The sequence below is a fragment of the Cellulomonas sp. H30R-01 genome (genome assembly GCF_010119915.1).
Taxonomy (GTDB): domain Bacteria; phylum Actinomycetota; class Actinomycetes; order Actinomycetales; family Cellulomonadaceae; genus Cellulomonas; species Cellulomonas algicola.
On record NZ_CP048210.1, the window covers coordinates 692,059 to 749,729 of the forward strand.

The window sequence follows — 57,671 nt, forward strand, 5'->3', positions numbered from 1 at the left end:
CCAGCGGCGAGCACCTCCGAGGCCGGCTCGGGGCTCGCGGACGCGGCCGGCGGGACGACGGGACCGCCCGGCGTCGGCGCGCCCGTCGGGGGAGAGGTCGGCGTCGCCGGCCCCGACGCGGACCGCACGCCGAAGCCCACGCCCTCGACGGCGGCACCCACGCCGGACAGGACGACCGACTCGACCGACGACCCGACGACCGTGCCACCGGCGGTCCCGGCGCCCGACGCCGCGACGGGCGCACCGGACCGGGCCGAGACGGCCCCTGCCGCACGCAGCACGTACGTGCCGGGCAGCAGGCCGGTGACCGACCACGAGCCGTCGGCGGCGCTGACCGCAGCCGCCGTGACGGGTGTGCCACCGGCGTCGTTCCCCGTGAGGGTGACCGCGACACCGGCCGCTGGGCCCTCGCCCGCCTCGCGGAGCCCGTCGGCGTCGGCGTCCTCGAACACCGCGCCGGAGACCGTCGACGACGCGACCACGCCCGGGTCGTCGGCCTCGAACACGACGACCTCCGGGTCCGTCTCCAGCACGAACGGCGAGGGGTCGCACGCGTCGCCGACGCCGTCGCCGTCGTGGTCCTCCTGACCCGGGTCGGCCACCGTCGGGCAGACGTCGACGTCCGCGGGCGTCTCGTCACCGTCGTCCGTGATCGCGAGCGGTGTCGTCGCGATGCTCGCACGGCCCGCGGAGTCGGTGACCCGGACCGCGAGGTACGCGTCGACGAGCGCGCCGAACATGTGCTCGAGCGTCGGGGTCGACGTCGTCACGTCGTACGAGCCGTCGCCGTCGAGGTCCCACTCGAACGAGACCAGGTCGCCGGTCGTCGCGTACGAGCCGCGCGCATCGAGGCGCAGCGTGTCGCCGACGCGCGCCACGTACGGTCCCTGGACCCATGCGTACGGCTTGTCCATCGCGGTCGAGATGGTGTCCAGGAGCGTCTCGGCGACGTCGAGCGACGTCGTGGTCGACCCGCCCGTACCGGCGGCGACGGCCTCGACGCTCGGTGCGAACGCCCCGGTGCCCACGTCGATCGGGTAGACCTCGACCGGGTCGACCGCGAGGGCGTTCGCGATCACCGTCGCCGACGTGAGGCCGCTCATCGGTTCCGGGTCGTGCGCGGGCGCGTCGCTGATCGGGATCAGGACCTTCTTGACGCCCGGCCGCCAGGGCAGGTCGATCGCGGCCTGCATGCCGGACAGGGCCGTCTCCGGCCAGTCGCCGCCGCCGTCCGCCACCATGCCCGCGAGCGCCGTGCGGATCGCGTCGGGGTCGGACGTGAACGGCAGGTCGACGCGCGCGGCGTAGTCACCGTCCCAGCCGGTGTAGACGGGGTCGTCCCGGAAGGTGACGAGTGCGAACCGGTACGAGCCGGAGCTCGCCGCGAGGTGGTCGACCATGCGCGTCGCGGTGTCCTTCACCGACTGCAGGACCCAGTCCATCGACCCGGTCGTGTCGATCGCGAACACGAGGTCGATGCTCCCCGCCGACGCCGACGGGACGCGCCCGGGGACGCTCGACGACCGCAGCAGCGTCGACTCCTCGTAGTGGCCCTTCGTCGTGGGGTGGTACCACTCGGCCATCGTCACCGAGTCGAACTCGTGGATCCACCGGTCGTCGTTGCGGTTCGTCGCCGACGGGTCGGGCTCGTGCCCCGCGAAGTGCTCCTTCACCGTGTCGACGTAGGACACGAACGGCCTCCCCGCGGCCGTGTTGGCCCGCGCGACGGCGGCCCGCTGCGCCGCGTCACCCTCGTCGCCCAGCGCGCGCACCTCGTGCCCGATGTCGTAGGTGTCGCCGGACACGAACGGCAGGCGGTCCCGCAGGCTGCGGAGGACGAACGAGTCCGTGTTCGACAGGTACGGGTAGGAGAGCAGGACGACCTTCGCGTCCGGACGCATCCGGTCGCGCAGGCGGCCCAGCAGGTCCGTCAGGTCGTCCTCGAGCTGGCCGATCCCGGCGCGCGCGTCCGTGACCTTCTCCCGGCAGTCGCCCGGGTCGCGGAAGCCGACCGCGAAGCACTGCTTCACGATGTCCGCGAAGCCGAGGTCGTTGCCGCCCATCGTGAAGACCACGACGTCGGTGTCGCGGCCGACCGCCTCGATCTGGGCGCGCAGGTAGCGCTGGCAGTCCACCGCGAACGTGCCTCGCACCGTGTCCCAGATCGCGACCGAGTACTCGAAGTACTCCTCGTCGACGTACTTCGTCGAGCAGACCTTCGCCGCCTTGGCCGCCGCGAGGCCCTCCTCCTGCGTCCGCCCGATCGTGCCGCCCGGCACGTAGGCCATGTGCGAGTCCATCTTGCGGTCGGTCAGCACGTTCTGGGACACCGCGCCCGAGCACGCACGCGTCACGAACGTGACGTGGTTGCCCTGGTCCGCCAGCCACTCGCTGTACTCCGCGGCCCAGCTGTCGTGCGACCGGTAGCAGTCCGCCGGCCCGTAGTACGCGCCCGCACCGTTGCCTGCCGAGTACGAGTCGCCGATCTGCACGACCTTGATCGCGTCGCCGGTCGGCGCCGCCTGCGCGGGTGCGAGCCCGACCGCGACCAGGAGGGAGGCCGCGACGGCGGCCAGGGTCGCCGCAGCCGTGGCGCGGTGGAGGAGCGGGCGTCGCGGACGCATCGGGGGCCTTTCGCAGGGGAGTGGAGCAGCCGCGACGCTAACGCCCGATCTGTCCGGTTTCGGACGAGACGGGCGATCGTCACCCGTCCGCCGGGGGACATCACCCGCGCGGCCCCGCCCCGGCGGAGGACCGGACGACGCCGCGCTGGGCGTCGCGCGCGAGCAACAGTCCGACCACACTCGGCGCATGGAGTACGTCGGTGTCGACCTCGCGTGGGGCGCGCGGGCGCGGACGGGGGTCGCCGTGCTCGACGACACCGGACGCCTCGTCCGGTCGGCGACCGTCCGGACCGACGACGAGATCGCCGCCGTGATCGGTCGGTCGGACGCCGGTCCGCGCGTGGTCGCGATCGACGCGCCGATCGTCGTGCCGAACGCGACCGGCTCGCGGACGGCGGAGAAGCTCCTGCACCAGCAGTTCGGGCGGTACGACGCGGGCGCCCACCCGTCGAACCGGTCGCGGCCATACCTCGATCCGCCGCGCGCCGCTCGGCTCGCCGACGCGCACGGCTGGGACGTCGACCCTGCCCACCGGCCCGACGGCACGAGGACCGTGGCCATCGAGGTCTACCCGCACCCGGCGATGGTCGCGCTGTTCGGTCTGGGGCGGGTCATCCCGTACAAGGTGAAGCCCGGACGGTCTCGCGAGGCCTTGCGCGACGCGTGGGGCGCGCTGCTCGACCACGTCGACCGCGTGTGCGGGCCTGTGCTCCGGACGGACGAGAACCAGCGGTGGGCGGAGATCCGTCGGACCGTCGCGGGCGCCGCGCGGATCTCCGAGCTCCGGTCGGTCGAGGACGAGGTCGACGCGATCGTCTGCGCATACCTGGCGTGGCTCTGGGGAACCGGCGACGAGCGGATGACCGTCCTGGGTGACGTCCGGGACGGATACGTCGTGGTCCCCGGTCCGCCGACCGTGCCTCCCGCGCCGCGTGCCGGACGGACCCTGCCGCGACCGCGCTGACCGCGGCCGCGTCGACGTCAGGCGCGGGGGTCGACGCGGTCCGTGCCCGTGCGGCCAGGGTCTGCGGCGCTCGGGTCGGTGCGGACGTCCCGCTCGGCGGGGTTCGGGTCGGTGCGGACGTCCGGGTCGATGCGGTCGGCCTGGCCGAGCCGCTCGTCGAGCTCGGCGCGGGCGTCGGTGGCCTCGCTCGCCCGGGCGCGGGCCTCGTTCTGCATCGCGGCGGCGTCGGCGGCGCGCGCGTCGGCCTCGGCCTGGGCGAGCCGGGCCTGGGCGTCGATGCGCGCTGCCTCGGCCTCGCGGCGCTGGACCTCGACCTGGCGGGCGGCCGCCTCCTCGCGGATCTTCTGGGCGCGGGCGCGGTCGGCCTCGACCTTGCGGGCGCCGCGGCGTCGGCTCAGCACGACCGCGACGACGACCAGGAGCAGGACGACGACGATCGCGACGATGATCCAGCCGGTGGTGTCCATGGTGGTACCTCCTCGAGGAGACCGGTCCTGGCATTGGACTGCCGTCCGGGACGGGGCGCAACCGGACGCCTGCCCGGTCGTGGCGACCGGCTGGACGGCCGCTGGGGGGTGCCGCCGTCCAGCCGGAGCCCGCTCGCCCCCGCGGTCGGTCGCCGTCGGGCGCCGTCAGGCGCGGTCGCGGAAGAGCAGCAGCGCCTCGCCCTGGCCGCCACCGCCGCACAGCGCGACGGCCGCGCGTCCGGAGCCGCGGCGGGCGAGCTCGAGGGCGGCGTGGCCGGCGAGGCGCGCGCCGGACGCGCCGATGGGGTGGCCCAGCGCGATCGCGCCGCCGTGCAGGTTGGTGCGTTCGAGCGGGTAGTCGAGGTCGGCAAGCGACTGGGCGACGACCGAGCCGAACGCCTCGTTGATCTCGACGAGGTCGAGGTGGCCGACGTCCCACCCGGCGCGCTTCACGGCGGCCTCGATGGCGCGTGCGGGCTGCGAGTGCAGCGACGTGTCCGGCCCGGCGACCTGGCCCCATGCACCGACGGTGCACAGGACGGGCCAGCCGCGGGACTCGGCGACGTCGCGCGCGGCCACGACGACGGCGGCCGCGCCGTCCGTCAGCGGCGACGCGTTGCCGGCGGTGATCGTGCCGTCGGGCGCGAACGCGGGGCGCAGCGCACCGAGGGACTCGATCGTCGTGGTCGGGCGGATGCCCTCGTCGGCGTCGACCGTGACGGGGTCGCCGCGGCGCTGCGGGACGGGGACGGGCACGATCTCCTCCGCGAAGACCCCCGACGTCACCGCGGCGGCGGCGCGCAGGTGGCTCGCGAGCGCGACCTCGTCCTGGGCGAACCGCGTGATGCCGAGCGCCGCGTTGCCACGCTCGGTCGACGCGCCCATGGACTCGCCGTCGAAGGCGTCGGTCAGGCCGTCCCGCGCGAGGGAGTCGGCGGCGGTGATGTCGCCGTACGTCCAGCCGCGGCGGGAGCCGGGCAGCAGGTGCGGCGCGAGGCTCATCGACTCCTGACCGCCCGCCACGACGACGTCGGCCTCGTCGCAGCGGATCAGGCGGGCCGCGTCGATGATCGCCGTGAGGCCTGAGAGGCACACCTTGTTCACGGTGGTCGCCGGGACGGTCCAGGGCAGGCCGGCCAGGTGGGCGGCCTGGCGGGCCGGGTTCTGGCCCGCGCCCGCGAGGACGACCTGGCCCATGAGGACGGCGTCCACGGCGGTCGGGCGGATGCGCGCGCGCTCGACGGCGCCGCGGATGGCGGCCGCGCCGAGCTGGGCCGCCGTCAGCGTCGACTGCGCGCCGCCCAGGCGCGTCATGGGGGTGCGGGCGAACGAGACGAGCACCGCGTCGCGACCGGTCATGTCAGCACCATCTCCCGTACGTCGTCGCTGGTCAGCAGGACGACCGCGGAGGTCGCGGCGACGACGTCGGACACGCTGACGCCGGGCGCGCACTCGCGCAGCAGCAGGCCGTCCGCGGTCACGTCGAGGACGGCGAGGTCGGTGATGATCCGGTCGACGACGCCCACGCCGGTCAGGGGCAGGGTGCACCGCGGCAGGATCTTCGCGGAGCCGTCGCGCGCGACGTGCTCCATGAGGACGACGATCCGGCGGGCGCCGTGCACGAGGTCCATCGCGCCACCCATGCCCTTGACCATCTTCCCGGGGATCATCCAGTTGGCGATGTCGCCGCCGGCGGAGACCTGCATCGCGCCGAGCACGGCGACGTCGACCTTGCCGCCGCGGATCATGCCGAACGACGTGGCGGAGTCGAAGAACGACGCTCCCGGCGACAGCGTGATGGTCTCCTTGCCCGCGTTGATCAGGTCGGGGTCGACCTCGTCGTCCGTGGGGTAGGGGCCGACGCCGAGCACGCCGTTCTCGGACTGGAGCACGACCTCGACCCCGGGCGGCAGGTGGTTCGGGACGAGCGTCGGCAGGCCGATGCCGAGGTTCACGTAGGCGCCGTCGGGCAGCTCGCGGGCGGCGCGTGCCGCCATCTGCTCACGTGTGAGGGTCACGACGCACCTCCGGCCCGCAGCGTCCGCCGCTCGATGCGCTTGTCCGCGGCCTCGGCCTGCGTGAGCGGGACGACGCGGTCGACGAAGACCCCGGGCAGGTGGATCGCGTCCGGGTCGAGCTCACCGACGGGTACCAGGTGCTCGACCTCGGCGATCGCGACGCGACCCGCGGCCGCGCACAGCGGGTTGAAGTTCCGGGCCGACCGGTGGAAGACGAGGTTGCCCGCACGGTCGCCCACCGCCGCGCGGACCAGCGCGAAGTCCGCGGTGATCGCCTCCTCGCGCACGTACTCGTGCTCCTCGCCGCGGACCGTGAAGCGCTCGACGGGCTTGGGCGGGGACGCGACCGCCACGCCGCCGTCGGCGTCGTACCGCCAGGGCAGTCCGCCCTCGGCGACCTGCGTGCCCACGCCGGTGCGCGTGTAGAACGCGGCGATGCCGCTGCCGCCCGCGCGCAGCCGCTCGGCGAGCGTCCCCTGCGGGGTGAGCTCGACCTCGAGCTCGCCCGCCAGGTACTGGCGCGCGAACTCCTTGTTCTCCCCGACGTACGACGCCACGACCCGCCGCAGCCGCCGCTCCTGGAGCAGCAGCCCCAGCCCCCAGTCGTCGACGCCGCAGTTGTTGCTCACGACCTCGAGATCCTGCGTGCCGGCGTCGAGCAGCGCGCGGATCAGCACGCTCGGGATGCCGCACAGACCGAACCCGCCGACGGCCAGCGTCGCGCCGTCGGGGATGTCGGCCACCGCGTGGGCGGCCGAGCGGACGACCTTGTCCATCGTGCCCCTTCCCTCCAGAGGTCCCTGAGCCCGGTGCGGTCAGACCATCGCGAGCACCGACGCGGGCCGGGCGAGCACGCGGCCCACGTCGGCCAGGAAGCGCGACGCCTGCTCACCGTCGACCACGCGGTGGTCGAACGAGACCGTGAGCGTCAGCACGTCGCGCAGCGCGACCGCGCCCTCGTGCTCCCACGGCTGCCGGCGGACCGCCCCGACGGCGACGATCGCCGACTGCCCGGGCACGAGGATCGGTGTGCCGCCGTCGACGCCGAAGACGCCCACGTTCGTGAGGGTGAGCGTGCCGCCGGACAGGTCGGCGGGCGTCGTCGTGCCCGCGCGGGCCGACTCGGTGAGGACACGCAGCGCGTCGGCCAGGTCCGGCAGGCGCAGCGTGTCGGCGTCGTGCACGACCGGGACGAGCAGCCCGCGCGGCGTCGCGGCCGCGATGCCGAGACCGACGTGCGCGTGCCGGACGATCTCGCCCGCGGGCTCGTCCCAGCGCGCGTTGAGGTCCGGGTGGTCGCGCACGGCGAGCGTCACGGCCTTCGCGACGAGCGCGAGGAGCGTGACGCGGTGCCCGTCCATCGCGCGGTCCGCGCGCAGGTCGGCGAGCAGCCCGGTCGTGGGTGTCACGTCGACCGTGAGGAACACCGACGCGTGCGGGGCGGTGAACGCGCTCGCGACCATCGCGGCCGCGGTCTGCTTGCGGACACCCGTGACGGGGACGCGGACCTCCTGCGGCGAGGGTGTCGCCGGGCGTGCAGGGGCGGCGGCGGACGACGACCGGGCGACGGCCGGCACCGGCGACGACGCCCTCGCGCCGCCCGGAGCCGCGGCGGGGGCCGACGGCGTCCCGCGCGGGGGCGTCGTGCCGGTCGGGACGAGCGCGTGCAGCACGTCGTCGCGCGTGATCTGGCCCGACGGGCCCGTGCCCTGGACGCGCTCGAGGTGCACGCCGAGGTCGTGCGCGAGCTTGCGGACGGGCGGGGTCGGGCGCGGGGGAGCGGCGACGGTGCCGCCGGGCTCGCCGGCGACGACGGCGTCCGGCGGGTGCGCGTGCGTCCGGTCGTGGCCGTGGCCGTTCGTCGACGCGTGCGCCGCGAGCCAGGCCGCCGAGCGGGGACGGCGGTGCGGCCGCGCCGACGCCTCGACGAGCGGGCCGTACCCGACGAGCACCGACGTCCGCTCGGGGACGGCCTGCGCGGCGGGCTCGGCAACCTCCGCCGACTCCGTCGCGGGCGCCCCGACGCGCGCAGCCGCCGCCGGCGCGAGCGGGGCGGTCGACCCGGCGGGGACGACGTCGGCCGCCGTCTCGGGCACGTGCGCCTCGGGCGCGGGGGCCACGTCGGGCGCCGCGTCGGCCGGGGTGGCCGACGGCGACCGGTCGCCGGTCGCGGCGGTGTCGGGGACGGCGATCGTCAGGAGCGGGCCGCCGACGGCGACCGTGGTGCCGGGTTCGACGAGCAGCGCCTCGACGACACCCGCCCACGGTGAGGGCAGCTGCACGAGCGCCTTCGCGGTCTCGACCTCGGCGACGACCTGGTTGAGCGTGACGGTGTCGCCGACGGCGACGAGCCACTCGACGAGGTCGGACTCCGTCAGGCCCTCGCCCAGGTCGGGCAGCGTGACGGTGCGGACCGTCCGGTCGGCGCTCATGACGCGCTCCCGACGGGTGCGGCACCGCGGGCGTGCTCGGCGTCGGCGACGGCGCTCTCGGGTGGCTCGTCGTCCGCCCGCACCGACGGGACGAACCCGCTGAGCGAGTGCGGCCGTCCGAGCACGCGGTCGACCGCGTCGAGGATCCGGTCGAGGTCGGGCAGGAAGTGCTCCTCGACCTTGGCGGGCGGGTAGGGGACGTCGAACCCGGTGACGCGCGCGACGGGGGCGGTGAGCACGTCCCAGCAGCGCTCGGTCACGGATGCGGCGATCTCCGCGCCGAGCCCGCCGCTGCGCTGCGCCTCGTGGGCGACGACGAGCCGCCGGGTGCGTCGCACGGACGCCTCCAGGGTGTCGAGGTCGAGCGGCGAGAGCGACCGCAGGTCGACGACCTCGACGGAGACGCCCTCGTCGCGGGCCGCGAGCGCCGCGTCACGCGCCGTCAGCACGAGCGGGCCGTAGGCGGCGACGGTGACGTCGTCGCCGGGCAGGACGACCCGTGCACGGTCGAGCGGCAGCGCGTCGTCGAGCGACTCGTCGACGTCGCCCTTGACCCAGTACCGCCGCTTGGGTTCGAGCAGCACGACCGGGTCGTCGCACGCGACCGCCTGGCGCACCATCGCGTACGCGTCCTGCGGTCCGCCGGGGGAGACGACGCGCAGGCCCGGTGTGTGCGCGAAGTACGCCTCGGGCGACTCGGAGTGGTGCTCGACCGCACCGATGCCGCCGCCGAACGGGATGCGCACGGTGATCGGCATGCGCACGGCGCCGCCGGTCCGGTAGTGCAGGCGCGCGACCTGCGTGACGATCTGGTCGAACGCGGGGTACATGAACCCGTCGAACTGGATCTCGACGACGGGCCGGTAGCCGCGGTACGCGAGCCCGACGGCCACGCCCAGGATCCCGGACTCGGCGAGCGGGGTGTCGCGCACGCGGTCGGCGCCGAAGTCGCGCTGCAGCCCGTCGGTCACGCGGAAGACGCCGCCGAGGCGCCCGACGTCCTCGCCCAGCACGACGACGCGGTCGTCGTCGGCGAGCGCCCGGCGCAGCCCGGCGTTCAGCGCCCCGGCCAGCGTCATGGTGCTCATCGGACCGCCTCGTCGTCGAACATCGCGAGATAGGCGGCGTGCTCCTCGCGCTGGCGCCGCAGCGTCGCCGTGGGCTCGACCAGGACGTGGTCGAACAGGCTGAGCGGCGGTGGTGCCTCGAGGCCCAGGCAGCCCTCGCGCATGCGGTGCGCGAACTCCTCGGCCTTCTCCTTGATGTCGTGCGTGCGCTCCTCGGACAGGGCGCCGCGCTGGTGCAGGAGGCGCTCGACGCGCAGGATCGGGTCGCGCTCGGCCCACTGCGCGTGCACGGCGGTGTCGACGTAGCGCGTCGGGTCGTCCGACGTGGTGTGCGGGCCCTGACGGTAGGTGACCGCCTCGACGAACGTCGGGCCGTCGCCGCGGCGGGCGCGGTCGAGCGCGGCGCGCGTGACGGCGAGGACCGCGAGCACGTCGTTGCCGTCGACGCGCACGCTCGGGATCCCGTACCCGGGGGCGCGGTCGGCGAGCGGGCGGGTGGCCACCAGACCGACCGGCTCGGAGATCGCGAACTGGTTGTTCTGGCAGAAGAACACCACCGGGGCGGCGCCGCTCGCGGCGAACACCATCGCCTCGTGCACGTCGCCCTTGCTGGTCGCGCCGTCGCCGAAGTACGTGACCGCCGCCGCGTCCGAGCCGTCCATCCGGCAGCCGAGCGCGTAGCCCGTCGCGTGCACGGCCTGCGACGCGACGACGATCTGCGGCGTCGCCATGTGCAGCGCCCAGGGGTCCCAGCCGGACAGCGTGGTGCCGCGCCAGACGCGCACCAGGTCGGTCGGGTCCGCGCCGCGGCAGTACGCGACGCCGTTCTCGCGGTAGGAGCTGAAGACGAAGTCGTCGGGGCGCATCGCGCGGGCCGAGCCGACCTGCGCGGCCTCCTGGCCGATGAGCGGCGGCCACAGCCCGAGCTGCCCCTGCCGCTGGAGGGCCGTCGCCTCCACGTCGAACCGCCGCACGACGACCATGTCCTCGTACAGCGCGACGAGCGCGTCGTCGTCGACGTCGGCGACCCAGGGGTCGTGGACCGGGTCCTCGACCCGGTCGCCCGTGGTCGTCACGAGCCGGACGAGACCGTCGTCGGCGTCGCTGCCGTCGCCTGCTCGTGGTCGTGCGGGGCCGCTCGAGGACCCCGTCGTCCGCTGCTCCGCACCCTCCCGGGCATGCCCGGCTGACACATCTGAACGCAACATGTTCCGCTCCGTCGTCGGCGGAGCCGTGCTCTTGTGAAGCGGTGGCCCCATTGCCTGATGTCCCGCCAGGCTAGATCCGCAAGGGACCTTTCGCCTATCACCCGCGGTCGGTGCGCGCGCCGCCGGTCAGCCGGACGGGTGGCCGAGCGCGGCGAGCGCCATGCCCTCGAGGAGGGTCCGGGTGCGGGCCGACGACAGGCCGCGCGCGCTGTGCGGCGTCGAGTTGAGCAGGCCGAACGTCGCCTGCGCGCGCAGGCGGAGCTCGGGCCGGTCCGCGGTCGGCGCGAGGCGCGCGAGCACGTCGACCCACGCCTCGACGTAGCGGCGCTGCACCACCCGGACGGCCTCCTGGTCGGGCGCGGCTAGGGCCGCGAGATCGCGGTCCTGCACGCGGATGACGTCGGGTTCGGTGAGCGCGAAGTCGGCGTGGAAGCGGACGAGCGCGCGCAGCGCGTCGACGGGGTCGGGGGTGCGGTCGACGACGTCGCGGCCGCCGTCGAGCAGGCGCTCGCTGGTGCCGGCGAGCAGCGCGAGCAGCACGGCCTGCTTGCTGGGGAAGTGCCGGTAGACGGCAGGGCCGCGGACGCCGACGGCCGCGCCGAGGTCGTCGAGGGACACCCCGTCGAACCCGTGCCGCGCGAACAGGCGCGCGGCGGCGGCGAGGATCGCGTCCCGCCGCTCGGCCTTGGCCCGCCCCCGCGCGGTGGTGGGGGCGTCGTCGTCGACGGCGTGCCCGGACATCCGCCCTCCTGTCGTGGACAAGTCGCTGGTCGAACAGTAGCGTCATTTCAGTTAGCGATCGTTAACTCAAGGAGCGTCGATGGAGACCCTCCGGACGGCGGCCGACCCGAGCGCCCCCGACCACGCGGCCAACGCGGCCGCGCAGCGTGCGCTCGTCGCCGACCTGCGCGACCGGCTCGCCACCGCGGCGCTCGGCGGTCCGCCCGCGTCGCGCGAGCGGCACGTCGCCCGCGGCAAGCTGCTCACGCGCGAGCGCATCGACGTGCTGCTCGACGAGGGCAGCCCGTTCCTCGAGGTCGCGCCGCTCGCCGCGCACGGCGTGTACGGCGACGACGCGCCCGCCGCCGGGGTCGTCGCGGGGATCGGGCTCGTCGCCGGGCGGCACGTCATGGTCGTCGCCAACGACGCGACCGTGAAGGGCGGCACGTACTACCCGCTCACGGTGAAGAAGCACCTGCGGGCGCAGGAGATCGCGCGCGAGAACCGGCTGCCGTGCGTCTACCTCGTCGACTCCGGCGGCGCGTTCCTGCCCATGCAGGACGAGGTGTTCCCCGACCGCGACCACTTCGGCCGGATCTTCTTCCACCAGGCGCGCATGTCCGCCGAGGGGATCCCGCAGGTCGCGTGCGTGATGGGCTCGTGCACCGCGGGCGGCGCGTACGTGCCGGCGATGTCCGACGAGACCGTCATCGTGCGCGGGCAGGGGACGATCTTCCTCGGCGGGCCGCCGCTGGTCCGGGCCGCGACGGGCGAGGTCGTGACCGCCGAGGAGCTCGGCGGCGGCGAGCTCCACGCGCGGACGTCGGGCGTCACCGACCACCTCGCCGAGGACGACGCGCACGCCCTCGCGATCGTCCGCGACATCGTCGCGACGCTGCCGCGCCCCCGGACGACCGCGTGGGAGGTCGCCGAGGCGCGGCCACCGGCCGTCGACCCGGACGACCTCTACGGCGTCGTCCCCACCGACCTGCAGACGCCCTACGACGTGCGCGAGGTGATCGCGCGGCTGGTCGACGGGTCGGAGCTGCACGAGTTCAAGCGCGAGTACGGTGCGACGCTCGTCACCGGGTTCGCGCGGCTGCACGGGCACCCCGTCGGCGTCGTCGCGAACAACGGCGTGCTGTTCAGCGAGTCCGCGCTCAAGGGTGCGCACTTCGTCGAGCTGTGCGACCAGCGCGGCATCCCGCTCGTGTTCCTGCAGAACATCTCCGGGTTCATGGTCGGGCGCGACTACGAGGCCGGGGGCATCGCCAAGCACGGCGCCAAGATGGTGACGGCCGTCGCGACGACGCGCGTCCCCAAGCTGACCGTCGTGATCGGCGGGTCGTTCGGCGCCGGCAACTACTCGATGTGCGGGCGCGCCTACTCGCCACGGTTCCTGTGGATGTGGCCCGGCGCGCGCATCTCCGTCATGGGCGGCGCGCAGGCCGCGTCCGTGCTCGCGACCGTCCGGCGCGACCAGGTGGAGGCCCGAGGCGACGCGTGGGACGCCGCCGACGAGGAGGCCTTCCGCGGCACGATGCGCGCGCAGTACGAGACGCAGGGCAGCCCGTACTGGTCGACCGCGCGGCTCTGGGACGACGGCGTGATCGACCCGCTCGACACCCGCCGTGTGCTCGGCATGGCGCTCGACGTGTGCGCGACCGTCCCGCTCGACGCGCCCCGACCCGCGCTGTACCGGATGTGACGCCGTGACCACCACGGACCCCGTCACCACGGACCCCGCCACCACGGACGCCGCCAGCGACCCCGCCATGACCGTGCCCTCGCGCTCGACCGCGGCGCCGCTGTTCGGGTCCGTGCTCGTCGCCAACCGCGGCGAGATCGCGTGCCGCGTCATCGCGACGCTGCGGCGGCTCGGCATCCGGTCGGTCGCCGTGTACTCCGACGCCGACCGCGACGCGCGGCACGTCGCGCTCGCGGACACCGCCGTCCGGCTGGGCCCGGCCGAGCCGCGCGCCAGCTACCTCGACGTCGACGCCGTCGTCCGGGCCGCGCGGGCCGCGGGCGCCGACGCCGTCCACCCCGGGTACGGGTTCCTGTCCGAGAACGCCGACCTGGCGCGCGCCTGCGCCGAGGCCGGGATCGTGTTCGTCGGACCGGGCGTCCACGCGCTCGACGTCATGGGCGACAAGATCCGCGCCAAGGACCACGTCGTCGCGGCGGGCGTGCCGGTGATCCCCGGCGCCTCGCTCGCGGGGGCGACGGACGACGACGCGCGCGCGGCTGCCGACCGTGTCGGCTACCCGGTGCTCGTCAAGCCGTCCGCCGGGGGCGGTGGCAAGGGCATGACCGTCGTCCGACGCGGTGAGGACCTCGTCGACGCGCTCGTCGCGGCCCGTCGGGTCGCCGCCGCCGCGTTCGGTGACGACACGCTGCTGGTCGAGCGGCTCGTCGCGGCTCCGCGGCACATCGAGGTGCAGGTGCTCGCCGACGCGCACGGCCACGTCCTCCACCTCGGCGAGCGCGAGTGCTCGCTCCAGCGGCGGCACCAGAAGGTCGTCGAGGAGGCGCCGTCGCCGCTGCTCGACGAGGCGACGCGCGCGCGGATCGGTGCCGCGGCGTGCGACGTCGCGCGCAGCGTCGACTACGTCGGGGCCGGGACCGTCGAGTTCCTGGTCTCGGACGAGGCGCCCACGGAGTTCTTCTTCATGGAGATGAACACGCGGCTCCAGGTCGAGCACCCCGTCACCGAGCTCGTCGCCGGGCTCGACCTCGTCGAGCAGCAGCTGCGTGCCGCCGCGGGCGAGCCGCTGTCGTTCGTGCAGGACGACGTCCGGCTCACCGGGCACGCCGTCGAGGCGCGCGTCTACGCCGAGGACCCGTCGCGCGACTTCCTGCCCACGACCGGCACCGTCCTGGTGCTCGACGAGCCGACCGGCGACGGTGTGCGCGTCGACAGCGCGCTGCGGCCGGGACTGGAGATCGGCACGACGTACGACCCGATGCTCGCCAAGGTGGTCGCGCACGGCGCCGACCGGGCCGAGGCGCTGCGCCGGCTCGACGCGGCCCTCGCGCGGACGGTCGTGCTGGGCGTCCGCACCAACGTCGGGTTCCTGCGCCGCGTGCTCGCCGACCCTGACGTGCGTGCCGGTCGGCTCGACACCGGCCTCCTCGGGCGCCTCCTGCCCGGGCCGGTCGACGACGACGAACCCGAGCGGCCCGCGGGCGACGTCCGGCCCGACCTGACGGCCTGCGTCGCCGCTGTCCTGTGGCGGCTCGCGGTCGGACGTCAGGCGGCGGACCCGCGCCCGCCCGCCGACGCGGACGAGGCCCGAGCCGCTCGCGGGGGAGCGGCGCGCGCGGCCGGACCCTGGCGGTCGGACGGCTGGCGGCTCGCGGGCGCGGGCGCGCGGACCTACGGCGTGGCGACCGACGCCGGCGTCCTCGCCGTGACGGTGGCACCGGCGACATCGCCCGGCGACGGCGACACCGAGGCGTCTCCCTCGCCCGCACGTGTCTCCTTCGTCGCCGACGTCACCGTCGACCTCCGCCCGGGTGCGGCCATGGCCGCGGGCGTGGGCCGCGGCGACGCGACGGACGCGGGTACCGGCGCAGGCGCGGGCACGGGCGCAGATGCGGGCGCGGGCACGAGTGCTGGCGCAGGCGCGGGCGCAGGCACCGGCTCGGCTGACGGCGGCCCGCCGCGGCAGCGCGTGCGGTGCGTCCGGACCGGCCCCGACGCGGCCGAGGTCGAGATCGCCGGCGTCGTGCACCCGGTCCGCGTCGCCGTCGCCGGGGACGTCACCTGGGTCGCCGTCGACGGTGCGACGCACGACGTCCGCGTCCGCAGCCGGGCCGAGCAGCTCGCCGACGCGCGCACGGCCGGCCCGCGCGGCGACGGCCCGAACGCGCCCGAGGTCCGCGCCCCCATGCCCGGCGTCGTCGTCGCCGTCGACGTCGCGACCGGTGACGAGGTCGTCGCCGGTCAGCCCCTGCTCACGATCGAGGCGATGAAGATGGAGCACCGCCTCGCCGCCCCCCGCGACGGCGTCGTCACCCTCACGGTCCGACCGGCCGACCGGGTGCAGCTCGACCACGTGGTCGCGACCGTCACCCCCCACGAAGGGACCGCACCATGAGCCACGACCTCACCCCCGAGCAGCGCAAGCTCCGCGACGAGGTGCGCGACTTCGCCGACCACGTCGTCGCGCCGGCCGCGTACGAGTACGACACGAAGCGCGAGCTGCCGTACGAGATCCTCGCGCAGATGGGGGAGATGGGGCTGTTCGGCCTGCCCTTCCCGACGGAGCACGGCGGCCAGGGCCGCGACATGTTCGACCTGTGCCTCGCGGTCGAGGAGCTCGGGCGCGTCGACCAGTCGATCGGCGTGACGCTCGAGGCGGGCGTCGGGCTCGGGGCCATGCCCGTCTACCGGTTCGGGACGGACGCGCAGAAGGAGGAGTGGCTGCCGACGCTCACGTCGGGCCGCGGGCTCGCGGCGTTCGGGCTGACCGAGGCCGACGCCGGGTCGGACGCGGCGGGGACGCGCACGACGGCCCGCCTGGAGGACGGCGAGTGGGTGATCGACGGCAGCAAGCAGTTCATCACCAACTCCGGCTCGAAGATCACGCGGCTGCTCACGATCACCGCGGTGACGGGCGAGCGCACGCGCGACGACGGCACGACCGCGAAGGAGCTGTCGGCGATCCTCGTCCCGGCAGGCACGCCCGGCCTCACGGTGCTGCCCGCCTACGACAAGGTCGGCTGGCACACGTCCGACACCCACCCGCTGCGGTTCGACGACCTGCGCGTCCCCGAGGAGAACCTGCTCGGGACGCGCGGGCGCGGGTTCGCGCAGTTCATCCAGGTGCTCGACGAGGGGCGCGTCGCGATCGCGGCGCTCTGCACCGGTGCGGCGCAGGGGTGCCTCGAGGAGGCGATGCGGTACGCGCGCAGCCGCAACGTGTTCGGCCACCCGATCGGCGAGAACCAGCACATCGCCTTCAAGCTCGCCCGCATGGAGGCGCGCGTGCACGCCGCACGGCTCGCCTGGTACGAGGCCGCGCGGCTGCTCGTCGCCGGTCAGCCGTTCAAGCTCGAGGCGAGCCTCGCGAAGCTGCTCGGCAGCGAGGCGGCGATGGACAACGCGCGCGACGCGACGCAGATCTTCGGCGGGTACGGCGTGCTCAACGAGAACCCCGTCGCGCGGCACTACCGCGACTCGAAGATCCTGGAGATCGGCGAGGGGACGACGGAGGTGCAGCTCATGGTGATCGCGCGCGAGCTCGGGTTCGCCGGCTCGGGGGTGAGCTCGCGGTGACCGACGTCGTGCAGCGGGGGCTGTACTACGACGAGCTCGAACCGGGCACCCGCTACCTGCACCGCCCCGGACGCACCCTGACCGAGGCGGACAACGTACTGTTCAGCACGCTGACGATGAACACGCAGGCGCTGCACCTCGACGCCGCGTGGTCCGCGGACCAGCCGTTCGGGCAGCGGCTCGTGAACTCGATGATGACGCTCGCGGTGCTCGTCGGGGCGTCCGTCACGCAGCTCACGCAGGGCACGATCGTCGCGAACCTCGGGTTCACCGAGGTCCGCTTCCCGCACCCTCTCTTCCACGGCGACACGCTCTACTCCGAGACGGTCGTCGTCGCGAAGCGGCCCTCGTCGTCGCGGCCGGGCCAGGGCGTCGTCACGCTCGCGCACACCGGCCGCAACCAGGACGGCGCCGTGGTCGCCGAGGCCACCCGCACGGTCCTGTTCTGGACGACGGAGGCGGCGCCGTGAACCTCGACCTGGGGAGCGGCGGGTCGGGGAGCTTCGCCCTCGGACCCGCCATCCTGTTCTGCCCCGCGGACCGCCCCGGCCGGTACGCCAAGGCCGCCGAGCGCGCCGACGCCGTCATCCTCGACCTCGAGGACGCCGTGCTGCCGGGCGCGAAGTCCGCGGCCCGCGACGCCCTGCGCGCCACGCCTCTCGACCCCGACCGCACGATCGTCCGCGTCAACGCGGCCGGCACCCCCGACCTCGTCGAGGACCTGCACGCGCTCGCGGGCACGCCCTACCGGACCGTCATGCTCGCCAAGACGGTCGACCGCGCCGACGTGCGCGAGCTGGCCGCCTACGACGTCGTCGCGCTCGTCGAGACCGCCCAAGGCGTCGTCGACGCCGACGCCATCGCGGCCGAGGCGAACGTCGTCGCGCTCATGTGGGGCGCCGAGGACCTCGTCGCGTCGCTCGGCGGCACGTCCAGCCGACGCCTCGACGGCACGTACCGGGACGTCGCCCGGCACGCCCGCTCGACCGTCCTGCTCGCCGCGGGCGCGCACGGCAAGGCCGCGATCGACGCCGTGCACGTCGACCTCGACGACCTCGACGGCCTCGCCGCGGAGGCCTCCGACGCCGCCGCGAGCGGCTTCACCGCGACCGCGTGCCTCCACCCGCGCCAGGTCGACGTCGTCCGCGCCGCCTACCGCCCGACCGACGAGCAGGTCGCGTGGGCGCGTGCGGTGCTCACCGCTGCACAGGGCGAGCGAGGAGCGTTCCGCTGGGAGGGCCGCATGGTCGACGCCCCGGTCCTCCGTCACGCCGAGGACGTCCTGCGCCGCGCGCGCCCGTAGCGTCCGGACACTGATCCAGGGGATGACGGCGGGCACCACGACGGCCGTGCCGGCACTACGACGACGTCGTCCCGCACCGGCGATGGCGCACCGCGGCACCCCGGCGACCGCGACCGCGATCACCACCCGCGCCGCCCCGGCGCGCAGCAGACCGACACCGTCGGGCGCGGTCTCATGCGCCGTCGACGGGCTTCGCGGACGCGCCGAGCACGGTCACGCTGCCCGACGACGACACCGCGACCGCGACGATGACGACGGCCCGCACCCGGAGCGCGGTGCGCCACCCGGGCTGGCCGACCAGGTCCGCGACCGCGGGGTCGACGAACCGCAGGGGATCGTCCGCCGACATCGAGGAGTTCGTGACGTCGGCGTCCAGGGAGAGCACCGCGACGCTGCCGCCCTCCACGGCGAACGCGCGAGAGGCGCCGCCTGGACCGAACGGATCGGCCCGGTCTCCCCACGGGTCGACGGTGACCGACTGCACGACCGCGCCGAGATCCCCGAGCAGAAGGTCTCTGCGCACGTCGTCGAGCGCCCCGAGCTCCGCGATCGGGCCGGTCTCGCCGGTCCGGACGTAGTGCTGCACCGCCGCGAGACCGTCCTGCGCGCGGGCCAGGTCGGCCTCCTGCGGCGCGTGCGGCGCGTCCTGGTCGCCCCGGTGCAGGACGGTGCCCTCCGTGACGGTCGTCTCCGCCAGGACGTGCCAGCCGTCGAGGACGTCGCGCCGCTCGGACAGCCGCAGCAGCGGCGGCGCAGTGGCGTCACCTTCCTTGCGCGTGACCTCGACGTGGAACAGCGGGTAGCGCGCGAACGAGGGGTTGAGCTCCTCGAGCGTCGTCAGCCCGTACGTCGAGCCGTCGACGGGCGTGCCGTCCTGTGCCGCACGCGCGAGCTCCACGCGTGTCTCGAACTGCTGCGCCTCGAGCTCCGGGCCGCTGAGCACCGCCGCCCAGGCGGCAGGATCGCCCGCGGCAGCCGCCGCCGCGGCCACGCTGTACGGGTGCGGGCTCGGGTCGGGTGCGTCGCGTTCGGTGTCCGTCACTGCGAGCCGCTCGGGCTCGGACGGACGGATCGCGACGCCTGGTCGTGCGACGCAGCCGGTCACGCTCATGGCGGTCGCGACCGCGACGACCGAGGCGAGACCGGTGACCCGTGACCGCCTCGCGACGTGCGCGGCCGCGGCCGCGACGTGCGAGCGTCCGACGACGCCCCGACCACTCGCGCTGACCTCGTCCGACCCCACCCCGCCCGGACCTCGACGGCGCAGCAGGAAGATCCCGACCGCGACGAGGGCCCCTCCCGTGACGGCCGTCGCGGTGGCGACGAGGAAGGCCGACGCCACCTCCACGCCCACGACGACGTCGAGACGGGCCCCGGGTTCGGCCGCGACCGCGGTGACCGCCACCGGGTCGTCGGTCAGCACGACGTCCAGCTCCCGGGTGCCGGCCCCGCGGTCGTCGGCTGCCCAGAAGGTCGCGGAGGTGAGGTCGCCAGGTGCGTCGTCCATGCGTCCGCGCACCTCTCCCGCCGGTCGGCCGTCGGTACCGGCACGGAGAACCACGAAGCGTCGGGTCGTCGAGACGTAGGAGGCGACGTCGACCGGGTGCGCCGCGCCCACGAGGACGTCGCCGCGGTCGGCGTGCGCCTCGACGTGCAAGGTCACCCCGCTGAGCGGGACGAGGTCGTGCGGCACGACGACGGCGCGGACGCCTGCGGGCGCCGCGAGCGGGCGGAGGTCGGCACGGTCGTCCGGTCCGACGACGGCAGCGGCCGCCGTCCCCAGCAGGAGCGGAACCGTCCCGAGGACGAGGCAGAGCAGAGCGATGACACGGCGCATTCGGGCCCCCTTGGAGTGATCGGGGCCAAAGGTAGGGAGCCCGGCGACGGGCCCGTCGGGTTCATCCACAGGCCCCGTCGAGAGCGGGCCGTCGCGCCCGAGACCGGGCCGCGCCGACGCGCGTGCCGGACGTGCTGCAGGTGCCGTCCACCAGGCCTACCGTCGGAGAACCCGTGGGGCAGCGGCGGGGGTGAGCACAGACCCGGGGGAGGACCCCATGAGCACCACCGACGAGCAGGGCGACGCCGGACGCGACGACGAGACGCAGGAGCTGGCCGAGGGCGGCGGCGTGGGCGTCGGGTCGGGCGAGCCGAACACGTTCGAGCCCGAGGAGGACCCGGAGGCCCCGGCGGCCGGACCGACCGACTGACCGCCGCCGGTCGGCAGGCGACGACGCCGGACACGGACGACGTCGACACCGACATGGATGCTGTTCGGTGCCCGTGGACGGCAGCCATGTCGGTATCGACCGACGTCCGCGGCGCCCACGAGCGCGATGCCGCCCACGCGCGCCGCGGTCAGCAGGTTCTCAGGACGTAGCCGTCGTCCTCGGGGGTGCGCAGCTCGACGTCGCGCAGGACCGTGGAGACCGGCTGCTCGGGGTCGGCGCACGCAGCCGTCCACGCGTCGACGTCGTACTCGATGTCGAGGACCGCCGCGCCGTACACGGCGGTGTAGGCGGCGCACTCGTCGTACCGGCGGCACTCCTCGGCGACCGCGAAGTCGAAGCCTGTCTCGTCGCGGCCGCGGGCCCCGAGGTCGGGCGCGTTCTTCTGGCCCATGGCGAGCCCTGCGGCGTGGCCGACCGCGACCAGACGGGCCGCGAGGTCGACCGCCCCGTCCTGCGTCAGCCGGCCGTCCGAGCGGGTCCACGAGTCCAGGTTGTCCAGCTCCACCGCGTCGAACCCCCGCTGCGCGCACGCGGTCACCTGCGTGCCCACCACCTCCGCGATCGCGGCCCGCTTGGCGGCCGTCGACGTGTCCAGCAGCAGCTCGTCCGGCCAGCCCGGGTCGGCGACGGGTGCGCCCGACCCGTCCCGCAGCACGAGGTCGGGGTGCTGCCCGAGCCAGGTGTCGCGCGCGTCGGGCTGGGTCTGGAAGCCGTTGACGTAGCAGCCCGACCACAGGCCGGGCGCCGGGGTGTCGGTCACGTCCCGCACGACCCCGCCGATCCCGGCGGGGGGCGGGTAGCCGCCGCCGAGCTGGTAGTCGACGACCACGCCCACGGGCGGTCCCGGACGGAGCGCCGGCGCCGGCGCCGGCTGGGGTGCGGCGTCGCCCGGCACCGGCGTCGCGAGGACCGGCGGGACCGCGTCGGGCGACCGGGTCGCGTCCGGGTGCTCGAGCGTGCGGCCGCGACTCGGGAGCTCACCGGCGCACCCCGACGTCAGCGTCAGCGCAACCGCCACCAGGACGGCCTGCGCGCGCCCGCTGCCTCGTCTCACCCTCGCGTCCCGCCTTCTCCTGCGCGCCGGCTGCCGGCGGGGCCCGTGCGACGTCCGCCCGCCCGCCGGTGCACTCTACGGGCGGGCCGGGCGTCGGTCGGGTCTAGGCCGGCGCGGTCCCGTCGCGCCCGGGCACGTCGCGGCGAGCCGGACCGTCGTACCGGCTCAGCGGGCGGATGAGGGAGTTGGCCGCGAGCTGCTCCATGACGTGCGCGGTCCACCCGACGACGCGCGCGGCGGCGAACAGCGGCGTGAACGTGGGGGTGTCGAACCCCATGAGGTGGTAGGCCGGGCCGGTGGGGTAGTCGAGGTTCGGCAGGATGCCGGTGCGCGCCGTCATCGCGTCCTCGAGAGCGACGTACAGGTCGAGCAGGTCCTGCCGGTCGTAGTGCGCGACGAGCTTCTCGAGCCAGCGCCGCATGGTGGGGACGCGGGAGTCGCCGTGCTTGTAGACGCGGTGGCCGAACCCCATGACCTTGCGCTTGGCGGCCATCTCCTCGTCGAGCCACGCGGCCGCGCGGGACGCGGACCCGATCTCGGCGAAGGTCGCCATGACGGCCTCGTTCGCGCCGCCGTGCAGAGGTCCCTTGAGCGCGCCGACGGCGCCGACGACGGCGGAGTGCAGGTCGGAGAGCGTCGAGGCGATGACGCGGGCGGTGAACGTCGAGGCGTTGAACGAGTGCTCGGCGTAGAGGATCAGCGACACCTCGAACGCCTTGACGACGACCGCGTCGGGGACCTCGCCGAACGTCATCCAGAAGATGTTCTGGGCGAACGGGAGGTCGTCGCGCGCGGGGATCGGCTCCTGGCCGCGTCGGCGTCGCTGGTCGATCGCGACGACCGCGGGCACCTGGGCGAGCAGCTGCACGGACTTCGCGAGGTTCGCCTCGGGCGACGGGTCCTCGGCACGCGGGTGGTGCGCCCCGATGACGCTCACGGCCGTGCGGACGACGTCCATCGGGTGGCACGTCGTGGGCAGCGCGAGCACGGCCTCGACGACGGGCTCGGGGAGCGTGCGCTGCGACCGGCCGCGGCCCTGGAAGGCGGCGAGCTCGTCGGCGTTCGGGAGCTCGCCGTGCCAGAGCAGGTAGGCGACCTCCTCGAAGAGGCAGCGCTCGGCGAGCTGGTCGACGGGGTAGCCGCGGTACAGCAGCGAGTTGCTGTCGGGGTCGACGGACGAGATCGCGGTCGTGTCCACGACCACGCCCGCGAGCCCCTTGTGGATCTCGGTCATGCAGAGCCCTCCATCGCCGTTGACGGAATGCACGGACGCCCGACGCGCGGGCGCTACAGCCTGAAGTTGAACACGCCCTCGTCGAACCGGTTGTACGAGGAGTAGTCGAGCAGGTCGTACAGCTCGGCCCGCGTCTGCATGCGGTCGAGCACCCCTTCCTGCGTGCCGGTCGCGAGGATCTCGTCGAGGCCGGCGACCGCGGCGCCCATCGCGAGCCGCAGCAGCGTGACGGGGTAGATGACGATGTTCATGCCGAGGTCGTCGAGCTCGTGGGCGGTGAGCAGCTTCCCCTTGCCGAACTCGGTCATGTTGGCGAGCAGCGGGACGTCGAGCGCGTCGCGGAACGCCGCGAACTCGTCGGGGCTCGTGAGCGCCTCGGGGAAGACTGCGTCGGCACCGGCGTCGACGAGCGCGTGCGCGCGGTCGATCGCGGCGTCCAGCCCGGCGACGGCACGTGCGTCGGTGCGGGCGACCACGAGGAAGTTCGGGTCGCGACGGCCGTCGACCGCGGCGCGGATGCGGCGCAGCGCGGTCTCCTCGTCGACGACGTCCTTGCCGTCGAGGTGGCCGCACCGCTTGGGGTTGACCTGGTCCTCGATGTGGCAGCCGGCGAGGCCCGCGTCCTCCAGGCCCTGGACCGTGCGCGCGACGTTCATCGGCTCGCCGAAGCCCGTGTCGGCGTCGACGAGCGACGGCAGGTTGCTCTGCCGCGCGATCTGCCCGGCCCGCAGCGTCACCTCGCTCGCCGTCGTCAGGCCGATGTCGGGGAGCCCGAGGTCCGCCGAGATCACCGCGCCGGACACGTAGACGCCGTCGAACCCCTTGGCCTCGATGAGCCGGGCCGAGAGCGGGTTGAACGCACCCGGCAGGCGCAGCAGCCGCCCCGACCCGAGCGCCTCGCGCAGGGCGACGCGCTTCTCCGCCGCGGTCGTCGTCGTGTACAGCATCAGAAGAGTCCTTCCGGAGAGCGGACGGCGTCGAGGACCGCGGCGGGTGCGACGAGCGTGAGGCCGGCGAGCTCGTCGGCCCGCAGGGACGGCAGGCGCTGCGCGACGTCGAGGAACCGTGCGACCTCGGCCTCGCCGAGCACGTCGGTCGCGAGCGTCCGGAACTTCTCGACGTACTGCGGGCGTGCGAACGGGCGCGCGCCGAGCGGGTGCGCGTCGGCGACGGCGATCTCCTCGACGACCACCTCGCCGCTGGTCGTCGTGACCTCCAGACGCCCGCCGAACGCCTTCTGCGCGGGGTCGGTCGAGTGGTAGCGCGCCGTCCACGCGGGGTCCTCGGTCGTCGTGATCTTGCGCCACAGCTCCACGGTGTCCGGGCGGGCCGCGCGCGACGGCGCGTACGAGTCGACGTGGTGCCAGCGCCCGTCCTGCAGCGCGACCGCGACGATGTACGGGATCGAGTGGTCCAGCGTCTCGCGCGACGCGGTCGGGTCGTACTTCTGCGGGTCGTTCGCGCCGGACCCGATGACGTGGTGGGTGTGGTGCGACGTGTGGAGCACGATCGACGCGACCTTCGCCGGGTCCGCCAGGTCGGGGCGCTCCCGGTGCAGGCGGCGGGCCAGGTCGATGAGCGCCTGCGACTGGTACTCCGCCGAGTGCTCCTTCGTGTACGTGTCGAGGATCGCCGTCTTCGGCTCGCCCGGGCCCGGCAGCGGCACGTCGTACGACGCGTCCGGACCGTCGAGCATCCATGCGACGACGCCGTCCTCGCCCTCGTAGATCGGGCTCGGCGCGCCCTCGCCGCGCATCGCCCGGTCGACGGCCTCGATCGCGACCTTGCCCGCGAACGCGGGCGCGTACGCCTTCCACGACGAGATCTCGCCCTTGCGGGACTGCCGCGTCGCGGTCGTCGTGTGCAGCGCCTGCCCGACGGCCTGGAACGTGACGTCGGGCGCGAGGCCCAGCAGCGTGCCGAGGCCAGCGGCCACCGACGGACCGAGGTGCGCGACGTGGTCGATCTTGTGCGCGTGCAGGCTGATCGCCCGCACCAGGTCCACCTGGATCTCGTAGCCGGTGGCGATCGCGCGCACGAGGTCCGCACCCGACCGTCCGACGTGCTGCGCGACCGCGACCAGCGGCGGGATGTTGTCCGCCGGGTGCGAGTAGTCGGCCGCGAGGAACGTGTCGTGGAAGTCGAGCTCGCGCACCGCGACCCCGTTCGCCCACGCGGCCCACTCGGGCGAGACGCGCACGTCGGGCGCGAGGCCCGAGACGGTCGAGCCGTGCCGGGCCGACGACGACGCGTGCGGGTGAGCGACGGCCTGCGCCCGGGCGGCGACGACGGGGGAGCGGGTCAGGGACGCGGCGGTCACGGCCGCGTTGTCGATCACGCGGTTGACGACCATGTCGACGACGTCGTCGGGCACGGGGACCGGGTCGGCGGCGACCTCCGCGATCGCCCACGCGAGCTGGTCGGTCCGCGCCAGACGGTCGGCGCTCGGGTGCACGCGCAGGCGGTGTGTGCGGGGCAACGTGCCTCCGTCCCTCGTCGGGTGCCGCGACCCGTCGGCCACGACGACACCGACCGCTGCGGTGCGGTCGGCCACGACGAGGCTATCCGCCGACGCGGCCCGCGGCCCGCTGCCGGTCCCGTGGCACCCGTCGTCCGGGTGACGTCGCCCCTGGCGCGTCCGTGCTGTCGGACGCGCGACCTAGACTCCGCGCCGTGCCCACCCGAGCGTTCGCGACCGCCTCCCACCTGGGCGAGGACGGGCTCACGCTCGGGCTCGCACCCGCGCTGACGCCCGGCGGCGTCGTCGACGACCCGAGCTTCTTCCACGGGTTCGCCGCTCACCCCCAGGTGCTCGCGCGCGGGCTGCTCACGCTCGCCGACGTCACCGCGACCCGGTACGTCCAGTACACGCCGTCGACGCTGCGCGACCCCGTGCTGACGGCGCACGGCGACCGCCTGCGCGCCGAGTGCTTCTCCGCGTGCAACAGCGTCTACGCGCGCCTGGACCTGCTGCCCGACGGGTTCGACTCCGGGGAGATCGGCCACGGCACGACGAACGTCGACATCGGGCTCGAGACGCGCACCGCCCTGTCGCGCGTCGGCCGCGGGCGCCTGCTGCACCTCGACGTCGGGCGCGACGGGCTCACCGTGTCGAGCCCCGAGGCGACCGCCGTCGAGCGGCCGGTCGAGATGCCCGGGCGGTGGGTGCGCGCGTTCGGGAACGTGGCCGAGCTGCACCACGGTGTGCCGCACGCGTTCGCCGTCGGCGCGGTGCCCGCGCGGGCGTTCGTCGCGGCCCTCCCCGCGGCGACCAGCGCGGCGCGCACGGGCTGGCTCGTCGCCGACCGGGCCGGCGTGCGGGTGTCCGCGCGGCCCGTGCACGGCGGCGTGCTCGTGTCCGGCCTGCACCGGCTGAGCGCCGTCAAGCGGCTCCTGCCGCACGTCACGGGCATGACCGTGCACGGCGACGCGGATCCTGGGCCGGTCGTCGTGGCGTTCGACGTGCCCGGCGCACGCCTCGTGCTCGGGCTGACCGACGAGGCGTGGCGCGGGCACTCGGGCGAGGGGTCGCTGCTCACCGCGCTCGCGGGGGAGACGGTCGCCGAGGACGCGGACCTCGTGAGCGCGCTGCTCGCGTTCGAGCCGGTGATCGAGGTCCCGCGGCTGGCTCGCGAGGCCAGGCTCGCCGAGCCGCGCGTCCGCGCCGCGCTCGCCGTGCTGGCCGCCGACGGCCGCGTCGGGTGGGACACCCACGAGGAGGCCTGGTTCCACCGCGAGCTCCCGCACGACCCCGACCGCGTCGAGAAGGACAACCCGCGGCTCGTCGCGGCGCGGCGCCTGGTCGCGGACGGCGGCGTCGTGCGCGCCGCGGACGGCTGGACCCTGCGGAGCCGCAGCGGCGGTCCGGACCACCGCGTCGCCGCCGGCGGCCGGTGCACCTGCCCCTGGTTCCTCGCGCACGGCACCGGCCGCGGGCCGTGCGCGCACGTGCTCGCCGTCCAGATCGCCTCGGAGGCCCCCGCATGACGCTCACCGCCCGCCAGGCCGCCGCGATCGAGGTGTTCCGCTCGCTCGGATGGGCGTCCGCGTCCGTCGAGGACGTCGAGTCGCTGCCGCTCGGCACGCCCGAGCAGCAGCGGGTGGCGCGTGACGGGCTCGCGTCGGGGGAGTGGGGCGAGATCGGTCAGAAGGGCCCGAACACCTGGGGGTGGATCTCCTGGACGGACGTCGACGAGGGGATGCTCCGCCTGTTCGCGGTGCGCGTCGGGGTGGACGCACGTCGAGCCGCACGGCTGCTCGCATGGGCGCCCGGTGGGGACGAGGTGCTGACGCGGCTGGTGTCCGCGCGGGGCGACGCGTACGCGGCGCGGTTCGTCGAGGCGGCCGACCGCGCGGGCCGTGCGTGGGAGCACAGCACGAGCGCGCTCGGCGGGGTCACCGTGCGGCTCGTCGACCGGAACGACCTGCCCGTGCCGCACAGCGTCGAGTACCTCAAGGACTGGGCCGTCCACGCGTCGCTCGCGCTCACCGGCGTGGGCGAGATGGTCGGTCGGGGGAGCGTGCCGTGCGACGCCGCGCTCCTCGAACGGCGGTTCGCCGAGCACGTGCGCGCGGCGGTGGCCGTCGGGGTGCCGGCGACGGGCCCGTTCGGCGGGGTCCCGGCCGCGGCGGTCGCACGAGGGTGGCTCGACCGCGACGAGGCGGTCGACCTCGTCGTGACCGCGCTCGACGCCGCGCAGCGCCCGGGTGACCGCAAGGCCTGGACACGCGTGCTCGTCGGACCGCTCGCGCTCACCGACGACGAGCTCGTCGCGCGCGCCGACGCGCTGATCGGCGTGCTCGCGCGCGGCGACGGGCCGGTGATCGAGGCCTTCGCGCCGCGGCTGGTCGCGCACGCCGGTGACGACGTGCTGGGCGACGTCCTCGCGGTGACGCTGCCCGTGCGCACGAAGAAGGTGGTGCACGCGCTGCTGACCGCGGCGGCCGCTCGTCCGCGTCCCGCGGACCACGTCGTCGACGCCGTCGCGCCCCTCGTCCTCCCGCACGTCGCGGGCACGGACCGTCCGCTGGCCCGGGCGGCGCGGGCGCTCGTCGACGCGTGGGGGATGACGGCCGAGCCGGCGGCGCCCGACGACGTCCCGCCGGCCGGGCTCTGGCAGCCGACCCCGGCCGTGTGGGAGGTGCCGAGGCTCGCGCTCGGCGACATCTCGCCGGCGGCTCTCACCGACGCGGCGGCCGCGCTCACGGGGCGACCCGACGGCGTCGTGGACGTCGAGGTCGAGCGGTTCCTCGCGCTCGCCAACGCCGTCGCGGCGACCGACCGTGACGGCGCGCGCTCGGCGCTCGGTGGTGTCCGGCCGTCGTGGGTCGGCGGGCTGCGCTGCGTCCCTGCCTGGGTCCGCGGCGAGGACTCCGACCTGCTCGACCGCCGCGGCGGGTCCGACGGCTGGGCGAAGGTCGTCTGGGACCCGTGCGACGCGCGCGAGGCGTCCGTCGTGCGCCGGCTGGGCGAGGTGCCGGTGCTGCTGTCGACGCCGACGTGGGTCGACCTGCGCGTCGCCCCGTCGGACCTCCTCGACCGGCTCACCGCCTACGCGACCGCGGGCGCCGCTGCCGCCGAGGCCGACCTCTTCCTGGCCCTCACGCGGACCGACGGCGCGCTCGTCACGGACGACCTGCTGGCCGCGCTCGACGCCCTCGCGGTGCCGGTCGTGCTCCAGGACGGGAAGCCCGCGGCGTTCACGGCGGGCCCGGCAGCGGTCGCCTACCTGACGGACCCCGTGCGCGAGCCCGCGCTCGCGGTCGACGCCTCGTGGCGGCACTGGGCGCCTCAGCGGCTCGAGCTCCCGCGGTCGCTCCGCCCCTTCCCGGCCCGGCTGAGGAACAGGAACTCCTACGACCGCGTCGGGCCGGAGGTGTTCCCGACGTGGGGCGACGCCGCGGTGACCGGCCTGTCCTCGTCGGAGGCTGCCGACCTGGGCCTGCGGCTGCGGCAGGCCGCCCGGCGCGCGACCCCGTTGACGCCGGGCCTGGCCGTGAACCTCGTCGCCGCGCAGCGCGGCTTCCACCCGGCCGCAGCCGCCGACGGGTCCGCGGCCGTGCTCGAGGCGTGGGAACGCGGGCTGCTGCGGCCCGGGGTCGCCGACGTGTCGTTGCTCGACTGGACGGAGACGCCGTCGAACCTCGCGGCTCTCGCGCGTGCGTGCGCCGAGCTCGCGACCGAGGGGCTGCTGAGCGTCGTGTGGCCGCTGCTCGACGGCGTCCTCGCGGCCTCCGTGCGGGCGTCACGGCTGCTCGCCGGCACGTCGGAGGTCGCCGAGACGATGCGGACCCTCGCGCCCTCCGTGCTCGCGGCCGCTACGGCCGGGGACGCCGACGCCGCCGCGCTCGACCTGCCGGGTGTCCGCGCGCTCGCCGCACGTGCCGGGTCGTCCCGCGCGGTGGTCGCCGCGCGCGCGGTCGTGGACCTGCTGCCGGCGTCGCCGGTCGTCGCCGGGCCGCCAGCCCTCGTCGAGCCGGCCGTGGCACCCGGCCGGGCGTTCGACGAGGTGTGGACCGCGGACGCGGGGACCCGCCCCGCGGTCGTCGACGGCGCGACGCTCACGGTGACCTGGGTGGCGCGGACCGAGGCCAGCCGGATGCTCGCCGTCGACATCGACCTCCCGGGTGATCCCGCCGGGCCGTACCGCGTCGCGAAGACCTGGTTCTACGACCTCGAGCGCGAGGGGCAGTGCGCGGCGGTGTCGGCCGCCGGGCAGGCGTCAGCGTCGGGGTCGGGCACGCACGACGCGTGGCTGCACTGGGACGAGTCCGCGGGACGGCTCGTCGCGATGCCGCACCGCGACTGGCTGGCAGGGCGCGACCGGCCCGTGGAGCGCGGGGGCGCGCCGGTGCCGCCTCTGACGACGTCGATGGTCGCCGTGGTGCTCGCGTCGATGTGCCACGACGACCCGCCGCGGTACCACGTCCGGGAGATCGTCCGCGAGGGCGTCGTCGGGTCCGCGGCCGTGGCTCTCGCGCTGCGGGCGCTCCTGCCGCACGCCGACTTCAGCCCGGCCCGCGTCGTGCGACTGCTGGAGGACGACCCGACGACGTTGCCGGTCCTGTGGCCCGTGCTGGTCGAGTCGGTCCGCTACGCGGCGTCGGTCGAGGGGCCTCCCCCTCGGTGGCTGAACCGGGTCCTGGACGTGGCGCTCGTGCACGCCGCGCACCTGCGGGAGGCCGCGCGTCGTGGGCTGCTGCCTGCGGAGGCGGCGGCCTGGCCGGGCCTGGCGGACGTCGCCGCCCGCAGGGGTGGGGCCGCGCCGGGCAAGGCGCGCGACCTGCTCGCGCGCGCGCTGCCCGCCTGACGCGACGCCCGGCGCCGGCGCGACCTCCGCCGCGCGACGGCACGGTGCCGGCGCCGGACTCGACGCTGCGCTTTCCGCGTCGGCGGTCGTGGTCTGGCGCCCCGCCGGCCGCTCCACCCGACGTGCAGCGGATGCGCGACGGATAGATCCGGCCCAGCATGGGCGCTTCGGGTCCGAGGACGGGCCCGGCTCATCCGAGGACGACGAGGTTCGAGGGGGCACCATGCGCACGCACGCACGACGGTGGATGGCGACAGGCGGGGCGGCCGCGATCGCGGCGGGCCTGACGACCGGGGGGCTCGTGACGAGCGGCCTCACGACGGGCGACCAGGACGTCACGGGCGGCGACCGCGGGGGTTCGTCGCGCACGGCGAAGAACGTCGTGCTGGTCGTCGGCGACGGCCTCAGCATCGCGGCGCGCGAGGCGATCCGGCTCAGCACCGTCGGCAAGGACGGCGAGACCGCGATGGACTCGCTGCGCTACGCGGGGTGGACGCACACGGACTCGCTGGACCCGGAGGAGGCCGTCACGGACTCCGCCGCCGCGGCGAGCGCGTTCGCGACCGGCGTCCGCACGTACAACGGCGCGGTCAGCGTCGACGTGGACGGCAACCCCGTCCGCACCCTGCTCGAGCACGCCAAGTCGCTGCGGAAGTCGACGGGCGTCGTCACGACCGCCCAGGTCACCGACGCGACGCCCGCCGCGTTCGGCGCGCACGTCCCGGACCGCGGCGACCAGACCGAGATCGCGCGGCAGCTGATCGAGGAGTCGCGGCCGGACGTCATCCTCGGCGGCGGTGAGGACTGGTGGTACCCCGCGGGCGACGAGGGCGCGTACCCCGACGACCCCGCCGACCCGCGGCCCGAGGTCAGCCGCAGCGACCAGGGCAACCTCGTCGAGCGCGCGCAGGCGTCGGGCTACGAGTACGTGACGACCGCCGACGAGCTGGCCGCGACGCGCGCCCCGCGGATCCTCGGGCTGTTCGCCAACGAGGAGATGTTCGAGCAGGCGCCCGAGGGGCTGGGCGACGAGTACGCCCCCGTCGTGCCGCTCGTCGACATGACCCGCAAGGCGCTCGACGTGCTCTCGCGCGACCGGCAGGGCTTCTTCCTCATGGTCGAGGAGGAGGCCGTCGACGAGATGTCGCACGCCAACAACGCGGGCCTCACGCTCGAGGCCGGGCAGGCGCTCGACGAGACGGTCGCGGTCGTGCACGCGTTCGCGAAGCGGCACCCGGGCACGCTCGTCGTGGTCGTCGGCGACCACGAGACCGGCGGGCTGGCCATCGAGAACGTCGACGCGGACGACGAGAGCGGCGACCCCGCGAGCACGTCGGCCGAGGTGCTGCAGAGCCTCGAGGACGGGCCGTTCCCCGTCGCCGGGACCGACCTGCAGTTCACGGTCGACTGGACGACGAGCGGTCACACCGGCGGCGCGACGCCGCTCACGGCGGAGGGGCCGAGCGCCCAGCGGCTCGCGCGGTCGCAGCCGAACACCGACGTCTTCGTCGTCCTGCGCGACGCGATGGGCGGCCGGCGCTAGGCGGCCGCCGTCTGCGACGCCGGGGGCGTCCGGGCCGGGGCGGGTGCACGGACCTCCCCGGCGCCGAGGCCTAGGACCTTGGACCGCCGGGCGGCGTCCGGGCCGGACCTACGGTCCCCGCATGGCCGATCCCCGGGGCTTCCTCACCACGCGCGTGCGCGAGCTGCCGCCCGACCGGCCCGTGGCGGTGCGCATCCTCGACTGGGACGAGGTGCACCGCCACCCCGTCGGCGACGCGGCCTTCCTGGAGACGCTGCGGCGCCAGGCGGGGCGCTGCATGGACTGCGGCGTGCCGTTCTGCCACCACGCGTGCCCGCTCGGCAACGTGGTGCCCGAGTGGAACGACCTGGCGTGGCGCGGGCAGTGGCAGGACGCGAGCGACCGTCTGCACCTGACGAACAACTTCCCCGAGGTCACCGGCCGGCTGTGCCCGGCGCCGTGCGAGTCGGCGTGCGTGCTCGGCATCCACGAGCCGCCCGTCACGATCCGCCACGTCGAGCTCTCGATCGCGGAGGAGGCGTTCGACCGCGGCCTCGTGGTGCCCCAGGTGGCGGGCCGCATGACCGAGTGCACGGTCGCCGTCGTCGGCTCGGGGCCCGCCGGGCTCGCGGCCGCGCAGCAGCTCACCCGCGCGGGCCACCACGTCACCGTCTTCGAGCGTGCGGACGCGCCCGGCGGGCTGCTGCGGTTCGGCATCCCCGAGTACAAGCTGCCCGCCGCCGTCATCGAGCGTCGCCTCGACGTCATGCGTGCCGAGGGCACGGTGTTCCGGTGCGGCGTCGACGTCGGCCGAGACGTCACGGGCGTCGAGCTGCGCCGCCGGTTCGACGCGGTGCTCGTCGCGACCGGCTCGACCGTGCCGCGCGACCTGCCGGTGCCGGGCCGCGACCTGACCGGCGTCATGCCCGCGATGGACTACCTCGTGCCCGCCAACCACGCGGCCGTCGGCTCGCCCGTCGCCGAGGCTCCCGTCGCGACCGGCCTGGACGTCGTGGTCGTGGGCGGCGGTGACACGGGCGCGGACTGCGTCGGCACCGCGGTGCGCCAGGGTGCCCGCTCGGTCGTGCAGCTCGAGATCCTCGCCCAGCCGCCCGGCGAGCGGCCGGCCGACCAGCCCTGGCCGACCTATCCCACGGTCTTCCGGGTCTCGACGTCGCACGAGGAGGGCGGCGAGCGCCGGTTCGCGGTGTCCACGCTCGGCCTCGACGGCGACGACGAGGGTCGGGTCGCCGGCGTCCGCGTGGTCGACGTCGAGCGGGTCGACGGCCGGTTCGTCCCCGTGGACGGCACCGAGCAGGTGCTGCCCGCGCAGCTCGTCGTCCTCGCGCTCGGCTTCACCGGGCCGGAGCCCGGCGGGCTCGCCGAGCAGCTCGGGCTGGCCGTCGACGCCCGGGGCGCGTTCGCGCGGGCCGACGACTTCTCGACGACGACCTCCGGCGTCTTCGTCGCCGGCGACTGCGGCCGAGGGCAGTCCCTGGTGGTGTGGGCGATCGCGGAGGGTCGTGCGGCGGCCGCCGCCGTCGACGCGCACCTCGTCGGCCGCACGACGCTGCCCGCGCCGGTCCGGGCGAGCAGCGTCGCGATGCGGGCCTGACGGCGGCGCGGCGATGTGCGGTGGAGCGCCGCTCGCACGCCCGGGGGCGCGTCACGCCCGCGTCAGCACCTCCCGCAGCCGCGCCGCGAACGCCTCGGGCTGCCCCGCGTACCCGTGCTCGCCGCCGAGGAACCCGCCGTGGTGGCTCGGGAACAGCGTGAGGTCCTGACCGAGCAGCGCGGCCAGCGCCTCGGTCGCACGGAACGTCAGGAGGTCGCGGCTCTCCTCGCCGGCCGCGACGACGACACGGGTCGGGCTCGCGACGACCGCGTCGACGTCCGGACGGAACGCGGTCACCGGGTCCGACACGCCCGACAGCAGCGGGTCGCCACGCGTGCCGTCGTCCTCCGTCGGCAGGCCGAACTGCGCGGGGTCGACGGGCTCCTGCGCGAACCGGTCCGGGAACGGGCCCTGCCACGACGAGACGAGCATGAAGGTCGCCATGCCGGCGCCCCAGCCGCGCTCGGCGTACACCTCGGCGACGCGCCTGCCCGCGGCCCGGGCGTTCTCGGCGTCGGGCAGCAGCTCGACGAGCGGCGGCTCGTGGGCCACGAACGTGCGGACGTCGTGCGGGTGCGCGGCGACGAGCGCGAGGCCCGTGATCGCGCCGCCGCTCGACCCGAACAGGTCGACGGGGCCGCCGCCCAGCGCCTCGACCAGCGCGTGCACGTCCTCCGCCTGCACGGCGGGGTCGTTGACCGCGGAGCCGTCGTGACGCACGCTGCGGCCGAGCCCGCGCGGGTCGTACGTCACGACGGTCCGCTCGGTCAGGAGGCCGGCGAGCGTCGTGAAGCCGCTCGCGTCCATCGGCTGCCCGATCAGCACCAGCGGCGGCTCGCCGTCCGCGGTGGGCAGCGGGCCGTGCACGTCGTAGGTGAGGGTCGCGCCCGGCACGTCGAGCGTGCGGGTGTCGGTCGTGGTGGTCATGGTGCGCTCCTGTCGCCGAGGGTCGTCGTCGCTCGTCGTCGGCTGCGGACGGGCTCGTCGTGCTGACCGGCCGCACGCCCGGGACTCATCGGGCCCATCGTGGACCCGGCGGCGAGCGCGGCGCGCGCGGGTGCGGGTGCGCGACCGGTGCCGCGTGTCGGTGGTCCGTGGGAGCGTCTCAGGGAGTCGCCGCGGACCGTCCGCCGGCGCCGTCGCCAGGAGGTCGCATGTCGAGCCCGCTCGCCGACGCGCTGTCGGCACAGGTCCAGGGTCCCGTGCTCGTCCCCGGTGCCGCGGGGTACGACGACGAGGTCGCCGCGTTCAACCTCTCGGTCCCCATCCGGCCCGACGTGGTCGTGGGTGCGACCGGCGTGGACGACGTCGTCACGGCCGTGCGGCTCGCGCGCGAGCACCGCGTCCCGCTGCGCGTCCAGGCGACCGGGCACGGCGCCGAGCGGCCGCTGACGTCGGGCGTCCTCGTCACGACCCGTCGTCTCGACGACGTGGTCGTCGACGCCGCGACGCGCACCGCGACCGTCGGTGCCGGGGTCCGCTGGGCCGCCGTCGTCGAGCGCACCGCGGAGCACGGGCTCGTCCCCGTCGTCGGCTCGTCGTCGAACGTCGGCGTCGTCGGCTTCCTGCTCGGCGGCGGGCTCGGCCCGCTCGCGCGCAGCCACGGGTTCGGGTCGGACCGGCTGGTGTCCGCGACGGTCGTGACGGGGACGGGCGAGGTGGTCGAGGCCGACGACGGCGAGCACGCCGACCTGCTGTGGGCGCTGCGCGGCGGCAACGCCGTGCCCGGTGTCGTGGTGGCCGTCCGGATCGCGCTCGTCGAGGTCCCCGACCTGTACGCGGGGTCCGTCGTGTTCGACACCCCGCACGTCGCGACCGCGCTGCGCGGCTGGCTCGAGTGGACCGCCGGCGCCGACGACCTCACGACGACGAGCGCCGCAGTGGTACGGATGCCCCCGATCGACGTGGTGCCCGAGCCGCTGCGCGGGCGCACGGTCCTCTCGGTGCGCTTCGCCCGGCCGGGGTCCGCCGAGGACGGCGAGCGCGCCGCCGCCCCGCTCCGCGCGCTCGCTCCCGCCCTGCTCGACGGCCTCGGCCCCCTCCCGGCGCGCGACTCCGACCGGATCCACGGTGACCCGACCACACCCGCGCCCGTCTGGACGGGTGGTGCTGGGCTCGCGCACGTGCGCGACGGGTTCGGCGACGCCTGGCTCGACGCCGTCGGCCCGGACGCGGACCAGCCGTTCGTCGCGGTCGAGCTGCGGCACGTCGCCGCGCCCGTGTCCGCGTCGGCAGCACGGACGACCGGTCAGGACGCGGTCGCCGGCCGGGACGCCGCGTTCACGCTCGGGCTCGTGACGGTGGGCCCGGAGGCCGCCGGCGTCGGCCCGGGTGCGGCCGAGCGCGTGCTGTCCGCCGTCGCACCGTGGCTGGCCGACGAGGCGAACCCCAACATGAGCGGAGGGCTCCCGGGACGGTGGCGGCCCGACGTCGCGGCACGCCTCGACGCGGTCCGGCGCCGGTACGACCCCGACGACCTCCTCGGGTCGCACGCGCCAGAGCCCGTCGGCGTGGGCTGACGGGCGTCAGGGGGCTCCGTGCGGCCGGGGGGTGGCCGGGCGCTGCGGTGGTGCGAGAGGCGGCACGGGCGTCCCCGGCTCGTCGGGCAGGTGCAGCGGCTCGATCGCGACCGGGTCCCACGTCCGCACCGTCTCCGTGACCCAGAAGACGATGAACAGCACGATCTCCCACCACTCGACGGCGAGGATCGCCTCCTCGACGCCTGCGCGCTCCAGCGCGGGCCACAGCACCAGCCCGGCGACCATGAGGGCGGCGACGGCGAGGTAGATCGCGCGGTAGCGCCGGTCCGACTCGGCGTCGGTCGCGGGCCACCCGTGGCTCAGCACCGCGAGCGCCAGGCTCACGATCAGCACGACCGCCGCCGCGCCGTGCAGCCACGCGAACGTCGTGCCCGGCTGCACCAGGCGCACGACCAGCAGTGCGACGACCGCGACCCCGAGGACCGTCATCAGCCAGAACACCCAGCCGCCGTCACGTGCCGTGCGCGCGGCGTGGACGGTCGCACGGGTCGTCCGCCACTCCACCAGGACGACCGCCGCGGACACGACCAGCAACGACGTCAGCACGATCCGCGCGGGTAGCGCGGCCTGGGTCCGTGCCGCACCGTCGAGCCGCTCGAGCTCCGCGGTGAGGCTGTTCGGCACGAACGCGACCACCAGCGCCAGGAAGCCCGCCCAGTTGAGCGTGTAGTCCTCGACCGCCGGGAACCCGCGGTAGGCGACCAGGCAGACCGCGATCCCGGCGAGCATCGCGACGAAGACGTCGCGCAGGTCGCCGTCGTAGTAGTCGCTGATCGACCGCTCGATGCGCCCGCCGGTGACCCACACGAGGAACGACGCGACGAGCAGGAGGACCGGCAGCGCGACGAGCGTGATGCGCAGCAGGCGGTACGTCGCCCGGGCGAGCGGGTCGGTGCTCGCCGTGCCGACGTGCGTGGGCCCGCCCACGCGCGACCGGGGCGCGCTGGCCGTCGCGCCACGGTCCGCGGCGTCCGCCGTTCCGGTTCCTGCGGGTTCGGGCATGTCGCGAGCGTCCTGCGGTCGTCGGCCGAGGTCAAACGCAGGAGGCGTCGGTCGGGGACCGGCGTGGCCGGCGCGCCAGCGGACGCTGCTCGACCGCCCTGCGGCGGACGGGTGGCGTCGTGACCGGCCTCTCACGTGCGGCTCCGTCCGGTCGATGCGCAGGACGTGACCGCCGAGGGGTCCCGACCGCTCCCGCGCGACGTGCCGACGTCGCCGAGCGGTCGCGTGCCCCAATGGCTCCTCGACGAGCGGGCGGCCCGGGCGCGTCCGGCGGGATCACGGGTCACGACGCTCGACGGGTCGGCGCCCCTGCTGCCGTCGCAGCCGGCAGCACCCGCCGTCGAGTCGATCGCCGAGCCGCCCGGCACGCCGGCCGCCGCCAACTCCAGCACGCCGGCCGCCGCCGGCTCCGGCACCCCGGCCGCCGCCGACTCCAGCACCCCAGCCGCCGCCGGCTCCGGCACCCCGGCCGCCGCCGGCTCCGGCACCCCGGCCGCCGCCTTCGGCACCCCGGTCGCCGCCCACCCCGGCACCCCCGCCGACGCCGGTCCCCGCACCCCGGCCGTCGTCGGCCCCGGCACCGCGGCCGACGCGGTCCCCGCACCCGCCGCCGGGCGGGCGGGACGGTCGGACGCCCGGCGGACGCGTCGACGCGCCGGCAGCCCGGTCCCGAGCACGCTCGCCCTGGGCGTCGTCCTGGGGCTCGCCGCGACGACGTTCGGACCCGGCCTGGTGCACGACGCGCAGCGCGTGCTCGCCCCCGTGGTGCACGGTTCCCCGTGGCTCGACGCCGTCGTCGGCGGGCTGGTGCGCGCCCCCGTGGTCCCGCCCGCGGGCGTGGAGGAGTCCGGTGACCCGATCGGCCGGCCGCCGTCGCTCGCGCAGGTCAGCCGCTCGTACGCCTACCTGCAGACGCAGGCCGACGGCCGGACACCCGTCGCCTGGAGCCCGTGCCGTCCCGTCCACTACGTCGTCCGGCCCGACGGCGAGCCCCCCGGGGGCCGCGCGGTGATCGACGAGGCCGCCGCACGCCTGAGCCGGGCGACCGGGCTGGTGCTCGTCGCGGACGGCGAGACCGACGAGCAGCCGTCGGAGGACCGCGCGCCCTACCAGCCGGACCGGTACGGCGACCGGTGGGCGCCCGTCCTCGTGAGCTGGTCGGACGAGTCCGAGGACGCGCGGCTCGCGGGCGGTGTCGCGGGCGTCGCAGGACCGGTCGCGCTCGAGGCCGCGGGCCGGCCGAGCGTCGCCGTGTCGGGCAGCGTGTCGCTCGACGCCGCGCAGCTCGGCGCGATGCTCGAGGAGCCGGACGGGCACGCGATGGCGCGCGCGGTCGCGATGCACGAGCTCGCGCACGTCGTCGGGCTCGGTCACGTCGACGACCCGACCCAGCTCATGGCGCCGACCACCGACCCGTCGGTCACGGACTTCAAGGCCGGCGACCTCACCGGGCTCGCGCTGCTCGGCAGCGGCCCCTGCGCGCCCTGGCTCTGACGCCCGCGCGCGAACTCTGACCGGGGGCCGTGCCGCACCGAGCGGACCGCCGCCCGATCGGGGCGCCGTGCCGCACCGAGCGGACCGCGGCTCGACCGGGGCGTCGTGCCGCACCGCGCGCACGCGCGAGCGCCGCGGGCCCTCCCCCCGGGAGCCCGCGGCGCTCGCCCTGTGCGTCAGGCGGAGCGTCGCTCCGCCGCGGTACGCACCCCCACGGGAAGTCGCAGGTACTGCTTCTCGCTGCCGGTCACGGCCACGACGTGGGCCGAACGCTCGGCCTCCTCGCCGCCGTCGACGGTCACCCCGGCGACGTACATCGGCGCGAGCACGCTCTGCGCACGCCGCCGCCCGAGGCTCAGGTAGCCGAACGCGAACAGCTGCGGCTCGATGCGGACGTCCTCCTCTCGCCCCTCGAGCAGGCGCGACAGGCGGGCCGCGACCTCGGACGCGGCGTCGTCGGGGCGGCGCGTGACCGCCTTGTCGAGCGTCGCGCCGCTCCCGTCGCCGGCGAACCGGCGCAGCGTGAGCGTGAGCGACGACAGCCGGCCGGAGCCGGTCACCTCGACGCTGCCGGACGCCCGCCCGAGCACGGGCAGGTCGCGGACGGCGTGTCGGTACGCGCCGACGGCCCTTGTCAGCACGGGCTCGCTGACCTTCCCCTCGCGGTCGGCGCCGGCCGCCTTGAGCTTCCACAGCCGCTCGAACGTGAGCGTGTCCTCGCGGTCGACGAGCGACGCCAGCCCGAGCCGTGCCACCTGGTCGTCCACGTAGCCGCGCAGCTTCTCGTCCGGGAGCACCTCGTCGAAGAGGTCGTCGAGCGGGTCGACGCCCGCGTGCAGCGTCAGCGCGCCCGACGCGTGGAACGTCACGGCGCGCCCGCCGTCCTCACCCCGGTACACGGAGCGGTCGGCCAGCCGAAGACCGCCCTGCGACGCGTCGAGCGGGATGCCCGCGGCCTCCGCGAGCGCGGCGAACAGCTTCTCGTTGCGCCGCACGAACGCCTCCGGGCCGGGCGTCGCCAGCTCGACGACCTCGGTCACGTCCGGCACCTCGCCGACCAGGCCCGTCAGGCGCTCGGTCAGGTCCTTCGTCGTGGTCATGTCCTTCTCCCTCTCAGCCCTCGGCCCAGCGCCACAGCAGGCAGCCCTGCTGGGACGGGGACAGGTCGGGGGACACCGAGCCGTGGCCCCACAGGTGGTCGCGGTTGTGCGGGCTCAGCGACCAGATGACGTCGCCGCCGTTCCACGTCTGCGACGTCGCAGGTCCGACGACGACGGGGTGGTTGTCGAACCACCAGTCGGAGACGCCGTCGATCCACGCCGACGACACGGTGTCGCCGTCCGTGAGGTTGCTCGCGACGTCCTCGCCGCACTCGTCGGTCGTGATGCCGTCCCACATCTCCTCCCACGCCCCGCAGTACAGGTGCAGACGGTCGAAGATGTTCCAGAGCCCCGTCAGGGTGCCCAGCGGCGCGGTGTCGCACGAGTAGGCCATGACCCACTCCGCGTTCCAGTCCTCGCCGAGCTCCCACGTGCCCGAGAACGTGCGCCACTGGTCGCGCGGGACGTCGTACAGCAGCCGGGCCTGGCCGTCCGCCGTGTGGTTGCCGTGCGTCTCGATCCAGAACAGGTCGACGTCGTCGACCCACGTGCGGTCGTCACCGCCGCCGCTCGTGTCCTGGATGTCGTTCTCCCACACGTCCTGCTCGGACCAGTAGAAGGCGCGGGTGTGCCCGGAGCTGCGGAGCTCGTCGTCGAACCCGTTGCTGCGGTTGAAGGTGTAGGTGAGGTCCGCGGCGGTGGAGACGCCGTTCGCCCGTGCGTTGCCGAAGTGGCGGATGGCCTCCACGCCGAACGTCGCTGCCATGAGATGCCCCCTGTCGTCGAGCGTGCGTTCGGGAGGCAGGAGCGGTCCTGGCCCGGGGCGATACGGGGACGGCCGGGTGATCCGGCCGGGAGGCGCTTGCCTGTGACGTCCGCCTCACCGACAGGTCCGTGGCGCATACAGGGAACAGTCGAGGCCGGCGCTCGGTTGCGCACTGTGGTCGCCGTCGAGCGGCCACCGCCCCCGAACCTGGAGCTGCCGCGCGTGAGCCTGCACCTGACCGAGCGCCGTGCCGTCGACCTGCGTCGGGTCGCCAGCGCGCTCTGTCGGCCTCCGCATCGCCCCGCCGGTCGCTGACCCGGCACCTCGGACCCGCACGGGTCCCTGACGGTCCGGCGCCGCTCCCGCAGCCCTGACCTCGGCCGACCGGCCGGTCACGCCCCGCCGGTCACCGCCACGTCGCTCGTCGACCTGGCTCCGTCCCCCCGACGCGTCCCTCACGGACCTCCCTCGCGGCGCGCCCGCGCCCCGGAAAGGCCTCACCCCGTGTCTGACACCACCACGACGCAGCCCCAGCGCCGGCTGCGGTTCCCCTCCTTCACCGTCCAGGTCCTGCTCGGCCTCGGCCTCGGCGTGCTCCTCGGCTGGATCGCGCTGCAGATGGGCCAGACGCCCTCCGGCGAGCCCAACTGGCTAACGACGACGCTCGACACGATCGGGTCGTCGTTCGTCACGCTGCTCAAGGCGATCGTCCCGCCGCTCGTGTTCCTCGCGATCGTCACGTCGATCGCGAACCTCGAGCGCGTCACCAACGCCGCGCGCCTCGCCTGGCAGACCCTCCTGTGGTTCGCCGTCACCGCCGCGATCTCCGTGGGCGTGGGCATCGGCCTCGGCCTGCTGCTGCAGCCCGGCGCGCGGTCGACTCTCAGCCCCGAGGACGGCTTCGAGGCCGGTGCGAGCGGCTCCTGGCTCGACTTCCTCAAGGGCCTCATCCCCGGCAACTGGCTCGGGATCGGTGCCGGCACGCAGGTCACCACGGGTGCCGACGGCGCCGTCGAGGCCAGCACGTCGGTGTCGTTCAACGTCCTGCAGATCGTCGTCGTCGCGCTCGTCGTCGGCATCGCCGCGCTGCGCACCGGCAAGGCCGCCCAGCCGTTCCTCGCGTTCAACCGGTCCGCGCTCGCCGTCGTGCAGAAGGTGCTGTGGTGGGTCATCCGCCTCGCCCCGCTCGGCACGCTCGGCCTCATCGGCAAGGCCGTCGCGACCTACGGGTGGGACCTGCTGGCCCCGCTCGGCACCTACGCCGCCGCGATCTACCTCGGCCTCGCCGTCGTCCTGCTGGTCGTCTACCCGGTGATCCTGCGCACGAACGGCCTGCGCATCGGCGCCTTCTTCCGCGGCGCGTGGCCGGCGATCCAGCTCGCGTTCGTGTCGCGCTCGTCCGTCGGCACCCTGCCCGTCACGCAGCGGGTCGTCGAGCGGAACCTCGGCGTGCCGCGCTCCTACGCGTCGTTCGCCGTGCCGCTCGCGGCGACGACCAAGATGGACGGCTGCGCCTCGATCTACCCGGCGATCTCCGCGATCTTCGTCGCGCAGATCTTCGGCGTGGACCTGTCGGTCACCGACTACGTCCTCATCGCGTTCGTGTCCGTCGTCGGGTCCGCCGCGACCGCGGGCCTCACCGGGGCCGTCGTCATGCTGACCCTCACGCTGTCGACCCTCGGCCTGCCGCTCGCCGGTGTCGGCCTGCTGCTCGCGATCGACCCGATCCTCGACATGGGCCGCACCGCGGTCAACGTCGCGGGTCAGGCGCTCGTGCCGACGGTCGTCGCGAAGCGCGAAGGCATCCTCGACCTCGACCGGTACGCGTCCGCGTCGGCGTCGAACCTGCTCGCCGACGACGTCGACGAGGCCGCCTCGGCCGACGACGAGGTCCGCGACGCGACCGTCGTGCCGACCCCGCGGGAGCCCGTGCCCGCCGCCTGACGGCCCAGCCGGACCGCGCCCGGTCGCCCTCGCTCCTGAGGGCGACCGGGCGTCGTCGTCTGCGGCCCCGAGGCTGGTCGTCGGCACGTCACGGCCGGCTCCGCGCCCGTGCGCGCGACACGCAACACCCGCGACATACGAGCGCGCGACGATGGGCCCCGCACCGACGGCCCGCGCCACAGCGGCAGCGCCCTCCCCGTCGGCATGCACGCCGAGAGGAGCCCGATGTGCCGGCCACCGTCCTGACGATCGACGTCGACGACCCACTGCGGCCCGACGTGCTCGCACTGCTCGAGGAGCACCTCGCGGACATGTACGCGACGTCGCCCGCCGAGTCCGTCCACGCGCTCGACCCCGCCGGCCTGACCGACCCGGCGGTCACCTTCTGGACGGCCCGCGACGGTGGCGGGGCCCTGCTCGGCACCGTCGCGCTCAAGGCCCTGGGCGGCGCGTCGGCCGAGCTCAAGTCCATGCGCACCGCGCCGGCGGCTCGCGGGCAGGGCGTCGGCGCCGCCCTGCTGGACCACGCGCTCGCGCAGGCCACGCTCCGTGGCTACCGCAGCGTCCTGCTCGAGACCGGCACCCAGGAGTACTTCGCGGCGGCTCGCCGCCTGTACGCCCGCGCCGACTTCGTCGAGTGCCCCCCGTTCGCCGACTACGTCCTCGACCCACACAGCGTCTTCCTGCGCCGGGACCTCGGCCTCGCGTAGGGGACCGGGGACTGGCTGGGGCGCGTGCCGCAGGCCGTTCGCTCGCGGGACCGGGGACTGGCTGGAGCGCGCGCCACGGTCCGCTCGCGGGCCGCACCGGGGACTGGCTGGAGCGCGTGCCGCAGGCCGTTCGCTCGCGGGACCGGGGACTGGCTGGAGCGCGCGCCACGGTCCGCTCGCGGGCCGCACCGGGGACTGGCTGGAGCGCGTGCCGCAGGCCGTTCGCGCGCGATACCGGGGACTGGCTGGAGCGCGCGCCACGGTCTGCGCGCGGGCCACCGGGGGACTGGCTAGAGCGCGTGCCGCAGGCCGCTCGCGCGCCGGACCGGGCGCTCGACCGCGGCACGCACCGCTGCCTCCGAGCCGATGACGTGCACCGAGTCCCGCGCGCGCGTCACGGCCGTGTACAGCAGCTCGCGCGTCAGCAGGGGGGAGGCCGCGGGCGGCAGGAGCACCGTGACGCGCGTGAACTGGCTGCCCTGCCCGCGGTGCACGGTCATCGCGTGGACCGTCTGCACGGCGGGCAGCCGGTGCGGTCGCACCAGGTGCGGCCGCTCGGCGTCGCCGAACGCGACCACGACCGCCCCGTCGGACGCATCGGCCACCTCGCCGCCGAGGTCGCGGACGACGACGCCGGTGTCGCCGTTCGACAGGCCGCTCGTCGCGTCGTTCTCCGTCACGAGCAACGGCCGTCCCGGCGGCCACGGACCGTCGTCCGGTCGTCCGCCGGTCACGCCCTCGACCCAGGCCTCGGCCTGCGCCGCCCAGTGCGCGACGCCCGCAGGCCCCTCCCGGTGCGCGAGCAGCAGGCGGTGCCGTCCGAGCGCGCGCAGGGCCCCGGCGGCGTCCCCGGAACGTGCGGCCGCGACGAGCGCCCGACCCGCGTCCTCGAGGTCGCGTCGCAGCCCCACGAGCTCGTGCGGCGCCGCGACGTCGCCCGCCGTCTCGGTGAGGTGCACGTGCGCACCGCCCGCGCGCAGCAGCGCGAGCGTCCGGTCCGCGTCGCCCTCCCGGATCGCAGCGGCGAGACCCCCGAGCTCGTGCCCGAACCGGTGGGTCCGGGTGAGCCGCACGACCGCCCGGCCGTGCAACGCCTCCACGAGGTCGCCGAGGACCGCGCCCGCCTCGACGCTCGCGAGCTGGTCGGGGTCGCCGACGAGCACCAGCCGCGCCCCAGGTCGCAGGGCTTCGACGAGCCGCGCCATGAGGGGCAGCGACACCATCGAGGACTCGTCGACCACGACGACGTCGTAGGGCAGGCGCCGCGTCCTGTCGTGCCGGAACCGGGTCGAGCTCCCGGGGCGGCGGCCCAGCAGGCGGTGCAGCGTCGACGCGGCGAGCGTGCCGACGCGGTCCCGGTCGGCGTCCGGCAGCCCTTCCACCTCGGCGTTCACCGACTCCTGGAGACGTGAGGCGGCCTTGCCCGTGGGTGCCGCGAGCGCGACCCGCAGGTCCGGACCGACCACCGCCTGGAGCGCGGCGACGAGCCGGGCGACCGTCGTCGTCTTCCCCGTCCCCGGACCGCCGGTGAGGACCGTCAGCAGCGAGCCCGACGCGACCCGGACCGCCTCACGCTGCTGCTCGTCGGCGTCGTCGGGGAACAGTCGCCGCACGACGTCGTCGAGGGACGACCGGTCGACCGGCAGCGTCGTGCGGACGCGGGCCTCGACCTCGCGGCGGACGGCGAGCTCGTCGCGCCAGTACCGGTCCAGGTAGACGCGGTCGTCGACGAGCCGCACAGGCCGGTCGTCCGGGCCGGTCGCGCCGTCCGCGACGAGCGGACTGCGCCGGACCGCGGCGCGCCACCCGTCCGGACCGTCGAGCGCCGGCCACGGCAGGTCCGCGGCGCCGACCGGGTCGCGGTCGCCCAGGTCCGTCGCGACCGCCGCCGGGGCCGACGTCAGGTCGACGCACACCGAGCCCGACCGCACCGACGCGACCGCCAGCGCGACCGCGAGGTGCACCCGCTCGTCGGGCTCACCGCCGATCGCGCCGAGCCGACGCGCGACGTGCACGTCCGCCGACACGAGCGCGCCCGCCGCGACGAACCGCGCGAGCAGACCGTCGACGCGCCACGGCACCCGCGGGTCCGGGTCACCGTCCCACACCGGGGCGCTGACGCCGGTCCTCGTCCCCGGCCCGTTCGCGCTCGCGACAGGACTCGTCTCCGGCCCATTCGCGCTCACGACAGGACTCGTCTCCGGCCCGTTCGCGCTCACGACAGGACGCGTCTCCGGTCCCTTCGCGCTCACGACAGGACTCGTCTCCGGCCCGTTCGCGCTCACGACAGGACTAGTCTCCGGCCCGTTCGCGCTCACGACACGCCCTCGTTCGGTTCGTGCGCGCCCGACGCGGGTCGGTGCGACGCGAGGTCGTGCGACGCGGTGTCGTGCGACGCGAGGTCGTGCGACGCCGGGCCGCGCGCGAGCAGGTCGGAGAGGGCGACGACGAGCTGCGGCGGGGGACGCCAGGACAGCACCCCCGTCGGGACGCCGTCGACGACCGGGGTGCTCGCACCGACCATGCCGCGGACGAACAGGTACAGACCTCCGCCGAGGTGCCGGTCGGGGGAGTAGCCGGGCAGCCGCCAGCGCAGGTAGCGGTGCAGGGCCACCGAGTACAGGAGCAGCTGCAGCGGGTAGTGCGAGTCGGTCATCGCGCGGACCAGGGCGTCCGGGCGGTAGTGCCAGGTGGTCAGCGGCTCGTCGTGCGGCGCGAGGCGGTTCGTCTTGTAGTCGACGACGAGGTAGCGGTGGCCGTCCCCGTCCGGCACGCGCAGGACGGCGTCGATGCTGCCCGTGAGGTACCCGCGCAGCCGCGTCGCGGCGAGGTCGCCGTCGAGCCGGTCGGCGTATCCGGCGAACGGGTCGTCGGGCGGCAGGTGCCGGCGCAGGAGATCTGCGACGTCCCGCAGCGAGCCTGCTGGACCACTCTCGGCCGCCTCAGTGCCGGAAGGGGCAGCCGCGTCTGCGTGGGGCGTGGCGGGCTGGTCGCCCCCGGCGAGCGGGAGCTCGAACTCGAGCTCGGCGAGCCGGTCGGCCGGGGCCACGTCGGCGAGGGCGCGACCGCCGGCCAGCGGTCCGAGCGGCGTGTGCAGCGCCGGCAGGAGGGCGTCGGCGAGCACCTCGGGGGCGACGCCGAGCGGGGTGGCGAGCCCGGTCGCGCGGCACGCCTCCACGACCTCCGAGCGCAGGTCGGCGGCGTGCGTGTCGACGTGCTCGAGGACGGCGTGCGTCAGGGTGCCGAACGCCGTCCCGCCCGGCAGGTCCGCCATGGTCGACGGCACACCGCGCAGTGCCGCGTCGACGTCGAGCGTGCCGGCGGCGACCGCGGCCGCCGCGTCGTCGTCGGGTTCGTCCTGGATCCCCGGGTTCTCGGGCTCGTCGCCGACGCCCGCGTGGTGGGCGTGAGCGGTCAGTCCGGAGTACGACGTGCGCCGCCACCCGAGGTCGACCTCGCGGTCCAGCACGGCGACGTCGAGGTCGGCGGCGGGCGGCAGGGTCGGGCGCCACCGCACGGCGTCCGGGGCACGGTCGACGACCTCGTGCACGAGCGTCCCGCCCGACGAGTCCGCGAGCGCGGCGAACCGTGCGCCGGCGGCCGCGTCGTTCGGCACGGTGACCCGCGCCGCGGGCGTGCCGTGCGCGTCCCGGGGCGCGAGCAGCAGGCGGCTGAGCGCCGACGTGGAGGAGTTGGCGCTCGGCGCCCACCACACGACCACCTGGGAGTGCGCGCGCGTGAGCGCGACGTACGCGAGCCGCAGGTCCTCGCCGCGCTCGTCGGCCTCGTGCCGGGCGAGAGCCTCGGAGTAGCCGGGGCTGCCCGGGCCGCCGACGTGGAGCACGCGCTCGTCGTCCTGGTGGAACCGCAGGATCTCCGGCGAGCGCGGCGACCACCGGTTCCACGCGAACGGCACGAGCACGACGGGGAACTGCAGGCCCTTGCTCGCGTGCACGGTGATGACCTGCACGGCCGCCGAGTCGGTCTCGAGCCGGCGGCTGCGCTCCTCGGCGTAGTCGACGGCGGCCTCGTCGATGCGTGCCCGCAGCCACTCGGTGAGCGCCGACGCGCCGAGGCCGCCCTCGAGCGCGGCCTCGTGCAGGGCCTCGGCGACGTGCCGCAGGTCCGTGAGCCGGCGCTCGCCGTCGGGTCCGCGCAGCAGGCGCTCGCGCAGTCCGGCCGCGGCGGTGGCCTCGAGGAGGGCCGCGACACCGTGCTCGTCGAGCACGTGCGCCCACCCGCGCACGAGGTCGGCGAGCGCGTCGAGGTCGTCGTCGGTCGCGAGCGCGAGCCGCGTGGCGTCCCAGCCGACGAACGGCGTGAGGGCCGCGGCCGCGACGGTGCGGCTGTCCGCGAGGCGGGTCAGCGCGGCGAGCAGCGTGAGCCAGTCGGTCGCGGACGCGCTGCCGAAGACGCTGGCCAGCCCGGAGATCACCGCGGGGACACCCGCGCCGACGACCGCGCCGTGCACCGCGAGCGCCTCCGCGTTGGTGCGCACGAGCACCGCGACGTCCGCCGGCCGGACGGGTCGCGTCGGGCGGTCCGGACCGTCGGTGAGCCGCGTCTGCTCGAGCGTGCGCACGACCTGCGCGGCGACGTCCCGGTAGACGAGCTCGCGCACCTTGCCGACCGCTGGCTGCTTGCCGGGCGTCGCGCCCACCGCGTCGCGCGTGACCTGCCGCAGCACGACGGGCGGCGCGCCCTCGAGCCGTCGTCCGGTGCGGGCCGCCGTCACGGGGTGCACGACGATGCGCGGGTCACCGAGCGCCGCTCCGCGCAGGATCGGCGCGAGACCGTCGATGACCGGCCCGTCCGTCCGCCAGTTGCGCCCCAGCGTCTGGGCGTCGCCGGTCTGCGCCGCTCGCAGGTACGTCGCGACGTCGGCACCGCGGAAGGCGTAGATCGCCTGCTTCGGGTCGCCGATGAGGACCAGCGTGCGGCTGCCGTGGAACGCGAGCCGCAGGATGTCCCACTGCACCGGGTCGGTGTCCTGGAACTCGTCGACCATCACCACGCGGTAGCGCCCGCGTACGCGCTCGACGGCGGCCGGGCCGGTCACGGGGTGCGCGAGTGCGTCGCGCAGGAGCACGAGCAGGTCGTCGTAGTCGACGACGCCGCGGGCGCGCTTGCGCCGACCGAGCTCGTCGCGGACGGCGCGCGCGAGGCCGTACCGGTGCTGGGCGGCGGAGCCGGGGCTCGCGTCGTCGGGCTGGAGTGTCGCCGCGTGGTCGCTGACCGCGGCCCGGGCCACGGTCCGCGCCGTCGTGACGTCGAGCACGGCGCTCTCGGCACCCGCGTACTTGCGCAGGTAGAGGTCGTCGACGACCTCCGCCTCGAGGTCGGCGACGTCGGGCAGCAGCGTCGCGTCGTGGTCGACGTCGCCGACGGTGCCGAGCACCGCGAGCATCTGCTGGCAGAAGCCGTGCGTGGTCGTGATGGTCGCGGCGTCGACCTCCGACAGGGCGCGGGCGAGGCGGGACCGCCGCAGCGCGAGCTCGGCCGAGTCGGTCGTCGCGAGGTCCCGCACCACCTCGTCGCCCGAGGCCGCCGCCGCGGGGTCGCGCAGCGCGCGCTCGACGTCGACGAGCCGCGCGCGCACGCGGTCGCGGAGCTCGGCGGTGGCGGCACGGCCGAACGTCACGAGCATGAGCTCCGGCAGCCGGGCGACGCCCTCGGCGACGTACCGCGCGGCGAGCGACGCGATCGTCGTCGTCTTGCCCGTCCCGGCGCTCGCCTCGAGCACGACGGTCCCGGTCGGGAGGGGGCCGCAGACGTCGAACAGGCGGCTCATGCGACCACCATCGAGATCGTCTCGTGCGTGAGCATCGGGTCCCACAGCGTCCGTGACAGCGCGCCGAACCGGGTCGTGTCGTCGGGCCATCGCGCGACGTCGGCCATCGACGGCACGCCCGCGATGGCGTCGAGCGTGAAGCCCTCGCCCCAGACGAGCGCGTGCGACGTCTCGGCGACCTCGAAGCCGCCGCGTCCGTTGCGGCTGTCGTCCAGCGTGCCGAGCTCCTTGCGCGCGGCGGCGAGCGCGTCCTCGGTCGTCTGGTCGGACCAGCGGGCGTGCCCGTAGGCCGCGCTGGTCGCGAGCGGCAACGGCAGGGGTTCGCGCAGCGCGGCGTCGGCCAGGTCGGCGAGGTCGGCGAGGATCGACGCGGCCTCGGCGCGGCCGGGTGACCGGAGCTCGGAGACGCGCGCCCCGCCGCCGGGCCCGCGCCCGACCGTCACCGCCGTCAGCCCGGCCGCCTCGGACGTGCCGTCGGCTGCCGCCGCGAGCAGCAGCACCCACGCGCGCAGCCGGTGCTTCGGGGCGAGCCGCGAGTAGACGGCGGTCAGCAGCACGTCGTCGTGGAACGGGCCGACGGTCCCCGCGAGCGACCGCCCGTCGGGCAAGACGAGGCGCACGTCCCGCATGCCGGCCTCGCCGACGCGCCACGTGTCGACGGCGTCGAGCAGCGGCCGCACGGACTCCGCGACGCCGGCGAGCGTCGTCCCGCCGAGCGTCCCGGGCGGCACGTGCCCGCGACGTCGTTCGGCCGCGACCGCGTCGTCGAGCGTGGCTCCGTCGAGGGTGGCCTCGAGCAGCCGGCGTCCGACGTCCCAGCGCTCGAGCGGGTCGAGCTCGAGCGGCAGCCGGTCGTCGAGCTGCTCCGTCTCGCGCGGGGGCACCGCCCGCAGCCGGCGGCGCACGAACGCGCGAACGGGGTGGGTGAGGATCTCGGCCAGGTCGCCGACGTCGTCGACGGGCTCGGCGGGCGGGAGGGGCTCCGGAACGAACGGGCCGCGACCGACGCGCTCGCGGCGGCCGGCACGTGCGGCGGCGAGGTCGAGCGCGTCGAAGCTGAACGGCGCCGGACGGCCGAGAGCCCCGGCGACGAAGTTGCGCTCGTCGACCGTCTGCAGCGGGTGGTGCACGACCAGGTGCGCGCGCGCGTCGCGGCCGTCGCCGAAGTCGACGGCCGCGTCGAGGGCGTCGAGCAGCTCGCCCACGGGCACGGCGGGCGGCCGCGGTGCGCCCGTGCGCTCGTCGGCCCCCGAGTGCAGCACCACGAGGTGCTCGGTCGCGCTGGTCACCGCGTCGAGGAACAGGCGGCGGTCCTCGGTGCGCCGGTCCCGCTCGCCGACGAGCGGGTCGCGCGACAGCAGGTCGTCGCCGTCGCGGCCGCTGCCGCGGGGGAACACGCCGTCGTCGATGCCGAGCAGCACGACGACGCGGTGGGGGACCGCGCGCATGGGCTCGAGCGAGCACACGGTCAGGGCGCCGGTGCGGAATCCCGCGCGGGTGGGTCGGCCGCGCAGGTGCGGCTCGAGCAGCGCGACGAGGTCCGGCAGCCGCAGGTCGCGCGCGTCGCGGTCGGCCGTGAGCCGGACCTCGCCGAGGACGCGCGCGGCCTCCACCTGCTGCCAGCGGTCCTGCGGCGCGACGTCGGTGAGCAGCCGCAACGCGCGCTCGACGGTGTCGAGCCACGCACCTGCGGGCCGCGTGCCGTCGAGCTCGTGCAGCACGCCGGTGAGCCGGTCGAGGAGCTCGGCGACGCGTCCGACGAGGTCGACGTCCGTGCTGTCGACGTCGTCGACGGGCAGCACAGCGCCGACGTAGCGCTGGTCCTCCTCGGCCATCGCGACGCCGAGGAGCAGCCGGTCGAGCGCGCCAGCCCACGTCCCCTGCGCCACCGTGCCCAGCCGGTAGCGCTCGCGACGCGTCACGTCCTCGCCCCAGCGCACGCCGGCCTGCAGCGCCCACGACCGGAGCCGGTCGAGCGCGACGTCGTCGAGCACGAACCGCCGCCGCACGGGTTCGAGGCCCGCGAGGTCCACGACGGCGGAGGCCGTCACGCGCGAGCCGGCCAGCTCCAGCAGGGTCGCGACGAACGTGAGGAGCGGGTTGGCACGCGCGGGGGCACGGTCGGCGACGCGGACGCGCAGAGCGCGGCCGGGGTGCTCCCCGCCGGACACCGCCGGACCGGTGTCGCCGAACGTCGCCGACACGAGCGGGGCGAACGCCTCGACGTCGGGGCACATCACGACGACGTCCCGCGGCTCGAGCGTCGGGTCGTCGGCGAGCAGCCCGAGCACGGCCTCGCGGAGCACCTCGACCTGCCGGTGGCGGCCGTGGCACGCGTGCACCTGCACGGTCCGGTCGTCCGGGCCGACCGGCTCACGCGGTCCCTCCACCGCGTCGGCGCGGATCCGGGCCTGGAGCGCCCCCAGGGCGGTCGCAGGTGGTGCGGGCGTGCCGTGCAGCACCACGTCGGGCACGAGCGGCGCCAGCCGCACCTGCAGCTCGACCGCGTCGCCCGCCATCGACGCGAGCAGCGGGTGCGACGCGACGACGGGCAGCGCGCGCCGGTGCGGGTCGGTCGGCGCGACGTCCGCGACCTCGCGCCACAGGGTGAGCGACGGGTGCGGGAGCCACAGGTGGACGTCACGGTGCCGCGCGAGCGCCGACAGCACCTGCACGTGGGCGTCCGGCAGACGTGTCGCCCCGAGCACCGAGAGCCGCTCCGGCAGGTCGACGAGCGCCGGGTCGGCTGTGAGGGCCGCGAGCGCGTGGTCGAGGCGTTGCGCGGGCGACGGTGCACCGACGCGTTCGCGCACGAGCCGCCACAGGTGCGCCTGCCACGCGAGGTCGGCCGGCAGCGGTGCGCCGGCGCCGTCCTCGTCGCGGCCCTGCGCCCAGGCGCGCACGACGTCGGGCCGCTGCGCGTCGTACGACGCGAGCAGCCCGGCGAGCCGCTGCGAGAGCCGCAACCGTCTGCCTTGGCGGACGTCGTCGTGCGGGTCCCCGAGGTGCCCCACGGGTGTCACGAGCCGAGGGTCGCCGACCGCGTCGTCGAGGACGCCGAGCACGTGCCACGCGACGCGCTCGGGGGCCCACGGGTCGTCGTCGGGCGACACCCCGAGCACGCGCGCGAGCACGTCGGAGACCGCACGGGCGGGGGAGGAGAAGCGGACGTTCGCGCAGATGCCGTCGCCCGCCGGCCCCGCGCCGAGCCGGTGCGACAGGCGCTGCGCGACCCACCGCTCCACGCCGCGCGTCGGGACGAGCACGACGTCGGGCGTGAACGGGTCGGGCGGGGCCTGCGCGAGCACGGTCGCGAGCGCGTCGACGAGCACGTCGCTGCGCTCGGCGACGTGCACACGCAGCGCGCCGGCCGTCCGGGTCCCCTTCACGGCCGTCACGCTAGCGTCCGCGCCCGACACCCGCCGACGGTGCACCTGACCTGGGGAGACGCAGGCGTGCGGCCGGGCTGTGGACGGCTCGGGGACCGTGGTCCGCCCCGCGAGCGGTTCGCCCGGCCCGACCCCGATCCCGCCCGTCGACCCACGCGCACGTCTGTGACCGCGGACCGTGCACGAACCGCGCCGGCCGTGCCGACGGGATGCCGGACTTGTCGGGACCGTTCGCTAGCCTCCTGCCTCGTGAGCGAGTGGGTGCCCGGCCGGCACGTCCTGACCCCGCGCGAGGCGGAGGAGATGGCCGCGCACCACATGCGCCAGCTGGGCCACCCCGATGCGAGCGCCAACCCCGGACGCGGCGCCGACGGGGGTCTCGACGTCACCGCCCGCCACGCCCTCGCGCAGGTCAAGTTCCGTGGCGGCCGCGCAGGCCGGCCCGACCTCCAGCGGCTCTACGGCGCCCGCGCCGACCGCACCGACCTCGAGCTGTGGTTCTTCACCGGTCCCGGCTACTCGGACGAGGCCGTCGAGTACGCGGACCGGCACGCGATGGTGCTGTTCACGTTCGACCTGGCCGGCGCCCTCACCCCCGCGAACCACGCGGCCTCCGAGGTCCTCGACCGCGCGACCGCGCTGCTCGCGTCCGGCGGGGCGCCCGACCGGCAGCGGCTGGCACCCCGCACGCGCGACGCGCACGACGACGACGCGCGGGCGGAGCCGGACGACCGGCGCGACCGGTGGTGGGACGGCCCGCAGCATCCCGCCCCCGAGCCGGAGTACGCGGGGTGGCACTGGGTCTCGCCGGGTCGCGCGGTCCGCCGCAACGCCCTGCTCGTCGTCGGGCTGCTCGCCGGGGCGGCGGCCTGGCTGGTCGGGTCGTACCGCGACCGGCTGCACGCGCTCGCGGCCGACGTCGCGGACCTGACGGGCCGGACGGTCGACGTGGGCGAGCTCTTCGTCGGGTGCAGCGCGGCGGCCCTCGGCGCGGTCGTCCTGTACGTCGTGCAGGTCGCCGTGATGTTCCGCCTCGGCAAGCACCCCCTGAAGGTCCCGGTCCGCCCCCGCCGCCGCGGCCGCACGCGACGCCGCCAGGCCGCTCTCCGCTGACGCGACGCGACGGTCCACGCGCACCGTCGCGTCAGCGACGCAGCGCCCCCGCGCCGCGGGCCAGCAGCCGGCGGACCGCGTCGGCGCGGTGGAAGACCCCCGTCACACCGACGGGTTCCACGGACGTGACGAGCCGCCGCACGCCGCCGGCGCCGAGCTCGAGCGGGGCCGACAGCACGACGGAGCCGGACGCCCCGCGCACGGTCAGCGCGACGCGCGACAGGTCGGACCACGCGTCGAACCCGGGGTCGTCGACCAGCGACCGCACGGCCTCGATCTCGAGCACCTCGCCGTCGACCCGCACAACACCCCGGTAGACGAACGCGTCTTCCGTCTCCTCGACGCGCCCGTCGGCGAGGAAGGCGCGCTCGCCCCACGGCCCGTACGTGAGCGCCCCGGCGACCGAGGCCCCGCTGACGGGTCCGTCGAGCGGCATGACGACGGTCAGGTCCAGCACGACCTCGACACCGTCGAGAGACCCGCGCAGGTGCTCGACGTACCGCGCCGACGGCGGCGGCTCGGTCATGCGCGTGCACGACGCGTCCCGCGGCACCCCGCCCGCCGACCGCGAGGCGAGGTACCGCCGCGCGTCCCGGTAGCCCATCTGCACGAGCGAGTCGGACGAGATGCGGCCGAGGTAGAACTCGGGGTCGAGCGGCAGCGGGTGCTCGGGCTTGACGACGTGCAGGACGAACGACCGGCCGGTCGCGTCGGCGAGCGCGAGGTCGGCGGCCAGCGCCCCGGCGGCGCTCATCTCGATCATGTGGACGTACTGCTCGAGCGGCCCGTCGCCCCAGCGGCCGGTGTTGCCGATGCACCACACCAGCCACACCTCGTCGGCGCCGCGGCGCAGCGCCTCGGTGACGTTGGCGTCGCGGACCCAGACCGCGTCGGTCCAGACGTGCCCGTCGCGGCGCAGGGGGGTGAGGAAGAGCGGCAGCGACATGCCCGCGGCGAGGAGGTCGGCGTCGACGTCGGCGGCGTCGACGGCGACGTTCTCCTTGGTGGCGAAGTCGACGACGTTGAACGAGCCCTGCACCGACGAGGTGCGCACCGCCGCGTCCGAGATCCCGAGCGCCGGGAACACGCGCTGCACGAGCCCGTCGGCGTCCCCGACCGCCGGCAGGTTCCACGGGCCGGTGAGGTACTCGTGCAGGGGGAGCGCGGAGCCGAAGTCGCGCACGTCGACGTCGCGCCACCGGCGGCACATCTCGAGGCCGTCGACGCCCGAGCACAGCATCGCGGCGGTGAGGATGCCCCCGGAGGTGCCGTCGACGTGGTCGAAGGCGATCCCGTCCTCCTGGAGCGCGCGGACGACGCCGGCCTGCCACGCGACGCGCATGCCGCCCCCGGCGGCGACGAGGGACCTCATCGCGCACCCCGCAGCGCGCGCAGGTGGACCGCGAGCAGCACCGCGGTGAGCAGGTCGAACGCGGCGACGCCGAGCGCGAGCGGGTCGAACACGCCACGCGCCACGCCGATCGCGACGGCGACCGACGCGGCGGTCTTCTGGACGGCGGCCCACAGCACGACGTCGGGGTCGTGCCGCGGCCGCGACAGGGTGGTGAGGAGCAGCCCTCCGACGACGACCATGAACATCCCGACGGTCGCGAACAGCTGCTCGGCGGTGGCGTCCTCCGACGCGCCGAGCAGGGACAGCACGAACGACGGGACGAGCACCTGCGCGGCGCCGCTGGCCACGGTGATCCAGCCGATCACGACGAGCAGCAGCACGAGCGGGGTCCGCGCCGCGCCCACCGCGGCGCCCCGCGACGTGCCGGGCGGGCGCGGGCCGGCGTCGGCGGTCACGTCAGCGCCCCGAGCAGGTCGCCGCGCGCGACGACGTACCAGGTGATCGCGACCCACGTGAACGTCGAGCCGTAGAACCGGACGTCGTTCAGGGTCATCCAGCGGTGCAGCAGGTGCCGCAGCTCTGCGTCGTCGGCGAACTGGCCGCCGCGGATCCGCTTGTTGATCGGGATGATGAGGCCCTGCCCCACGAACGTGAGCACGAAGATCCCGACGAGGCACGCGACGCCGAACCACACCCAGCCGGTGCCCCGCTCCGTGACGACCAGGATGATCGCGGCGACGAACATGAGCGGCACGACGCCCGTGAAGAACGCCGTCGCGCGCTTCGTCGGGATGCCGAAGTGGGTGCCGACGTTGTCGCGCGACAGGCCCCGCCAGGTGGGGAACAGGAACCACTTGAGGACCCACATGGTCCCGACGTACATCGTCGCGCCGAACAGGAACCACAGCGCCGAGACGAACGTGATCACGTCGCCACCCCCGCGGTGACGCGGCCCTGCACCTCGGGGCGCGACCGGTCGGGCGGCGGCGGCCACGTCTCGCCGCGGCCGAGCCCGACCACCGACTCGAGCGGCTCGCCGAACTCCCCGGACGCGAGGGACGCGTCGACCGCCCCGAGCGTGTCGCCGGTGAGGAACCACGCCTCGTAGTGGTCGTCCAGCACGCCGTGCGCGGTCGGCAGCCACGCGGTGAACAGCGGCTTCGACCCGATCTGGAGCGCGCGCAGCGGCTGCACGCCCGGCGCGTCGCCGAGCACGATGCGCGCCCGCGCGCCGGGGCCGACGGCGACGTCGCCCGTCGCCTCGAAGTAGATCGTCGACCTCATGAGCTGCCCGCGGAACGCGCAGTAGTTCGCGGCGGCGAGCTTGAGCGGCAGCCCGACGGGCGCGGGCCGCTCGATCTCGACGAGCGCGCCGAACTGCCCGTCGAGGGTGTCGTACTGCGCGGAGACGGTGGTGTCGGTGACGACGAAGTCGAGCGACGCCTGGTGCTTGGGCATGCCCCAGATGCCCTTGCCGCCCTTGACGGACACCTCGGTCGAGACGGGCAGGTCGACGACGTACTGGCCGAAGTCGAGCGTGCGCATGAGGGCGAGCGGCAGCAGGGGCGGCGCGGGCCGGGGGCCGTGCGTCACCGCGATCGCGAGCGAGTACTCGATGTACTGCCCGATGTCGGTCGACCGGTAGTTGACGACCGTCGCCATCAGGACACCGCGCCCGAACCCGAGGGACACCGGGTGCAGCTCGCTGCCCGGCAGGACGGCCCGCGCGGCGGACAGCGAGATCGGGAAGGCGGCCATGAGGACGGGCGAGTCCTCGGACGACACCGGCATGGCGTACGGGATGGTGTCGACGCGCGCGGCCTGGCCGGTGAGGCGGCGCTGGCGGCGCGGGACGGGGGACGGGACGCGGGACAGCACCGTCCGCGCGGCCGAGGTCAGCAGGCTCATCGGTGCAGCTCCTCCAGGATGATCGGGTAGGTGTCCCGCCACGCGCGCCGGCCGAAGAACACGTCGAGGTGCCCGTAGCCCGGCAGGACGTGCAGCGTGTCGCCCTTGCCGGGCCGGTGCCGCGCGAAGAACGCGTGGCTCCGGACCTGCGACTCGGGCAGGAAGCACCGGTTGTCGGCGCCCGCGAGGAACGCGAAGCGCGCGTCGGTGCGCGGCGGCCCGGCGACGAGGTCGTCGGGGATCTCGGGGTGCTCGCGCGCGGGGACGAGGTGCCCGGCGGCGACGGACCGGCCCATCTGCCGGAAGAACGACAGGGGCACCTCGGCGAACTCGCCGCTGATCCAGTCGTGCGTCGCGCGGTCGAGGTTCTCGTGCGACCAGAGCGCGGGGAAGCCGGAGCCGTAGGTGAACGACACCATGCGGCAGACGATGTTGTCGCACTCGGGGTGCGTGACGGCGACCGTGCGGCGCAGCACCTTGGAGAACACGCCGTCGGACCGGTAGCCCCATGCGGGGTTGAGGTGCGGCGTGAACCGCTCGATGGGCGGCGCGAGGTAGTGGATCTTCTGCCGCGACCAGAACGGGATGACGGGGTGCAGCGACACGGCGTTGGAGACGACGGTGTCGACGCCGGGGACGAGCCCGGCGACGGCCGCCATCGTGAAGGACGTCGACCCCTGGCAGTGCACGACCGCCTTCATCGACGAGGCACCCGTCGCGGCGAGGACGTGCTCGACCGCGGCCGGGTGGTCGTACGCGGCGGCGTCGTCGAGCGTCCACGGGACCGGGTCGAGGTCGATCGACGCGCGCCAGTTGAGCAGCCAGACGTCCCAGCCGTCCTCGAGCAGGACGTCGACGAGCGTGCGGGGCAGCGGCGGCCGGAACAGCTCGGCGCGCACGCCCGACCCGTGCACGAGCATGACGGGCCCGCGCCACGGCTCGCGCGGACCGCGGACGTGCACGAGCGTGAGGCGCGTGCCGTCGCGCGCGGTGATCGGCACGACCTCGGTGCGGTGGTCGGCACGCGTGACGGTCCTGGGTGCTTCCTCGACGCTCATGACGTGAACCCCTCCTGCGCGACGACGATCGGGCCCTCCAGCAGCCGGACGGCGGGCAGCCCGTCGGCGGGGACGGGGCGCGGTGCGCCGTCCCGGGTGTCGACGTCCCACCGGCGGCACACCGTGTCGACGACGAGCGGGTAGATCTCGAGCCGCCCGTCGGTGCGCAGGCACAGCCGCAGGAAGCCCTTGTGGTCGGTGACGGCCTGGCCGGACATCTGCCAGCCGGCGACGACGCCCGTGCGACGGGACAGCAGCAGCAGCGCGAACGCCTGCGTGCCGAGCAGCGCGCCGAGCACGACGACGAACGGCACGACGAGCGTCGCGGTGAGGGCGGGCGACCACGTGGGCCAGGGGACGGCGACGGCGGCGACGAGGACGACGAGCGCGGCGACCAGCTGGAGCCCGATGCCCGTCGTCGCGGGGACGAGCCGTGCCAGCCGACCGTCCGG

The 57,671-nt window shown here is 75.6% G+C and carries 44 protein-coding genes (2 of these 44 only partly in view); 17 read left to right on the forward strand and 27 right to left on the reverse strand.

What is annotated here, in order from left to right:
* Positions 1 to 2,624, reverse strand: the 5' portion of a protein-coding gene (locus tag GXP71_RS03085; RefSeq protein ID WP_162351453.1) for a GDSL-type esterase/lipase family protein. Its footprint begins 145 nt before the window's first position; only the first 2,624 of its 2,769 coding nucleotides appear in the window; the start codon lies at positions 2,622 to 2,624; its stop codon lies beyond the left edge, outside the window.
* 187 nt (positions 2,625 to 2,811) lie between these two features.
* Between GXP71_RS03085 and GXP71_RS03090 the strand changes: the two genes are divergently transcribed.
* On the forward strand, positions 2,812 to 3,588 hold the full coding sequence (locus tag GXP71_RS03090) for a DUF429 domain-containing protein (RefSeq protein ID WP_162351454.1): 777 nt from the start codon (positions 2,812 to 2,814) through the stop codon (positions 3,586 to 3,588).
* A gap of 17 nt (positions 3,589 to 3,605) precedes the next feature.
* Here the strand turns inward: GXP71_RS03090 and GXP71_RS03095 are convergent, their stop codons facing one another.
* From GXP71_RS03095 to GXP71_RS03130, 8 genes are all read right to left on the reverse strand, one after another.
* Positions 3,606 to 4,055, reverse strand: coding sequence for a hypothetical protein (locus GXP71_RS03095; RefSeq protein ID WP_162351455.1), 450 nt, complete (start codon positions 4,053 to 4,055; stop codon positions 3,606 to 3,608).
* A gap of 165 nt (positions 4,056 to 4,220) precedes the next feature.
* Positions 4,221 to 5,414 (reverse strand): acetyl-CoA C-acetyltransferase, encoded by a 1,194-nt coding sequence (locus GXP71_RS03100; RefSeq protein WP_162351456.1) that lies wholly within the window; start codon positions 5,412 to 5,414, stop codon positions 4,221 to 4,223.
* Positions 5,411 to 6,073 (reverse strand): CoA transferase subunit B, encoded by a 663-nt coding sequence (locus GXP71_RS03105; protein ID WP_162351457.1) that lies wholly within the window; start codon positions 6,071 to 6,073, stop codon positions 5,411 to 5,413. The genes GXP71_RS03100 and GXP71_RS03105 overlap by 4 nt, the downstream gene beginning before the upstream one ends.
* The gene (locus GXP71_RS03110; RefSeq protein ID WP_162351458.1) at positions 6,070 to 6,849 is read right to left on the reverse strand and encodes a CoA transferase subunit A; all 780 of its coding nucleotides are present in this window, start codon (positions 6,847 to 6,849) and stop codon (positions 6,070 to 6,072) included. The genes GXP71_RS03105 and GXP71_RS03110 overlap by 4 nt, the downstream gene beginning before the upstream one ends.
* A gap of 39 nt (positions 6,850 to 6,888) precedes the next feature.
* Entirely contained in the window at positions 6,889 to 8,505 is a 1,617-nt protein-coding gene (locus tag GXP71_RS20535) for a dihydrolipoamide acetyltransferase family protein (protein ID WP_162351459.1), read from the reverse strand.
* Positions 8,502 to 9,593 carry an alpha-ketoacid dehydrogenase subunit beta gene (locus GXP71_RS03120; RefSeq protein ID WP_162351460.1) on the reverse strand — a complete coding sequence of 364 codons (1,092 nt, stop codon included), beginning with the start codon at positions 9,591 to 9,593 and terminating at the stop codon, positions 8,502 to 8,504. Before GXP71_RS03120 ends, GXP71_RS20535 begins: the two co-directional genes overlap by 4 nt.
* Positions 9,590 to 10,780, reverse strand: coding sequence for a pyruvate dehydrogenase (acetyl-transferring) E1 component subunit alpha (gene pdhA / locus GXP71_RS03125; protein ID WP_162351461.1), 1,191 nt, complete (start codon positions 10,778 to 10,780; stop codon positions 9,590 to 9,592). The genes GXP71_RS03120 and pdhA overlap by 4 nt, the downstream gene beginning before the upstream one ends.
* 126 nt (positions 10,781 to 10,906) lie before the next feature.
* Positions 10,907 to 11,521 (reverse strand): TetR/AcrR family transcriptional regulator, encoded by a 615-nt coding sequence (locus GXP71_RS03130; RefSeq protein WP_162351462.1) that lies wholly within the window; start codon positions 11,519 to 11,521, stop codon positions 10,907 to 10,909.
* Positions 11,522 to 11,600: 79 nt separating this feature from the next.
* On the opposite strand from GXP71_RS03130, the gene GXP71_RS03135 reads away from it, so the two are divergent.
* From GXP71_RS03135 to GXP71_RS03155, 5 genes are all read left to right on the forward strand, one after another.
* A complete protein-coding gene (locus GXP71_RS03135; RefSeq protein WP_162351463.1) occupies positions 11,601 to 13,208 on the forward strand; it encodes a carboxyl transferase domain-containing protein in 1,608 nt (535 codons plus the stop codon).
* A 67-nt stretch (positions 13,209 to 13,275) separates the two neighbouring features.
* Complete coding sequence (locus GXP71_RS03140; protein ID WP_162354175.1) at positions 13,276 to 15,603, forward strand: biotin carboxylase N-terminal domain-containing protein; 2,328 nt, start codon at positions 13,276 to 13,278, stop codon at positions 15,601 to 15,603.
* Entirely contained in the window at positions 15,600 to 16,784 is a 1,185-nt protein-coding gene (locus tag GXP71_RS03145) for an acyl-CoA dehydrogenase family protein (RefSeq protein ID WP_162351464.1), read from the forward strand. The genes GXP71_RS03140 and GXP71_RS03145 overlap by 4 nt, the downstream gene beginning before the upstream one ends.
* On the forward strand, positions 16,781 to 17,254 hold the full coding sequence (locus GXP71_RS03150) for a MaoC family dehydratase (RefSeq protein WP_162351465.1): 474 nt from the start codon (positions 16,781 to 16,783) through the stop codon (positions 17,252 to 17,254). The genes GXP71_RS03145 and GXP71_RS03150 overlap by 4 nt, the downstream gene beginning before the upstream one ends.
* Complete coding sequence (locus tag GXP71_RS03155; protein WP_238402592.1) at positions 17,251 to 18,087, forward strand: CoA ester lyase; 837 nt, start codon at positions 17,251 to 17,253, stop codon at positions 18,085 to 18,087. The genes GXP71_RS03150 and GXP71_RS03155 overlap by 4 nt, the downstream gene beginning before the upstream one ends.
* A 172-nt stretch (positions 18,088 to 18,259) precedes the next feature.
* Here GXP71_RS03155 and GXP71_RS03160 read toward each other — a convergent pair whose 3' ends face one another.
* Positions 18,260 to 19,993 carry a hypothetical protein gene (locus GXP71_RS03160; protein ID WP_162351466.1) on the reverse strand — a complete coding sequence of 578 codons (1,734 nt, stop codon included), beginning with the start codon at positions 19,991 to 19,993 and terminating at the stop codon, positions 18,260 to 18,262.
* A gap of 148 nt (positions 19,994 to 20,141) precedes the next feature.
* Between GXP71_RS03160 and GXP71_RS20085 the strand changes: the two genes are divergently transcribed.
* Entirely contained in the window at positions 20,142 to 20,294 is a 153-nt protein-coding gene (locus GXP71_RS20085; protein ID WP_200829714.1) for a hypothetical protein, read from the forward strand.
* Positions 20,295 to 20,442: 148 nt separating this feature from the next.
* Here the strand turns inward: GXP71_RS20085 and GXP71_RS03165 are convergent, their stop codons facing one another.
* From GXP71_RS03165 to GXP71_RS03180, 4 genes are all read right to left on the reverse strand, one after another.
* On the reverse strand, positions 20,443 to 21,369 hold the full coding sequence (locus tag GXP71_RS03165; protein WP_238402593.1) for an endo alpha-1,4 polygalactosaminidase: 927 nt from the start codon (positions 21,367 to 21,369) through the stop codon (positions 20,443 to 20,445).
* Between the two features lie 103 nt (positions 21,370 to 21,472).
* Complete coding sequence (locus GXP71_RS03170) at positions 21,473 to 22,603, reverse strand: bifunctional 2-methylcitrate synthase/citrate synthase (RefSeq protein WP_162351467.1); 1,131 nt, start codon at positions 22,601 to 22,603, stop codon at positions 21,473 to 21,475.
* A 53-nt stretch (positions 22,604 to 22,656) separates the two neighbouring features.
* Complete coding sequence (gene prpB, locus GXP71_RS03175; RefSeq protein WP_162351468.1) at positions 22,657 to 23,550, reverse strand: methylisocitrate lyase; 894 nt, start codon at positions 23,548 to 23,550, stop codon at positions 22,657 to 22,659.
* The gene (locus tag GXP71_RS03180; protein WP_162351469.1) at positions 23,550 to 25,082 is read right to left on the reverse strand and encodes an MmgE/PrpD family protein; all 1,533 of its coding nucleotides are present in this window, start codon (positions 25,080 to 25,082) and stop codon (positions 23,550 to 23,552) included. Before GXP71_RS03180 ends, prpB begins: the two co-directional genes overlap by 1 nt.
* Positions 25,083 to 25,276: 194 nt before the next feature.
* On the opposite strand from GXP71_RS03180, the gene GXP71_RS03185 reads away from it, so the two are divergent.
* The 4 genes from GXP71_RS03185 to GXP71_RS03200 all read left to right on the forward strand — a co-directional run bounded on the left by GXP71_RS03185 (position 25,277) and on the right by GXP71_RS03200 (position 33,050).
* Positions 25,277 to 26,590 carry an SWIM zinc finger family protein gene (locus GXP71_RS03185; protein ID WP_162351470.1) on the forward strand — a complete coding sequence of 438 codons (1,314 nt, stop codon included), beginning with the start codon at positions 25,277 to 25,279 and terminating at the stop codon, positions 26,588 to 26,590.
* Positions 26,587 to 29,913, forward strand: a complete 3,327-nt coding sequence (locus GXP71_RS03190) for a DUF6493 family protein (RefSeq protein WP_162351471.1) — start codon at positions 26,587 to 26,589, stop codon at positions 29,911 to 29,913. The genes GXP71_RS03185 and GXP71_RS03190 overlap by 4 nt, the downstream gene beginning before the upstream one ends.
* Positions 29,914 to 30,136: 223 nt before the next feature.
* Positions 30,137 to 31,456 (forward strand): alkaline phosphatase, encoded by a 1,320-nt coding sequence (locus GXP71_RS03195; RefSeq protein WP_238402594.1) that lies wholly within the window; start codon positions 30,137 to 30,139, stop codon positions 31,454 to 31,456.
* A gap of 121 nt (positions 31,457 to 31,577) precedes the next feature.
* Positions 31,578 to 33,050, forward strand: a complete 1,473-nt coding sequence (locus GXP71_RS03200; protein WP_162351472.1) for a glutamate synthase subunit beta — start codon at positions 31,578 to 31,580, stop codon at positions 33,048 to 33,050.
* 51 nt (positions 33,051 to 33,101) lie between these two features.
* On the opposite strand, the gene GXP71_RS03205 is transcribed toward GXP71_RS03200, so the two are convergent.
* Positions 33,102 to 33,977, reverse strand: a complete 876-nt coding sequence (locus tag GXP71_RS03205) for an alpha/beta fold hydrolase (protein ID WP_162351473.1) — start codon at positions 33,975 to 33,977, stop codon at positions 33,102 to 33,104.
* Between the two features lie 227 nt (positions 33,978 to 34,204).
* Between GXP71_RS03205 and GXP71_RS03210 the strand changes: the two genes are divergently transcribed.
* Positions 34,205 to 35,569 carry an FAD-binding oxidoreductase gene (locus GXP71_RS03210; RefSeq protein ID WP_162351474.1) on the forward strand — a complete coding sequence of 455 codons (1,365 nt, stop codon included), beginning with the start codon at positions 34,205 to 34,207 and terminating at the stop codon, positions 35,567 to 35,569.
* Positions 35,570 to 35,575: 6 nt separating this feature from the next.
* Here the strand turns inward: GXP71_RS03210 and GXP71_RS03215 are convergent, their stop codons facing one another.
* Positions 35,576 to 36,592: a hypothetical protein gene (locus tag GXP71_RS03215; protein ID WP_162351475.1), complete on the reverse strand. Its 1,017-nt coding sequence runs from the start codon at positions 36,590 to 36,592 to the stop codon at positions 35,576 to 35,578.
* Positions 36,593 to 36,817: 225 nt separating this feature from the next.
* Here GXP71_RS03215 and GXP71_RS03220 point away from each other — a divergent pair, with 225 nt between their 5' ends.
* The gene (locus tag GXP71_RS03220; protein ID WP_162351476.1) at positions 36,818 to 38,086 is read left to right on the forward strand and encodes a matrixin family metalloprotease; all 1,269 of its coding nucleotides are present in this window, start codon (positions 36,818 to 36,820) and stop codon (positions 38,084 to 38,086) included.
* 176 nt (positions 38,087 to 38,262) lie between these two features.
* On the opposite strand, the gene GXP71_RS03225 is transcribed toward GXP71_RS03220, so the two are convergent.
* Entirely contained in the window at positions 38,263 to 39,186 is a 924-nt protein-coding gene (locus GXP71_RS03225) for a hypothetical protein (protein ID WP_162351477.1), read from the reverse strand.
* A gap of 13 nt (positions 39,187 to 39,199) precedes the next feature.
* A complete protein-coding gene (locus GXP71_RS03230) occupies positions 39,200 to 39,952 on the reverse strand; it encodes a DUF6345 domain-containing protein (RefSeq protein ID WP_162351478.1) in 753 nt (250 codons plus the stop codon).
* 3 nt (positions 39,953 to 39,955) lie between these two features.
* Between GXP71_RS03230 and GXP71_RS20625 the strand changes: the two genes are divergently transcribed.
* The 3 genes from GXP71_RS20625 (at position 39,956) to GXP71_RS03240 (ending at position 42,606) form a co-directional block, all read left to right on the forward strand.
* Complete coding sequence (locus GXP71_RS20625) at positions 39,956 to 40,267, forward strand: putative leader peptide (protein WP_370520973.1); 312 nt, start codon at positions 39,956 to 39,958, stop codon at positions 40,265 to 40,267.
* Between the two features lie 189 nt (positions 40,268 to 40,456).
* A complete protein-coding gene (locus GXP71_RS03235) occupies positions 40,457 to 41,896 on the forward strand; it encodes a dicarboxylate/amino acid:cation symporter (protein ID WP_162351479.1) in 1,440 nt (479 codons plus the stop codon).
* 227 nt (positions 41,897 to 42,123) lie between these two features.
* Positions 42,124 to 42,606: a GNAT family N-acetyltransferase gene (locus GXP71_RS03240; protein WP_238402595.1), complete on the forward strand. Its 483-nt coding sequence runs from the start codon at positions 42,124 to 42,126 to the stop codon at positions 42,604 to 42,606.
* Between the two features lie 290 nt (positions 42,607 to 42,896).
* Here GXP71_RS03240 and recD read toward each other — a convergent pair whose 3' ends face one another.
* The 3 genes from recD to recC form a co-directional block, all read right to left on the reverse strand.
* Positions 42,897 to 44,792: an exodeoxyribonuclease V subunit alpha gene (recD, locus tag GXP71_RS03245; protein WP_238402596.1), complete on the reverse strand. Its 1,896-nt coding sequence runs from the start codon at positions 44,790 to 44,792 to the stop codon at positions 42,897 to 42,899.
* Positions 44,793 to 44,920: 128 nt separating this feature from the next.
* Positions 44,921 to 48,397, reverse strand: a complete 3,477-nt coding sequence (locus GXP71_RS03250; protein WP_162351480.1) for a UvrD-helicase domain-containing protein — start codon at positions 48,395 to 48,397, stop codon at positions 44,921 to 44,923.
* A complete protein-coding gene (gene recC / locus GXP71_RS03255) occupies positions 48,394 to 51,786 on the reverse strand; it encodes an exodeoxyribonuclease V subunit gamma (RefSeq protein WP_238402598.1) in 3,393 nt (1,130 codons plus the stop codon). Before recC ends, GXP71_RS03250 begins: the two co-directional genes overlap by 4 nt.
* A gap of 249 nt (positions 51,787 to 52,035) precedes the next feature.
* Here recC and GXP71_RS03260 point away from each other — a divergent pair, with 249 nt between their 5' ends.
* Positions 52,036 to 52,899: a restriction endonuclease gene (locus tag GXP71_RS03260; RefSeq protein ID WP_162351482.1), complete on the forward strand. Its 864-nt coding sequence runs from the start codon at positions 52,036 to 52,038 to the stop codon at positions 52,897 to 52,899.
* Positions 52,900 to 52,930: 31 nt separating this feature from the next.
* On the opposite strand, the gene GXP71_RS03265 is transcribed toward GXP71_RS03260, so the two are convergent.
* The 6 genes in view from GXP71_RS03265 to GXP71_RS03290 are tightly spaced (each overlapping or abutting the next) and all read right to left on the reverse strand, a layout consistent with a single transcriptional unit that may run on beyond the window.
* A complete protein-coding gene (locus tag GXP71_RS03265; protein WP_162351483.1) occupies positions 52,931 to 54,271 on the reverse strand; it encodes a patatin-like phospholipase family protein in 1,341 nt (446 codons plus the stop codon).
* Positions 54,268 to 54,708, reverse strand: a complete 441-nt coding sequence (locus GXP71_RS03270; RefSeq protein WP_238402600.1) for a hypothetical protein — start codon at positions 54,706 to 54,708, stop codon at positions 54,268 to 54,270. The genes GXP71_RS03265 and GXP71_RS03270 overlap by 4 nt, the downstream gene beginning before the upstream one ends.
* Complete coding sequence (locus GXP71_RS03275) at positions 54,705 to 55,181, reverse strand: anthrone oxygenase family protein (RefSeq protein ID WP_162351484.1); 477 nt, start codon at positions 55,179 to 55,181, stop codon at positions 54,705 to 54,707. The genes GXP71_RS03270 and GXP71_RS03275 overlap by 4 nt, the downstream gene beginning before the upstream one ends.
* Positions 55,178 to 56,161 carry an acetoacetate decarboxylase family protein gene (locus GXP71_RS03280; protein ID WP_162351485.1) on the reverse strand — a complete coding sequence of 328 codons (984 nt, stop codon included), beginning with the start codon at positions 56,159 to 56,161 and terminating at the stop codon, positions 55,178 to 55,180. The genes GXP71_RS03275 and GXP71_RS03280 overlap by 4 nt, the downstream gene beginning before the upstream one ends.
* The gene (locus GXP71_RS03285; RefSeq protein WP_162351486.1) at positions 56,158 to 57,219 is read right to left on the reverse strand and encodes an alpha/beta fold hydrolase; all 1,062 of its coding nucleotides are present in this window, start codon (positions 57,217 to 57,219) and stop codon (positions 56,158 to 56,160) included. Before GXP71_RS03285 ends, GXP71_RS03280 begins: the two co-directional genes overlap by 4 nt.
* Positions 57,216 to 57,671: the final stretch of a hypothetical protein gene (locus GXP71_RS03290; RefSeq protein ID WP_162351487.1), read on the reverse strand. The gene runs 1,425 nt beyond the window's last position; 456 of the gene's 1,881 nt are visible here — the last part of the coding sequence; its start codon lies beyond the right edge, outside the window — the gene reads right to left on this strand; it ends in the stop codon at positions 57,216 to 57,218. The genes GXP71_RS03285 and GXP71_RS03290 overlap by 4 nt, the downstream gene beginning before the upstream one ends.

Excerpts from the sequence above, each read along its gene's own strand:
- GXP71_RS03210 (WP_162351474.1), top strand. The coding sequence starts at position 34,205 with ATGTCGAGCCCGCTCGCCGACGCGCTGTCGGCACAGGTCCAGGGTCCC.
- GXP71_RS03140 (WP_162354175.1), top strand. The coding sequence starts at position 13,276 with ATGACCGTGCCCTCGCGCTCGACCGCGGCGCCGCTGTTCGGGTCCGTG.
- GXP71_RS03195 (WP_238402594.1), top strand. The coding sequence starts at position 30,137 with ATGCGCACGCACGCACGACGGTGGATGGCGACAGGCGGGGCGGCCGCG.
- GXP71_RS03090 (WP_162351454.1), top strand. The coding sequence starts at position 2,812 with ATGGAGTACGTCGGTGTCGACCTCGCGTGGGGCGCGCGGGCGCGGACG.
- GXP71_RS03250 (WP_162351480.1), bottom strand. The coding sequence starts at position 48,397 with ATGAGCCGCCTGTTCGACGTCTGCGGCCCCCTCCCGACCGGGACCGTC.
- pdhA (WP_162351461.1), bottom strand. The coding sequence starts at position 10,780 with ATGTTGCGTTCAGATGTGTCAGCCGGGCATGCCCGGGAGGGTGCGGAG.
- GXP71_RS03120 (WP_162351460.1), bottom strand. The coding sequence starts at position 9,593 with ATGAGCACCATGACGCTGGCCGGGGCGCTGAACGCCGGGCTGCGCCGG.
- GXP71_RS03215 (WP_162351475.1), bottom strand. The coding sequence starts at position 36,592 with ATGCCCGAACCCGCAGGAACCGGAACGGCGGACGCCGCGGACCGTGGC.
- GXP71_RS03145 (WP_162351464.1), top strand. The coding sequence starts at position 15,600 with ATGAGCCACGACCTCACCCCCGAGCAGCGCAAGCTCCGCGACGAGGTG.
- GXP71_RS20535 (WP_162351459.1), bottom strand. The coding sequence starts at position 8,505 with ATGAGCGCCGACCGGACGGTCCGCACCGTCACGCTGCCCGACCTGGGC.
- GXP71_RS03265 (WP_162351483.1), bottom strand. The coding sequence starts at position 54,271 with ATGAGGTCCCTCGTCGCCGCCGGGGGCGGCATGCGCGTCGCGTGGCAG.
- GXP71_RS03190 (WP_162351471.1), top strand. The coding sequence starts at position 26,587 with ATGACGCTCACCGCCCGCCAGGCCGCCGCGATCGAGGTGTTCCGCTCG.
- GXP71_RS03095 (WP_162351455.1), bottom strand. The coding sequence starts at position 4,055 with ATGGACACCACCGGCTGGATCATCGTCGCGATCGTCGTCGTCCTGCTC.
- GXP71_RS03280 (WP_162351485.1), bottom strand. The coding sequence starts at position 56,161 with ATGAGCCTGCTGACCTCGGCCGCGCGGACGGTGCTGTCCCGCGTCCCG.
- GXP71_RS03110 (WP_162351458.1), bottom strand. The coding sequence starts at position 6,849 with ATGGACAAGGTCGTCCGCTCGGCCGCCCACGCGGTGGCCGACATCCCC.
- GXP71_RS03200 (WP_162351472.1), top strand. The coding sequence starts at position 31,578 with ATGGCCGATCCCCGGGGCTTCCTCACCACGCGCGTGCGCGAGCTGCCG.
- prpB (WP_162351468.1), bottom strand. The coding sequence starts at position 23,550 with ATGCTGTACACGACGACGACCGCGGCGGAGAAGCGCGTCGCCCTGCGC.
- GXP71_RS20625 (WP_370520973.1), top strand. The coding sequence starts at position 39,956 with ATGCCCCCTGTCGTCGAGCGTGCGTTCGGGAGGCAGGAGCGGTCCTGG.
- GXP71_RS03285 (WP_162351486.1), bottom strand. The coding sequence starts at position 57,219 with ATGAGCGTCGAGGAAGCACCCAGGACCGTCACGCGTGCCGACCACCGC.
- GXP71_RS03230 (WP_162351478.1), bottom strand. The coding sequence starts at position 39,952 with ATGGCAGCGACGTTCGGCGTGGAGGCCATCCGCCACTTCGGCAACGCA.
- GXP71_RS03170 (WP_162351467.1), bottom strand. The coding sequence starts at position 22,603 with ATGACCGAGATCCACAAGGGGCTCGCGGGCGTGGTCGTGGACACGACC.
- GXP71_RS20085 (WP_200829714.1), top strand. The coding sequence starts at position 20,142 with ATGAGCACCACCGACGAGCAGGGCGACGCCGGACGCGACGACGAGACG.
- GXP71_RS03225 (WP_162351477.1), bottom strand. The coding sequence starts at position 39,186 with ATGACCACGACGAAGGACCTGACCGAGCGCCTGACGGGCCTGGTCGGC.
- GXP71_RS03130 (WP_162351462.1), bottom strand. The coding sequence starts at position 11,521 with ATGTCCGGGCACGCCGTCGACGACGACGCCCCCACCACCGCGCGGGGG.
- GXP71_RS03205 (WP_162351473.1), bottom strand. The coding sequence starts at position 33,977 with ATGACCACCACGACCGACACCCGCACGCTCGACGTGCCGGGCGCGACC.
- GXP71_RS03135 (WP_162351463.1), top strand. The coding sequence starts at position 11,601 with ATGGAGACCCTCCGGACGGCGGCCGACCCGAGCGCCCCCGACCACGCG.
- GXP71_RS03100 (WP_162351456.1), bottom strand. The coding sequence starts at position 5,414 with ATGACCGGTCGCGACGCGGTGCTCGTCTCGTTCGCCCGCACCCCCATG.